The sequence below is a fragment of the Klebsiella sp. JB_Kp042 genome (assembly GCF_040065275.1).
Lineage (GTDB): Bacteria > Pseudomonadota > Gammaproteobacteria > Enterobacterales > Enterobacteriaceae > Klebsiella > Klebsiella quasipneumoniae.
On sequence record NZ_JBEAJL010000086.1, the window covers coordinates 1 to 57,671 of the forward strand.

The window sequence follows — 57,671 nt, forward strand, 5'->3', positions numbered from 1 at the left end:
CGCCGTAAGAGACATAACGCAGAAAATTAACCGGGAGCGCAATCTGCCCGGAATTGACATAACGCAGACGATTAGCCGGGAGCGCAAACTACGCTGAAGCCACAGATAACATAAAAAACCACACGGCAGCGCTTCCCCTCCCCGTGGCCCTGTCCCGGAGGGAAAGGGAACCGTCCGGCGGTCGCTTCCGCTACCCTCCCCTACTTCGCCAGGCTGGCAAAGCGGGCGAAGACCGCATCAAAAATCGCCAGCCCTTGCGCCACCTGCTCAGCAGTAATGGTGCACGGCGGTACCACATGAATGCGGTTCTCCACCACAAAGGCCAGCAGCCCGGCTTCGGTCAGGGCCCCTTTGATCGCGGCCATGTCGGCGGCGGTCAACGGCGTTTTTTGTTCACGGCTGCTCACCAGCTCCAGCGCCTGGAACAGGCCGCGACCGCGCACCTCGCCGATAATGGCGTGCTTCTCCGCCAGCGCCTCGAGACCGGGGCGCAGCACCTCGTTGCCGATATAGGCCGCGTTCTCAACCACCTTCTCCTCTTTCATCGCGTCGATGGTGGCGACAATCGCCGCCATCGCCAGCGGATGGCCGGAGTAGGTCAGCCCCCCGGCAAAGAAGTGATCGTCAAAATAGCGGGCAATCGGCTCGCTAATCAGCACCCCGCCCGCCGGCACGTAGCCGGCGTTAACCCCCTTGGCAAAGGTCACCAGATCCGGCACCACGCCATCCTGTTCGAAGGCGAACCAGCTGCCGGTACGACCAAAGCCGGCCATCACCTCATCGAGGATCAGCACGATGCCAAACTCGTCGGCCAGCGCGCGCACGCCCTGCATATAGCCTGCCGGCGGCACGAGGATCCCGGCGGTGCCGGGGATGGACTCCAGCAGGATCGCCGCGATAGCCGTCGGCCCCTCGCATTCAATGATCCGCCGCAGATGGGCCAGCGCGCGCTGGCACTCCTCCTCCTCGGTCGCAGCGTTGAACTCGCTGCGGTAAAGGTAAGGATTGAAGAAGTGCACATGGCCGCGGGAAAACTCATTCGGCACCCGGCGCCAGTCGCCGGTGGCGGCGATCGCGCTGCCGGTGTTGCCATGGTAGGAGCGATAGGCCGACAGCACCTTGTCACGTCCGGTATACAGCCGCGCCATGCGAATCGCGTTCTCATTGGCATCCGCCCCGGCGTTGGTGAAAAATACCTTGCTGAAGCCCGCCGGCGCCAGGTCGACGATGCGCTTCGCCGCTTCGCCGCGGGCAAGGTTGGCGGTAGCGGGCGCGATGGTGACCAGGGTCTCCAGCTGCGCCTTCATGGCCGCCAGCACCCGGGGATGTTGATAGCCAATGTTGACGTTCACCAGCTGGCTGCTGAAGTCGAGCCAGGTGTTCCCCTCATAATCCCATAGCTCGCAGCCTTGCGCCCCGGCGATGACCAGCGGGTTGAGATTGCCCTGCATCGACCATGAATGAAACACATAGGCGCGATCCAATTGCCGAACTTCGTCATTGCTTACCGCGACCTCGTTGTGAATTGCCAGCTTCATACCCTGCCCTCTCTCATGTCGTAGTGGTTGACTTCATCATTGGCCGCGGCCGCGCAAATCGGATAGAGCCAGTGTGCGCAAAACGATGTGACACGGTGTCACATCCCCGCCCGTCGTCTGGCCCTGTGCCTTGCCGTCCGGCGTTTTTATAGTGAAGGGACAACCGCACAGGAGAATGAGATGGCAACGAGCAACGTAGTGTTTATCACCGGGGCGACCTCGGGTTTTGGCGAAGCGGCAGCGCAGGTGTTTGCCGATGCGGGCTGGTCGCTGGTGTTGAGCGGGCGCCGCTATCCGCGACTGAAGGCCTTGCAGGACAGACTCGCCGCCCAGGTGCCGGTGCATATTATTGAGCTTGACGTTCGCGACAGCGAGGCGGTGGCTGCGGCGGTGGCGTCGCTGCCCGCCGATTTCGCCGATATCACCACCCTGATCAACAACGCCGGGCTGGCGCTGTCGCCGCTGCCGGCGCAAGAGGTGGCCCTGGAGGACTGGAAAACGATGATCGACACCAACGTCACCGGTCTGGTGACGATGACCCACGCTCTGCTGCCGACGCTGATCCGCCATGGCGCCGGGGCGAGCATTATCAATATCGGCTCGATCGCCGGGCAGTGGCCCTATCCCGGCAGCCATGTCTATGGCGCCAGCAAGGCCTTTGTAAAACAGTTCAGCTATAATCTGCGCTGCGATCTGCTTGGCACCGGCGTGCGGGTCACCGATCTGGCGCCGGGGATTGCCGAGACCGAATTTACCCTGGTGCGCACTAAGGGCGACCAGGCGGCATCGGATAAGCTCTATCGCGGCACCACGCCGCTGAGCGCGCGCGATATCGCCGAGCAGATGTTTTATATCGCCACGCTGCCGGCGCATATGAACATTAACCGGGTGGAGGTGATGCCGGTGCGCCAGGCGTGGCAGCCGTTCGCCATCGACCGGGATTAAGCGAAACCCGACGCTCCCCCTGCCGGCGCTGCCGGCAGGGGGCACAGGCCGGTCTAACGGCTGCTTTGCAGAAACTGCCTGACGCGTTCGGAGTCAGGTTGCGTGAAAAACTTCTCCGGCGGCGCCTTCTCAATCAGCAGCCCCTTCTCCAGAAACACCACCTCATTGGACACCTGGCGGGCAAAATCCATCTCGTGGGTCACCACCACCATGGTGTAGCCCTCGGCGGCAAGGGCTTTCATCACCCCTAACACCTCGTTCACCAGCTCCGGATCCAGCGCCGAGGTCGGTTCGTCAAAGAGGATAACTTCCGGCGACATCGCCAGCGAACGGGCGATCGCCACCCGCTGCTTCTGCCCGCCGGAGAGGGTGATCGGGTAGACATCGGCTTTGTGCGCCATGCCGACTTTCTCCAGCTGCTGCATGGCCATGGCCTGCGCCTCGTCTCGTTTCATGCCCTTAACGCGCAGCAGCGCCTCGCTAACGTTCTGCTGCACGGTCAGGTGCGGCCACAGGTTAAAACTCTGAAACACCATCCCCACCCGTTCGCGGATTTTCGCCAGCTGGCGGTGCGACATTGCCCGGCCGCGCTGCTCATCAATCCCCAGCCGCTGACCGCCGATATGAATTTCGCCGCGGTCCGGCTGTTCCAGCCAGTTCATACAGCGCAGCAGGGTGGATTTTCCCGACCCGGACGAGCCGAGAATACTCACCACGGTCCCCTTCTCCACCGTCAGGTTAATATCCCGCAGGACTTCCACATTATCGAACTGCTTGGAGACGTTTTTGACGCTTACGGCAATAGACTCAGGCATGGCTCATTCCTCTTTTGGCTCCCCAGGCGGTCAGGCGCTTAATCAGCAGCTCCAGCAGAATGCTGATCGCCCAGTAAAGCCCAATGGCGACGATAAAGGCGTTAAACGGAATAAAATAGGTCGCCTGGACGCTGTTGGCGGCGGCGGTGATCTCCTGAACGGTAATAATGCTCAGGAAAGCGGTGTCCTTCAGGCAGATAATCAGCTGATTGCCGATCAGCGGTAAGGCGGAAGAGACGATATTGGGTAAAATAATCCGCCGAAAAATGGCATAGCGAGAAAAGCCCTGAGCAATGGCGGCTTCAATATACCCGCCGGAAAATACCCGCCGCTGGCTGCGCAATATTTCAAAGAAATAGGCGCCATGATAAATAATCAGGGCCAGTAAACCGGCGGTCCACGGCCCCATGCTAATACCGATCTGCGGCAGTCCGTAATACAGCAGATAGGCGAGGATCAAAAAAGGGATCGCGCGCATCAGGCTGACGAAACCAATGATAACCCGGTTAAGGGCTTTCTTTTGATATTCGCTAAAATAACACAGCGCAATACCGATAATAAGGGCCGCGAGGGCGGCGGTAATAAACAGTTCGAGGGTCGCGAATAACCCGGCAATAAAGCTATCGCGTACCGACCAGATAACGCCCCACTGATTCATAATACCTCCCGTTGCTAGCGCGCCAGGCGCCTGGCTTTCCGTTCCGCAATCCCCTGCAGCTTCAATAAACAGCCGATGATCGCCACATACAGCAGGCCGGCGGCGAGGATCGGCGACAGCGGCTCGTAGGTGACCGAGGAGATACGGTTGGTCACCCGGGTGAGATCCACCACGCCGATCACGGCGATCGCCGGGCTACCTTTGATCAAAAACGACATCTCATTGACCAGCGCCGGCAGGCTCTCGATCCACATCTGCGGCAGCATGATGTAGCGGAAGTAGGTCCAGCGGCGCATTCCCACCGATTCCGCCGCCTCCCGCTGTTCGCGCGGAAAGGTGCGGAAGGCGTTGCGCCAGATCTCAGCGTTAAACGCCGAGGTGTTAAGCGTCAGCGCCACGATGGCGGCCACGTTCTTGTCGAGGTTAATGCCCATCGTGGGCAGGGAAAGGAACAGAAACAGCACCAGCGTCACCAGCGGCGTCGCGCGGGCCAGGCTGATATAGACCACCAGCAGCTGGTCGATAACCGGCAGGCGCAGCATCCGCACCAGGGCGATCAGCAGCCCCGCCACCACCCCGAAGGCGATAGCGATGGCCGAAATCCAGAGGGTCGTCCATGCGCCTTCGATTAATAACTGCCAGGAAATTGCATCCATGAGGCCCTCCTTCTCAGCAACAGGCGGCGGTCGCCCGCCGCGGAACATTACAGACCGGCAAGCTTATGAAACTGTTCCGGGCTGGTGATCGCCTCGGTGGGCAGGTTGTCATAGGTTTCGCCAAACCACTTTTTCTGCAGCTCGGCGAGCTTGCCGGTCTCCTTCATGTGGTTCATAAACTTGGTCATATAGGCCAGCAGCTGCGGCGAGTTTTTCGGGATCGGCCACGCCATATAGCCCGGTCCGGAGACGGCCAGCCCTTTGGCGAAGACCTTCGGTTTGGCTTTCGCCAGGTCGTTTACCGAGATCACCACGTTAATCACGTAATCCAGCCGCTTATTCGCCAGGTCGGCGTAGGCTTCCGGATAGGAGGGGTACTCCACCACCGGCCCCAGCTTGCCGCCGGTCTTCTCCAGCATCGCCTTCAGCTCCGGCAAACGCGCCAGCAGCGCGCTGCCCGCCTGCACCCCCACTTTTTTGCCGCTGAGATCGGCAATGGTGTTTAGCGAGGTATCGCCAGCGCGTTTGACGAAATAGTGCTGCGCGGAGGCCCACGGCGGGGTGAAATCAAAGACCTTCAGCCGCTCATCGGTAATAACCGCCCCGGTTAAGGCCATATCGTATTGTCCAGTGGAGACGGCCGCTAATAATCCGGTCCACGGTAATATGCTCTGGTCGACATGAAATTTGGCGTATTTACGTAACTCCTCAAGCATATCTTTGTTAAAGCCATCGGCCTGACCATTATTCATAAAGTTAAATGGCGCATAATCATCTTCCGTCGCCACTTTCAGGGTGCCGGATTTTTCTATTTCCGGCAGATCGGCCGCGACGGCGTGATAAGAAAAAGCAACCGTTAATACAGCGCTCAGACACATTGATGCCAATGATTTTTTCATTATTTCACCCCTGATGGATGGGCCAGACGGGTTCATTCCAGAACGCGAAAAGGTTTATGCAAAATAGAGGCCGGGAGGTTCCGGTCCGCGGCGGCTGAATGCGTTTTTAATGTGGGAGCGTTTTGCAATTCCGTATAGAGCCAGATGGGCCGCATCGCTGTGTCAGATGGCGGAAGGGTGGTATGGAATTTGCTGAGCTTATGGGGTGGTCGCGATGCGTTATTGCCAGAGGAGCCCCGTATGATCCGTCACCTGTTACACGTTGATTTTGAGCCTGGCCGCGGTTTGCAGGAGCAGGTGCGAGAGACGCTGGTGAATGCCATTCTCAGCGGGATCTTCGCCGCCGACACCCCGCTGCCCTCCTGCCGCCAGCTGGCCAGCCAGCTGCGCGTCTCGCGCAATACCACCGCCCTGGTGTTCGAAAGCCTGGTCAACGAGGGCTATCTGATAAGCCGCCCGCGAAGCGGTTACTACCTGCATCCCGACTATCACGACGCTTCGCCTCCCGCGGCCGAGAGTGCACCGCAGCGCGAAGCGGCTGCACCACGCTGGGGCGACCGGCTGCAGATGACCCCCAGCCAGCAGGAGTCGATCCTCAAACCGGCGGGCTGGATGCACTACCGCTACCCGTTTATCTACGGCCAGCCCGATACCCGACAGTTCCCGCTGGCTACCTGGCGCTCGGCGGCCAACTGGCTGCACGGCGGGGTGCGCGATCCGGCGTGGGTGGTCGACCATATTGACCAGGATGTGCCGATGCTCATCGAGCAGATCCGCACCCGGGTGCTGCCCAAGCGCGGCATTGTCGCCGCCCCGGACGAAATTCTCATCACCCTGGGCTCGCAAAACGCCCTCTACCTGCTGACACGGCTGCTGCTCTCTTCCACCACGCGCATTGGCGTCGAAAACCCCTGCTTTCGCGAAGCCATCAACACCTTTCTGCTCGCCGACGCCGAGGTAGCGCCGCACCCGGTGGATGAAGAGGGGATCGTGCTTAATGAGCGTCCCTGCGATTACTACTATGTCACCCCCGGCCACCAGGTGCCCACCGGTGTGGCGATGAGCAGCGCGCGCCGCCGCCAGCTGCTGGAGCATGCCGCCCGCCATGACGCGGTGATCATTGAAGATGATTATGACTCGGAGAGTAACTTTACCCAAAACCCGCTGCCGGCGCTGAAGGCCAGCGATCGCAGCGGCCGGGTGGTGTATGTCAGCAGCCTGTCAAAGGCGCTGTCGCCGGGGCTGCGGCTGGGGTTTATGGTCGCCGACCCGGACCTGATCGACGAGGCGCGCGCTCTGCGCCGGCTGGTCTATCGCCATCCGCCGACCAACATTCAGTACCAGATGGCCCACTTCCTCGCCCAGGGCCATTATGAAACCCATCTGCGGCGCTACCATTACGACTCCGCCCAGCGCTGGGAGCGCCTGCACGCCGCCCTGCAGCGCTACCTGCCGTCGTGCCGCGCGCTGGCGGGGAGCGAACACGCTAACGCCTTCTGGCTGCAGACCCCGGCGCAGATCAACACCCAACAGCTTACCTGGCGCGCCGCCCACGCCGGCGTGCTGATTGAGCCCGGGGCGCGCCATTTTCTCAACGCCGCGCCGCCGGATAACTACTTTCGCATGGGATTCCACGCCATTAACCCCGACGCCATCGCCCGGGGGGTGGAAGTCCTGCGCGGCCAGCTGGAGCAGATGGGTTAGCGGGATTGCTCATACTCGACGGCATCGCGCACGTTGAGCAGCGCCGGGCGCAGGCTGTCGAAAGGCACCGAACCGAGCGCGATGCGCAGCGCCTGTGGGATCGTGGCGGAGACGCAGAACGGCTCGGCGGTCGACACCGAAATACGGCGTTCCATCAGCGCATTCGCCAGCCGGTCGGCCCGGCTCTCTTCGCCCAGCGGCAGCCAGACGAAGTACGAATCGGGATGACTCACAACGGGAAGGCCGCAGAGCACCTCGCGGGCCACCTGCTGCCGCTGGCGCGCATCCTGTCGTTTCTGCGTTTCAAATCGGGCCACCGTGCCATCTTCAATCCAGGCGCAGATCAGCGAGCTTATCAGCGTCGGCGTATTCCACGTCGTGGCCCGGATGGCGCGCTCAATCTCCGGCCGATAGCGCGGCGGAGAAATCACCACCCCCACGCGCAGTCCGGTGGCGATATTTTTCGAAAATCCGGTGACATACACCGTTCTTTCCGGCGCATAGCTGACCACCGGCGGCGGCGGACGGCTCACCAGCCGGGCGTAGGCGGCATCTTCGATAATCAGCAGATCGTGCTGGCGCGCGAGGTCGGCCAGCACCTGCCGCTGCCCGGCGTTGAGCACCCAGCCCAGCGGATTGTGCAGCGTCGGCATGGTATACACCGCCCGCACCCGCCGCTGCTGGCACAGCGTGTGAAGCGCCTGCAGGTCCGGCCCTTCGGCCCGACAGGGGATCGCCGCCAGCTCCAGATGATAGAGCGCCGCCAGCACCTTGAAGCCCGAATAGGTCAGCGCATCCACCGCCACCACATCCCCCGGACGTAACAGCCCCATAACGGTCACCGCCAGCCCGTGCTGCGCGCCGTTGACGATCAGGACATTTTCCACGTCCGGCGCAAAGTGCCGGCAGGTCAAATGGCGGGCGATGATTTCCCGCTCGGCGAGCCGCCCGGCGTGAGGCTGATAGCGCAGATGCGAGTCAATATCGCCCGCCATCGCCAGCTGCCTGAGCGCCTCGCGCAGCGCATCGCCCTGCGCCGGCAGCGAAGGGTAGTTGAAGTTAAGATCCACGACGTCGGCGGCCACCACCTGCTGGTCGACCCCATGCCCCGGCGGCAGCGAGAGGTCCCGCACGAAGGTGCCGCGCCCGGTTTCGCCACTGACCAGCCCCATCTCCTCCAGTTCACGGTAGACGCGGGTGGCGGTGGCCAGCGAGAGGCGTTCCTCGGCGGCCAGGGTACGGTGCGTCGGCAGACGGGTGCCGGCGGGCAGCTGCCCGCTGCGGATCGCCTGCGCGTATCGGTCGACAACGGCTTTGTATCGAGCTTTCATCGTGAAATGTATCTATGACAATAATTTGATTGTATCAGATTGGCCACATTACCATCGCCGCTGACGATGCTCAAGCGGGCGCAGCCCAATCAGATAACGCGAGGTTAACGTGGTAGATTCAACACTGGATAAATCGGCGCCCGGCCCCTGGTCCGGATGGCTTCATGGTTTACTGGGGGTGATCATTTTTAGCGGTTCGCTGCCCGCGACGCGGCTGGCGGTGCAGGATATGGATCCGTTGTTATTGACCTTTCTGCGCGCCTCCATCGCCGGGCTGCTTGCCGTCGCGCTGCTGGTCGGCTTTCGTCAGAAACGCCCGCGCCTGGCGCAGCTTGTGCCCCTGATCATCGTCTCATCCGGGGTGGTGATCGGCTTTCCCCTGCTCACGGCGCTGGCCCTGCAGCGCATCACCTCGGCGCATTCGATTGTGTTTATTGGCCTGCTGCCGCTGATGACCGCCCTCTTCGGCGTACTGCGCGGCGGCGAACGTCCGCGGCGGGCTTTCTGGATCTTTTCGCTGCTGGGCAGCCTGCTGGTGATGGGATTCGCCCTGACGCAAAGTGCGGCGGCGTCGCTCAGCGGCGATCTGCTGATGCTGGCGGCGGTGATCGCCTGCGGCCTCGGCTATGCGGAAGGGGCAAAGCTGACCCGGGAGCTCGGCGGCTGGCAGGTGATTTGCTGGGCGCTGGTGATAGCCCTGCCGTTGATGCTCCCCGCCTCGCTGATGGTTCAGCCCGCCTCCTGGCGCGCCATATCGACCTCCTCCTGGGCCGCGCTGGGCTATGTGTCGCTCTTCAGCATGCTGATTGGTTTTATCTTCTGGTACAAAGGGCTGGCCGCGGGCGGGATCGCCGCCGTCGGCCAGCTCCAGCTATTGCAGCCGTTCTTTGGGCTTGGTCTGTCGGCGGCGCTGTTGCACGAAACCGTTAGCCCCTTGATGCTGGCGGTCACCCTCGGGGTGGTGCTGTGCGTGGTGGGCTCGCGCAAATTTGGCCGCCAGCGGGTTGGCGCAGGGAGCGGGAGCCGCGCCTGACCTGACGCGTCGCCCCGCCGGGGAGGAGGAGCGCCTACACCGGCCGGGCGTACTGGAGCATCACCTGCAGGAGCACGTTGGCCCCGGCGGCGACGTGCTCCGGCGAGGCATACTCCATTTCGTTATGGCTGATCCCGTCCTTGCAGGGAATAAAAATCATCCCAGTCGGCGCCAGGTAGCTCATATACACGGCGTCATGCCCGGCGCCGGAGACAATCGGTCGCGCCGGGTAGCCCAGCCGCTGCGCGGCATCGGCAATGGCCTGCTGGCATTCGCCATCGAACGGCGCCGCCGGATAGTGGCTCACCTGCTTCAGGGCCACCTGCAGACCGCTCTCCCGCTCAACCTCCGCGATAAACGCCCGCAGCTGGCGATCCATTTCATCCACCAGCGCATCGCTGAGATTGCGCATATCAATGGAGAAGGTGACCTCCCCGGGCACCACGTTGCGGCTGTTGGGCCACACCTGCACGCTGCCGACAGTGCCGCGTCCCTCTTCGCTGCGCCCGGCAATGGCGACCACCTCCTGCATAATGCGGGTCGCCACCTGCAGGGCATCCTGACGCAGGCGCATCGGCGTGGGTCCGGCGTGCGACGCCTGGCCGGTCACCACGCAGTCGTACCAGCGGATCCCCAGCACGCCCTGCACGATACCGATGGTTTTCGCTTCATCTTCGAGAATCGGTCCCTGCTCAATGTGCGCCTCAAAATAGGCGCCGATGGGATGCTCTCCCGGGGTCTGCTCGCCGATATAGCCGATCTGCGCCAGCGCCTCGCCGACGCTGACGCCCTCTTTATCCGTGACGGCCCAGGTCTCCTCCAGCGGGAAGACCCCGGCAAAGACCCCGGAGCCCATCATCACCGGCACGAAGCGCGACCCCTCTTCGTTGGTCCAGAACACCACCTCAATCGGCGCCTCGGTGGCAATCTGCCGATCGTTGAGCGTGCGCACCACCTCCAGCGCCGCCAGCACGCCGTAGTTGCCGTCAAATTTGCCGCCGGAGGGCTGGGTGTCGATATGGCTGCCGGAGACGATGGGCGGCAGGCTGGGGTTGCGCCCCTCCCGGCGCATAAACACATTGCCGATTTTATCGATGGTGACGCTCAGCCCGGCCTCCCGCGCCCAGCCAATCACCCGGTCCCGCCCCTGGCGGTCGAGGTCGGTGAGGGTCAGACGGCGGCAGCCGCCCTTCGGCGTGGCGCCGATCTGAGCAAGGTCCATTAACGACGCCCACAGGCGGTCGCCATTGATGCGCCAGCGGGTGGTGTCGGTGGCGGGGGTAAAAAGTACATCACTGCTCATGGTGGTCTCCTGACATCAAGGTCGCCGCCAGCGCAACCGGCGGTGGGAAATAAGGCATCAGCGCCTGGCCTTCATCTGTAGAGTGTGTTGCCGTCGGTCAGACGGCCAGGGCCTGCGCGTGGGCGTCAATCGCCAGCTCGCGCCAGCGGTGACAACTCACCGTGTGGCGCTCCGCTGCGGCCTCCGTCGGCGGCAGGCTCTGCTCGCAGACCGGGCGACGGTGCGGACAGCGCTCGGCAAAGGCACAGCCGGGGGGCAAGCGCGCCAGATCCGGCGGCGCGCCGGGAATGCAGTGCAGGGCATCGCCTTTCTTGAGCCCCTCTTTCGGCCGGCTGCCCAGCAGCACCCGGGTATAAGGATGGCGCGGGTGGCGCAGGATCTCGCTCATGGCGGCCTCCTCAACGATCCGCCCGGCGTACATCACCGCCACCCGGTCGGCAATCTCCACCGCGGCGCCGATATCGTGGGTCACAAACACGATCGACAGCCCGCGCTGCTTTTGCTGCTCGCGCAGCAGGATCAGGATCTGGATTTGCACCGTGGCGTCGAGGGCGGTGGTCGGCTCATCCGCCAGCAGCAGCTGCGGGTTACAGGAGAGGGCAAGGGCGATCATCGCCCGCTGGCGCATCCCGCCGGACATCTCGTGCGGGTAAGCCTCCAGCCGCCGTTCGGGGCTGGGAATGCGCACCTGGCGCAGGGCCTCCAGCGCCCTGTCCCGGGCCGCCTGGCGCGACAGCCCTTCGTGGCGGCGCAGCCCTTCTATAATCTGCTGCCCGACGGTGTAGACCGGATCGAAGGCCAGCAGCGGCTCCTGAAAAATCATCGCGCAGCGCCCGCCGCGATAGCGCCGCAGCTGGCTGGCGTTCATCGTCAGCACCGCGTCGTCCCCCACCCGCAGGGTGCCGGAGAGCTCACTGCTCCCCGGCGGGTGCAGGCGCATCAGCGCCCGCAGGGTCACGCTCTTGCCGGAACCCGACTCGCCAATCAACGCCATCACCTCCCCCTTTTGTACGTCAAAGGAGACCCCGTTGACCGCGTTGATGGTCTGTCCGTCGCGGCGAAAGACGACCCGCAGGTCGCGCACATGGACAAAGGCGTTATGCGACATGGCTGACCTCCTTAAGGGGGATGCTCTGATGCCAGGGCGAGGCTGGCTGCGCCATCAGGCAGGCGCTCTGGTGCCCCTCCCCGACCGCCTCCAGCCGCGGTTTCACCTCGGCGCAGACCGCCTTCGCGTGCGGGCAGCGGGTGTGAAAGCGGCAGCCGCTCGGCGGCGCGATGGGGCTGGGGGGATCGCCGCTCAGCGGCGAGGTCAGGGTGCGGTTTTGCGGATCCATGGAGGGCATGGAGCTTAACAGCGCCCGGGTATAGGGATGGGCGGAGGCGGTAAACAGCTGCTCCGCCGGGCCGATCTCCACCACTTCGCCAAGGTACATGACGAGGATCCGATCCGACAGCCAGCGCACCACGTGCAGATCGTGGCTGATGAATACGTAGGTCAGCTCGAGGGTCCGCTTCAGCTCCTGCAGCAGCTGCAGCACCTGAGCTTCCACCGATTTATCCAGCGCCGACACCGCTTCATCAAGAATCACCAGCCGCGGCTTCATCGCCAGCGCGCGGGCGATATTCACCCGCTGCCGCTGGCCGCCGGAGAGCGCATGGGGATAGCGGTCGGCAAAGCGCGCCGGCTCAAGGCCAACGTGCGCCAGCAGATAGCGGGCGTATTCGCTGGCCTCTCTGGCGCTGACGCCGTGGACCCGCTGGCCGAAGGCGATGCTCTCCTCCATGGTCAGGCGCGGATTGAGCGAGGCATAGCTGTCCTGGAAAACCATCTGCACCTGGCGACGGTAGGCTTTCAGCGGCAGGCGCGACGAGCCGACCCCCAGCCCGTCGAAGATCAGTTCGCCGCTGTCCTGGGTGAGCAGCTGCATCAGCAGCCGGGCGGTGGTCGATTTGCCGCAGCCCGACTCGCCGACCACCCCCAGGGTTTCGCCTTTCATCACCGTGAAGCTGATATCGTCTACCGCCTGGACCACCTCCCGGCCTTTGCCGCCGCGGAAGTACTTCAGCAGGTGATTGACCTTCAGCAGCGGCTGCGCCGGCCCGCCGAGGTCGATATTGGTAAAGGGTTGCATCGCTTACTCCTTAATCGCCATTGCCGCACGCAGGCGGTCCGCGAGGATATTGAACGAAATGGAGGTGATAAAAATCATCAGGCCCGGCAGGGCGGCCACCCACGGCTGGGTATAGATTGCCGTGCGCAGCGTATTGAGCATCAGCCCCCACTCGGGCTCCGGCGGCCGCACGCCGAGGCCGAGAAACGACAGGCCGGAGGCGAGGATCATGCACACTGAAATCAGCCCGGTGGAGAAGACGAAGATCGGCCCGAGCACGTTACCCAGCACCTGGACGCGGATAATGGTCAACGCGCTGGCGCCGGTGGCCCGGGCGGCATCGATATAGTCCATATGCCGTACCTGGGCGGTCACGCTCTCGGCAATCCGCGCCACCTGCGGGACAAACACCAGGGTCAGCGACAGCAGCGCATTGCCGATGCCCGCCCCCAGCGCCCCCGACAGCGCAATCGCCAGCAGGACCGAGGGAAAGGCATAGAACACATCCACGGTGCGCATGATCAGGGTATTGATTTTGCCGCCCATGTAGCCAGCGATGATCCCGATGGCGCCGCCGATAAAAAAGGCGAACACCACCGGGACAATCCCCATAAACAGCGACAGCCGGGTGCCGAGGATCAGTCGCGACAGCATGTCGCGCCCCAGCTCATCAGAGCCCAGCGGGAAGCCGTCGCTGCCGATGGGCTTCAGGCGCAGGAACATCGACGTTTGATAGGGGTCTTTGACGATAAGCCACGGCCCGAACAGCGCCAGGGCCAGCAGAACGAGAATGATCGCGCCGACGAATACCCCGCCCGGGTCGCGCAGCAGGCGGCGCAGCACGCCGCGCCAGTAACCTTGCCGGGAAGCGTTGGCCGGCGCGGCCGGGACCGCTTTCGTCGTTGCCGTATCCACCATGGTCAGCTCCTCTTAATGCGCGGGTCGAGGGTGGTCTGCAGAATATCCACCAACAGGTTAAGCAATACGAAAAACAGCGCCAGCACCCAGATGGTGCCCTGCAGCAGGGGCAGGTCGCGCTGAAAAATGGCGGTGTTGAGCAGCAGTCCGGTTCCCGGCCAGGAGAAGACGGTCTCCACAAGGATCGAGCCGCCCATCAGATAGCCCACCTGCAGCCCCATCACCGCCAGCGCGGTTGGCGCGGCATTTTTCATGACGTGGACAAAGATGCGCGACTCGTTGAGCCCGCGAGCGCGCAGGCCAACGATGAACTCCTGGCTGAGGATATCGGCGACCTGCGAGCGCACGGTGCGGGCGATAATCCCGGTCGGGATCACCGACAGCGTGATGGCCGGCAGCAGCATGAACTGCAGGTGCGCCCAGTCCCATTGCCAGCCCACCTCGCCTATCGGCCCGCCGCCGGTGGCCGGCAGCAGCGCGAACTTGACGCTGCAGAGGATCACCAGCAGCATCCCCAGCCAGTAGTGCGGCACGCTGACGCCAAACACCGACAACACCGAGGCCAGACGGTCAATGACGCTGTTGCGAAAATAGCCGGCGACAAAGCCGAACAGACTGCCGAGGACGAAACCGATCGCCGTCGCCAGCAGCGCCAGGCGCAGGGAGTAGCTTACCGCGGTCATCACCTCGTCTATCACCGGGCGGCCGGTGGCGACCGACATACCGAGGTCGCCGTGCAGCGCCCGCCACAGCCAGTGGATAAACTGCAGGGGCAGCGGCTTATCAAAGCCGTAGGCCTGCATCAACGTCTGGCGCAGCGCCTCCGAGGCGTCCGGCGGCATTACCGACACCAGCGGGTCGCCAGGCGCTATCTGCACCAGCATGAAACAGATCACCGCCACCCCAAGCATGGTGGGGATAGCCAGCAGAATGCGGTATAGCAGCGTATTGATCATCGGTCGCCCCTTTCACGATTACTCTTTTTTGCTCACCAGACTGAGGTCGATAAACCAGCTCTGCGGTTGCACCACCCCGGTCACCGCAGGCGAAATCGCGCGCGGCCCGACGTCGTGGGCGACAAACAGGAACGGCACCTGATCCACCAGCGCGGCGTGCAGCTCGCCGGCGGCTTTATTCATCGCTTCCGGGGTAAAGGCGTGCTTGACGGCGGCGGCCAGTTTTTCCGTCTCCGGGGTGGAGAAGTAGCCCCAGTTGGTCGCCACCGGCGGAAACGCTTTGGCGGTGGAGAAGCGGATCAGGCCAAAATAGGGATCGTTGACCGCGGCGCTGACGTTGATCGCGTCGATCCCTTTTGCCGAGGGATCCCGGGCGCCCAGACGCCAGTTGGTGAACAGGGTGTTCCATTCCACCACTTTGATATCCACATTGAAGAAGCAGCTCTTCAGGCTCTGCTGGATATACTCGTTCATCGGCAAGGGCTGCATCTGCCCGGAGCCGGAAGCCGAGGTCGCCACCGTGACGTGCAGCGGCTTGCCGGCGCTGTATCCGGCCTCGGTCATCAGCTGACGGGCGGCGTCCGGGTCATATTTGATCTGGAAGGTGGGTTTGCCATGCCACGGGCTGTCGGCCTCGTAGACCCCGGTGGCCTCGGTCATATAGCCGCCGAGGTAGCTCTTCAGCTCGGCGCGGTTCAGACACAGGTTGGCCGCTTTGCGCACCCGAATGTCCTGCCACGGGGATCCTTTTTCAAAGGAGAACTGCCAGGGCCACAGGTGCGGCTGGGTGTTGGCGTAGAGGTGAAAACCCTGAGACTTGATCTGATCGATGGCGTCCGGCGCCGGGGCTTCAATCCAGTCCACCTGCTTCGACAGCAGCGCCGCGGTGCGGGCGTTAGCCTCCGGCAAGGGGATCAGCACCACCTTATCCACCCGGGGAATGCGATCTTTATTCCAGTAGTCGGGGTTTTTCGCGAGGATCAGCTGCTGACGCGGCACCAGCTTCTCCAGTTTGAACGGGCCGCTGCCCACCGCATGGGCGGCGAAGGCGGTCCACGCCTGTTTGCTGCGCGCGGCGCTATCGCCCGCGCTGGCCGGCACCGCGTCATACTGCTTCTGCCACGCCGTGGGCGAGACAATAAACAGGTTGGTGATGTTGTACGGCAGCAGCGCGTCCGGTTCCGAGGTGGTCAGCGCCACGGTGTGATCGTCAATTTTCTCCGCGCCGGCGAGGGTCGGCATCCGCGACAGGGTGTTGCCGATCTGACCCGGGGCGTACTGTGGCGCTGCTTTATTGAGCACCTTATCCACATTCCAGACGATGGCGTCGGCGTTCACCTCGCTCCCATCATGAAATTTCACCCCCGGACGCAGGGTGAAAATCCAGCGGCGGGTGTTCTGCGGATCGATGTGCCACTCGGTCGCCAGCCCCGGCACCAGACCGCTGGGCTTTTCCCCTTGCGACAGATCCCACTCCACCAGCGCGTCGTACAGCGGGATGCCGGTAAAGCGGTTGCCCTCATAGCCCTGATCCGGCTGGCCGAGGGTCAACGGAATATCCGCGGCGGTCATGGCGATCCGCAGCGTGGAGGCGTTGGCAGGTAAGGCGGCGCCCGCCAGGGCCAGTGCGCCGCTCACCGCCACGGCGAGACGACCGGCACGCGAAAATAACGTCGTTTTGTGCATCACATGATCCCTGTTAAATAAAGTGTCACTGATTAACAGGCAAAATGCGTACCAGCTCTGGTGCGGGCGGAAATAGGCCGAAACCGACCGATAAAATAAGAAGGACTTATATTATCACCATGATAATTATGGGAAAATAATTCAACCTTATTCTGCCGCACCGCCAGCGGGAAATATGTTGCAGAATTGCACCAGTCGCTATATCGCAAAATTTAAATAATCACGTCGCGTCACTTTTTTATGCTTCCCCCTCCCCCGCCGCGGCGTATTCTCCGCCGGGAACAATCCCTTCTATACTTCAGAGAACACATCGACCGGGAGAGACTATGCCTTTAGCCGATTTTCACCGCTCCGATCCTTTTACCCTCGGTATCGAACTGGAGCTGCAGGTGGTGAACCCGCCGGGTTACGACCTCAGCCAGGATGCCTCGAATCTGATTGCCGACGTCCAGCATGAACTGACCGTGGGAGAAGCCAAGCACGATATCACCGAGAGCATGCTGGAGATCGCCACCGGGGTGTGTCGCGACATCAGCCATGCGCAAGCCCAGCTCAGCGCCATCCAGCAGGCGGTCCAGCGCGCGGCGCTGCATCATCATCTGCAGATCTGCGGCGGCGGTTCGCACCCCTTTCATGCCTGGCAGCGCCAGCAGATCAGCGACAATCCGCGCTATGTCAAAACCGTCGAGCATTTTGGCTATCTGGCGCAGCAGGCGACGGTCTTTGGCCAGCATGTGCACGTCGGCTGCCAGAGCGGCGACGACGCCATCTATCTGCTGCACGGCCTGTCGCGCTTTGTGCCGCATTTCATCGCCCTTAACGCCGCCTCGCCGTGGTTCGACAGCACCGACAGCCGCTTCGCCTGTTCGCGCCTCAACCGCTTCTCCTCTTATCCCGACAACGGCCCGATGCCGTGGGTGGCCGACTGGCAGGGGTTTCGTCGCCTGTTCCGCCAGCTGAGCTACACCAGCATGATCGACAGCATGAAGGATCTGCACTGGGATATCCGCCCCAGTCCGCAGTTTGGGACCGTCGAGGTGCGGGTGATGGATACCCCCCTGACCCTCGCCCAGGCGATCCACATCGCCGGCTTTATTCAGACCCTCGCCTGCTGGCTGTTGACGGAGCGTCCTTTTAAGCACCAGCCTGACGATTATCTGCTGTACCCTTTTAACCGCTATCAGGCCTGCCGCTACGGGCTGGACGGGACTCTCACCGATGTGCGCGGCGGGGAGCAGCGCAGCATCCGCCAGGAGATCCTGCAGCTCGCCGACCGGCTGGCTCCTTTCGCCCATCAGCTGAAGGCGACGGCGGCGCTGGAGGCGGTGGTTCGCCAGGCGAAATCGCCGCACAGCGAGGCGCAGCAGATGCGCGAGTTTATCGCCAACGGCGGTTCGCTTTCCGGGCTGGTGCAAAAACACTGTGAGATTTGGGCGGCATAAGACAGCGAGGCGGGTATACTCGGCGCAGACCATAGAAAGGACCGCCCATGTTATTACGCTGCCTGCTCCCCCTGGCGCTGCTGCCCCTGGCCACCCTCGCCAGCGCCGCCTGTAACCTCACCGACCCGACGCTGACCCTGCAGAGCTATCGGGTGGATGCGCAGAAAGAGCGCATTGCGATGTACTGGCAGGATCGGCACGGCAAAGCCTGGGGTTCCCTGCGTTCGCTGCTGGCGGGTATCGATGGCGATGGCCGGGTGCAGATGGCGATGAACGGCGGCATTTACGATAAGGCCTACGCGCCGTTGGGGCTGTATATCGAAGACGGCAAGCGCCTGACGCCGGTAAACCGCTCCGCCGGCGGCGGGAACTTCTTTATCCGCCCCGGCGGCGTATTCCTGGTGGAGAATGGCCGGGCGAAAATCGTGCCGCTGCCGGCGTTTAAACGCTCTCCCGCCATCCGCTATGCGGTGCAGTCCGGCCCGATGCTGATTGAAAATGGCGCTATCAACTGGCGGCTGAAGCCCTCCGCCAGCTCCCGCAAACTGCGCAACGGCGTTGGCATCGATAAGCAGGGCCGGGTGGTGTTTATGCTCAGCGATCGGGAAACCAACTTCTATGATTTTGCCTGCTATGCGCAGTCAAAGCTTGGGGTGCGGCAGATGCTTTATCTCGACGGCACCCTGTCGAAGATGTACCGCAAAGGCGGCAGCGTGCCGTGGCAGTATCATCCGTTCGTGACCATGATAACGGTGGAGAGGAAATAGCGGGCGCGTTTGGGGGCGGCCATTCCAGCCAGGAGAGTGAATAAATTAACGACAGGCCGGGCAAGGGATTGCCGCCGTGCCCGATGTCCTTGCCCGGTGGCGCTGCGCTTACCGGGCCTACAAAGTCTGCTCGCTATGGTATGGCCCCTGAAAACTACGGGCGTGCAGCGGGGCCGATTCCCGCTGACCCCGGCTCTCCCCCAAGGGAGAGGGGACCGCCCGGCAGTCGTTGCAGCCCCGGTATACACAGCGGGGCCACGGAGAAAGGCACATACAATTTTTAACGGATATATTCTGATCGCTATGGTATGGCCTCTGAAAACTACGGGCGTGCAGCGGAGCCGATTCCCGCTGAAATCGGCGAACCGGAGGTCGGCAGACAAGGGCTGGCCGCCACGGAGGGCGGCCAGAGGCGATTCGAGACACGACGTCGAGTTGAGCCGACCGCAGGCGGACGACCGGGAGGTGAGCGTAGTGCGCAGCACCGATTTCTCTGCGGGACCGGGGGGATTGTAAAGGGGGAGACGGTTTTCTCCCCCTTTACCCGTTCACCAGCGAAGGACTACCCTTTTCTGCCAAACGCAACGTGAACGGAAAATTCCCCCTAACCCCGGCTCTTCCCAAAGGGAGAGGGGACCGCCCGGTCGTCGTTGTAGCGCCGCGCTTACCCCCGCCGATGCGCCCACTCGCGCATACGCTGAAACAGCACATACAGCGAAGGAATAAACAGGATGCCAACCATCGTCGCCACCAGCATCCCGCTGAACACCGTGGTGCCGATGATCCGCCGGCTCTGCGCCCCGGCGCCGGTGGCGAGCATCATCGGCATGATGCCGATAATAAACGACACCGCGGTCATCATCACCGCGCGGAAGCGGCGGGTGGCGCCCTCGCGCGCGGCGTCGACTATCGACAGCCCCTCCTCGCGCCGGCTGCGGGCGAACTCAACGATCAGAATCGCGTTCTTCGCCGCCAGGGCGATCAGCAGCACCAGCCCTATCTGGACATACACATCGTTGGCATAGCCCGCCGTCCACAGCCAGACCAGCGCTCCGCCGATGGCGAACAGCACCGAGAGCATGACGCTCGCCGGCAGCGTCCAGCTTTCATACTGCGCCACCAGGAACAGCCACGCCATCGCCACCGCCGCCAGCACGATCCACACCGCCTGATTGCCGGTCTGCTGCTCCTGCCAGGAGATCCCGCTCCAGGCGTAGTCATACCCCGGCGGCAGATGGGCCTGCAAAATCTGCTCCATGGCCGCCATCGCCGTGCGGCTGCTGACCCCCTCGGCCGCTGAACCGCTCACCGACACGGACGGGAACTGGTTGTACTGCTGAATAAACGGCGCCCCCACCGTCGGCGTAATGGTGACCAGATTGCTCAACCGCACCCGCTCGCCGTCGCGGCTGCGGACGTACAGCTCGCTAATCTGCTCAGCCCGCTCGCGCCACTGCATCTCATTTTGCATCACCACATGATAGACACGGTTGTTAAGACTGAAATCGCCGGCGCGCGTGCCGCCGAACGCCGTCTGCAGGCTGCTGAAGATCTGCGCCACCGGCACATCCAGCAGCGCCGCCCGATCGCGGTCGACCGTCAGGGTCAGCTGCGGCACGTTGCTGCTCCAGGTGGTAAATACCCGGCTCAGCTGCGGATGCTGGTTCGCCAGCTGAAGGATCTCCCGCGTCACCTGCTCCAGCTCCGCCGACGACTGACCGGCCTGCGCCAGAATGCGCAGATCAAACCCCGAGGCATTGCCCAGGCCCGGCAGGGTCGGCGGCGCGAAGGTTATGATCGTCGCCTCCGGCAGCGACAGCAGCTGGCGCTGAATATCCGCCATCACCGTATCCAGCGGCGGCCGCTGATGCCAGTCCTTGAGCATCACCGAGATAAACCCGCCGTTAGCGGCGCTGGTGCCGTTGAGAATGTTGAAGCCGGACACCTGAATCACATCCTCCACCGCCGGGTTAGCCGTCAGCAGCTTGCGCGCCTGGGCCATCACCGCTTCGGTACGCTCCAGCGACGCCGCCTCCGGCAGCTGCACACTGGCAAACAGGTAGCCCTGATCTTCCTGCGGTAGGAAGCCTTTCGGCATCGAGGTGAAGCTGAACGCCACCAGCGCGCCCGCCGCCACCGTCGCCGCCAGCGCCAGCCACGGGCGGCGGTTCATCCACCCCACCAGCCGGCCATAGCCGTCGCGGGTGCCGTCGAGAAGACGGTTAAACGCCCGCCACACTGCCGCCGGCCGGGCGGGTCGCGGGCGCAGCAGCAGCGCGCAGAGGGCCGGGGTCAGGGTTAACGCCACCAGGCTCGACAGGGCCACCGCGGTGGAGAGCGTCACGGCAAACTGCCGATACAGCTCGCCGACGATCCCCGGGAGCAGCGCCACCGGCACAAACACCGCCAACAGCACCAGGGTCGTGGCGATCACCGGCCCGGCGATCTGCCGCAGCGCCTGGGCGGTGGCCTGCAGGCGATCCAGTCCTTCCGCCATTTTGGTTTCGACATTCTCCACCACCACAATGGCGTCATCCACCACCATCGTCAGGGCGAGAATAATCGCGAACAGGCTGAGGGTGTTGGCGCTGTAGCCCAGCAGATAGAGCACCGCAAAGGTGCCGATCAGTGACACCGGGATCGCCAGGGCCACGATCAGCGTCGCCCGCCAGCTCTGCAGGAACAGCGACACCACCACCACCACCGCCAGCAGGGTCAGCGCCAGCGAAACGCCGATCTCTTTGATCGTCGCCGCCACAAAGCGGGTGGTATCGAACTTCACCTCCCAGGTGAGATCCGCCGGAAAGCGAGTGTGCAGGCGGTTAAGCTCTGCGCGCACCGCGCTGGCGACCTGCAGGGCGTTGGCGGTTGGCGTCGGATAGATCCCCAGATAGGCCGACGCTTTACCGTTCAGCTGCGCGCCGGAGCTGTAGCTGCGGGCGCCCAGCTCGATGGTCGCCACGTCGGCGAGGCGCACCAGCTGCCCCTGCGCGCCGCGGCGGAGGATAATCTCGCCAAAGCTGGCCGCCTCGTTCAGACGCCCCAGTCCGTTGATGGTCAGCGTCTGCTGCTGGCCGTTGAACACCGGCGGGGTGCCCACCTGCCCCGCCGCCCCCTGCACATTCTGCTCGCGCAGCGCCTGGGCAACGTCATCCGTGGTGATGTTGAGGGCGTTCATGCGGTCCGGGCGCAGCCAGATGCGCATGCTGTAATCCCGGGCGCCAAACATCTGCACCTCGCCGACGCCGGGCAGGCGGGCCAGCGCCTCGCGCACCTGGGTGCTGGCGTAATTGCTGACAAACAGCGGCGACAGCGTGCCCAGCGGCGAGTAAAGGCTTACCCCCATCAGCAGGTTGCTGGCGCGCTTGCGCACCTGGACGCCATTCTGCTGCACTTCCGCCGGAAGCTGCGCCAGCGCCTGCGCCACCCGGTTTTGCACGTCGATCGCCGCCAGATCGGCATCGGTGCCTGCCGCGAAGGTGATACTCAGGCGGTACGTCCCCTCGTCCGAGCTGGTGGACTCCATATACAGCATATGATCGACGCCGTTGAGCTGGGTCTCCAGCGGGGCGGCGATGGCCTCCGCCACGTCTGACGCGCTGGCGCCCGGCCAGCTGGCGGTGACGTTCACCACCGGGGGCGTGATCGCCGGGTATTGCTCCACCGGGATCAGCTTCAGCGATACCGCGCCGACAAAGGTCAGCAGTAGCGCGATCACCATCGCAAATCGCGGACGACGGATAAAAAAGGTCAGCATCCCCTCTCCTTAGCTAGTTCAGCACCTGCACCGCGGCGCCTTCGCGCAGCCGCTGCGCGCCGTCAGTGATCACCTGCTCGCCCGCCTGCAGCCCTTTCTCGACCGCAAACTGCTGCCCCTGTTGCCCCGCAAGGGTCAGACGACGCTGCCCGGCGGTGTGGTCCGGCTTCAGCACCCAGCTGAAAAAGCCCTGCGGATCCTGCTGCACGGCGGCAGCCGGGATCATCACCCGCGACGACAGCGCTTGCGGACGGAACAGGATCGTCACGCTGCCGCCCGGCAGCAGACGGTGCTGCGGATTGGCAAACTCCGCCCGCACCGCCACGCTGCCGGTGCGGGCGTCGATCCGGTTATCGATGGAGGTCAACACGCCGTCGCGCCGTTTGCCATCCACGTCAATTTGCGCCAGCCATGCCTGCTTCAGGGCGTGGATGTCGGCATGCTGGCCGGTTTTGCTGAAAAACGCGGCTTCGTCGAGGGCAAACGACACCCGTACCGGATCGAGCTGCACGATGTCCGCCAGCACCCCGCTGGACGGGTTGACCAGCGTCCCGACGTGAAAGGCGCTGTGGCCCACCCGCCCGGTCACCGGCGCCGCAATCCGGGTATAACCGAGCACAATCTGCTGAGCCTCGACGCGGGCTTTCGCCTGCTGCACGGCGGCGGCGGCGACGTCGCGCTGCATCCGGGCCGTGTCGAGGTCGTTGCGGCTGATGGAGTGGTTGTTGATGAGCCGCTCATAGCGAGTGAGCAGCTGCTGCGACTGGCGTAGCGAGGCTTCGGCGCTTTTCAGCTCGGCCTGCGCCAGGGCCAGCGCCGCGCGGGGCTGCGCGTCGTCGAGGGTAAACAGCAGGTCGCCCTCGGTCACATACTGCCCGTCCTGGAAGTGGCGCTGAACAATCACCCCTTCGGTGCGCGCGCGAATGTCGACGGCGCGGATCGCCTCGACCCGCCCGGGGATGGCGCGTTCTTCAGCGTGAGGTGCCCGTTCTACCGTGGCGACGCGGACCGGCGCCGCCGGCGCGGCGGTCGCCGTCAGGGCGCTGCCGCCCAGGACGCAGGCCAGCAGCGCAAAGCGAAAGGTGTTAATCATAGAGGATCCTTGCGAAAGTAACGCGCGCCTGCAGCCAGGCGCGCGAGATCGATCAGGCCGTTTTGCGGAACCGGCGCGTCAGACGCTTCTCGACTTCCACCACCAGGAACATGGCGATGCCGATGACCAGGGTGACAAACCAGTAGCGCAGCGGCAGCGCTTCCGTGCCAAACATGCTCTGCATCAGCGGGACATAGATAATCACCAGCTGCATCAGCAGCAGGACACCGGTCACCAGCCAGATGCCTTTGTTGCGCAGCAGGCCCATGCTCAGGGAGAAGCTGTCGCTGCTGCGGCAGTTGATCATGTAGACCCACTGCGCTGTCACCAGCATCTGCAGCAGCACGGTGCGGATAAACTCCGGACTGTGGCCGCGCGGCGCCAGCCAGGCCTCAAGGATAAAGGCGGCGATCGCGATCATCGACCCGACGAAAGCCACCCGCCATACGGCGAAACCATCCATCACGTGCTGGCCGGTTTTACGCGGCGGGCGGTTCATTACGTTGCGCTCCGCGGCCTCAAAGGCCAGGCCGAAGGAGAGCGTCGCCGACGTCGCCATGTTCATCCACAGGATCAGCACCGGGGTCAGCGGAATCATGTTCCCCGCCAGCAGGGCGATGATGATCAGCAGCCCCTGCGCCAGGTTGGTCGGCATGATGAAGAGGATGGTCTTCTTCAGGTTGTCATAGACCCGACGGCCCTCTTTTACCGAGCTGGCGATGGTGGCGAAGTTATCATCGGTCAACACCATGTCAGCCGCCTCTTTGGTGACTTCGGTGCCTTTGATGCCCATGGCGATACCCACGTCGGCCTGGCGCAGCGCCGGCGCGTCGTTGACGCCGTCGCCGGTCATGCCGACCACTTCGCCGTTATCCTGCAGGGCTTTCACCAGGCGCAGCTTATGCTCCGGGCTGGTGCGGGCAAAGATGTCGTACTCCACCGCCGCCTTCGCCAGCGCCGCATCGTCCATGTGCTCCAGCTGGTAGCCGGTCATGGCCTGGCTGCTGTTGGTGATCCCCAGCATCTGGCCGATGCTCATCGCCGTCTGCGGGTGGTCGCCGGTGATCATCTTCACGCGGATGCCGGCGGTCTGGCAGGCGTGGATAGCGTCAATCGCTTCCGGACGCGGGGGATCCATCATCCCGGCGATGCCGAGGAAAATCAGTCCCTCCTGCAGATCCTCATGGTTCAGCGTGGTGGCATCAACGCTGGCCGGCTTACAGGCCGCCGCCACCATGCGCAGCCCCTGACGGGCGAAGCGCGCCATCTCCTCTTCCCAGTACTGCGCCTCGAAGGGCACCGCGCCCTGGCGGGTCATCTGCTCGCGGCACATGGCGAAGATAACGTCCGGCGCACCGGTGATCAGCACCCGGGCGTCGCCATCGATGTGCTGCAGCGTGGACATATATTTGTACTGCGAGTCAAAAGGGATCTTGGCCACCAGACGGGCCTCCACCGCCGGGAGCTGCGCTTTCGCCGCCAGCACCTTCAGCGCCCCTTCGGTTGGCCCGCCGGTGATCCCCCACAGGCCGCGCTCATCCTGGGTAAGCTGGCTGTCGTTGCACAGGTCGATGGTGCGCAGCCAGGTCTCCAGCACGGTACCCGGCTGAACCTGCACGGGCTCATCGCTCCCCTCAAGGAAGATCCGCCCCTGCGGCTCATAGCTGTCGCCTTCCACCCGGTAGCAGCAGTCGGCGGTGATGATCGCCTTGACGGTCATTTCGTTCATCGTCAGGGTGCCGGTTTTATCCGAGCAGACCACGGTCATGGCGCCAAGGGTTTCCACGGTCGGCAGCTTACGGATAATCGCCCGCTTGCGCGCCATCGTCTGCACGCCGAGCGACAGAATAATCGAGATGATCGCCGGCAGTCCCTCCGGTACCGCAGCCACCGCCAGGCTAATCAGCGACAGCAGCAGTTCGCCCATCGGGATATCCCGCAACGCGAGGCTGAAAATAAACAGCGCCACCATCATGGCGAGGATAATGACGAAAATCGCTTTGCCGAGCTTATCCATCTGCACCAGCAGCGGGGTGCGGTGCTTCTCAATGCCCGCCATCATCTGGTTGATATGGCCGAGTTCGGTCTGCGCGCCGGTGGCGGTCACCACGCCGACGCCGCCGCCGGCGCTGACGGTGGTCCCGGAGAAGACCATGTTCACCCGGTCGCCCAGCGGCAGGTCGCCCTCCAGCGCGTCGGTGATTTTATCCACCACCGTCGACTCGCCGGTGAGGATCGCCTCTTCCACCCGCAGGTTGTGCGTTTCAATCAGCCGCATGTCCGCCGGCACGCGGTCGCCGGCGCGCAGGATAACGATATCCCCCGGAACCAGGTCGCGCGTCGGGATAGTCTCATGTTTGCCGTTACGCTGGACGCGGGCATCGCTGGAGAGCATGTTGCGGATCCCCTGCAGGGATTTTTCGGCGTTGCTCTCCTGGATATGGCCGATCAGGGCGTTAATCACCGTCACGCCAAGGATCACCAGGGTATCGACCCAGTGACCCATGATGGCGGTGAGCGCCGCAGCGGCCAGCAGCACATAAATCAGTACGTCGTTAAAGTGGGCGAGAAAGCGCAGCCAGGCCGGTTTTCCCTTCTTTTCCGGCAGCGCGTTCGGCCCGCAGGTATTCAGGCGCTCGGCGGCGTCTGCGGAACTTAACCCAGCGGCCTGGCTTTTGGTCTGCGCCAGCACTGCGTCAACGGTCTGCTGCCAGACCTGCCGTGGCGCGGTGTCGCCCGAGGGCGTCGTAAACTTTGGGTTATTCATCTTGGTCAAATTACATTTTCCTTATAAATTCCGTGAGTCGGAAAGCCTGAAATCATTCCTGGCCAATGCAATCAAAGGTGGCGAAAAAGCCGATAAAAATGTGAACCATTACAAGCCTAAATTTTTCGCAAAATAAAAAATATGTGGTAAGTTAATTCCACGAACCAACTATTACAGAATATTAATAAACCAAAACTAAACGAGGTCAAATATGTTTGGAATCTACCGCGGACGCCGTCTGGCGCTGTACATCCTGCTGGCCATCATCGCTGCCACGCTGGTGGGGTATAGCACTTATAGTTTTGTAAAAGCGCTGGCATAATAATGACGTTAATTTACAAGTAACGGGATTTAATTTAATTACAAATTATTTCAGATTAATTAACATGCGAAGACAACGCAGGCAATAATATTAAAAAGAGGCGCATTAAGGCGAGTAAAATACAAAGCATATTGCGTTAGGTGTTATTTTGCCGGACAATATGTTTTTTAACTGATGATTAACATGACATGAAACATCCGCTGGAAACGCTCCTCTCCGCCGCCGGGATCTTACTGCTGGCCCTGCTCTCCTGTCTGCTGTTGCCCGCGCCGTCGCTGGGCCTGACGCTGGCGCAAAAGCTGGTTGAGACATTCCATATGATGGATCTCAACCAGCTTTATACCGTGCTGTTTTGTCTGTGGTTCCTGGCGCTGGGCGCCATTGAGTATCTGGTGCTGCGCTGGGTGTGGCGTCGCTGGTTTTCCCTCGAACGCTAAATCAGGAAGGGCGCGCCTCAGTGGGCGCGGCTGTGGTTCTCTTTACGGTAGGCGCCCGGCGGCAGATTGAAGGTCCGGGTGAAGACGCGGGTAAAGGTCTGCTGCGAATCGAAGCCATACTTCAGGCAGATATCGTAGACCCGCTGATCGGTGTCGCGCAGATCGCGGGCGGCCAGCAGCAGCTTCCTTTCGCGTATATAGCGCCCCAGGCTCTCCCCTTTATACTGTAAAAACAGCCGTTGCAGATGCCATTTCGAATACCCGGCATGGCGAGCGATATCATCAATACGCAGCGGTTGATGCAGGTTGTCATCAATCCACTCGACGATAGTGTCAATCACCTGAGCGGAAATCGTCATATGCTCTCTCCTCTGATACTGCACTGGCGCTTAGCGCCACCAGGCGTTAAATGATTGCGTCTTATCGGCGACCCACACCGGCTCGCCCTGCACAGGCGTCAGCAGACGCCAGGCCCTTCCTTCGCTGGCAGCCGCCAGCCGTTGATACGGTTCATCCCAGCTATGTTTCGCCAAAACGAATCGTCCTGCATGCCCAGGCAGCACCGCGCGAGCGCGCAGGTCGTCAGCAGCCTGAGCCGTTTCATCCGGCATCATGTGGATATATTTCCAGTCCTGGTCATACTGTCCGTTCTCCATGATCGCCAGATCGATCGGACCGAACTCATCGCCTATCGCTTTAAAGTGCGGCCCATACCCGCTGTCGCCGCTGTAATAAATCTTTTGCTGCGGGGTAACGAACAGAAAACTGGCCCACAGCGTCTGGTTGCGCTTCAGCCCACGGCCGGAAAAGTGCCGCGCCGGCAGGACGTGGACGGTGAGCTCGTCGCTAACCGGAATCGCCTGCTGCCAGTCCGCTTCGGTAATCAGCGCCCCGTCCATTCCCCAGTAGCGCAGGTGCGACCCAACCCCCAGCGGCGTAATGACCCGCTTAATTTTCGGCAGCAGAGCGCGGATGGTGGCGTAATCCAGATGGTCGTAGTGATCGTGGGAGACGATCAGCAGATCGATCTCCGGCATCCCTTCCGCCCGCCACGGATAATCGCCGGGGAAGGCTTTATTGATAAAGGAGAACGGCGCCGCGTAATCGCTGAACACCGGGTCGATCAGGATGCGATTTCCCGCCAGCTGCAGATACCAGGAAGAGTGGCCGAGCCAGACCATCACGTCCTGCCCGAGGGGCAGCGTCGCCAGATCGGTTTTCACCAGCGGCAGCGGCTGCGCGGGACGGGCGTTTTCCCGTTTGGTCATCAAAAAATCCCACCACGCCGCCAACATATTTTTCTGCCCGGTGAATCCCGGCGTGGGCAGTTGGTTATGGAACTGGCCGTCCCGGTAGTGGGGAGACGCTTCCACCTGGCTAAGCTGTGCCCCCTGCGGCGCCTTACCAAAACCGGCATTGAGGACAAACGGCAATGTCGTTGCTGCTGCGAGTAACATGATGGCGACCACGCTGAAAGTGACACGGTTCATATCCTGACCAGACAAAAGCCCCCATCCCGGAGGCTTTATGATATAACTTGATTATGAGTGAGTACGCACTCATTATTAGGAATGTGATGAAAGTCGTCAAGACGATTTTCAATTTTTGCGTTCCGCCGTTGCAGCGACCTGGTCAGACGTGCAAAGATCGGCGGTTTGTTTAAACCTGCGTGAGGAAAAATGTAGTGGCTCGTCCAAAGAGTGAAGATAAAAAGCAAGCGTTACTGGAAGCTGCCGCCGCGGCTTTCGCCCAGTCCGGCATCGCCGCCTCAACGTCGGCCATCGCCCGCAGCGCCGGGGTTGCCGAGGGGACGCTGTTTCGCTATTTCGCCACCAAGGATGAGTTGCTCAACGAACTGTACCTCGCCATTAAGCTGCGCCTGGTGCGGATGATGATCGCCGGGCTGGATCCGGACGAAAAGCGCCCGAAAGAGAACGCGCGCAATATCTGGAACAGCTATATCGACTGGGGCGTGCGCAACCCGATGGAGCACAAGGCGATCCGCCGGATGGCGCTCAGCGAGCGCATCACGGACGAAACCCGCCGCCAGGTGAAAGAGAGCTTTCCGGAGCTCAACGAAATGTGCCAGCTGTCGGTGAAAGAGATATTCCTCAGCGAAGCGTATCGCGCCTTTGGCGATGCCCTGTTTCTGTCGCTGGCGGAAACCACTATCGAATTCGCCAGCCACGATCCGCAGCGCGCCCGGGAGATTATCGCCCTTGGCTTTGAAGCCATGTGGAACGCCCTGCATGAGGCGGATGCCAAATGACGCCGGAAACGCTGCACCCCTGCGCCCACCGTATCGCCCTGACCTACCCGTTTACCGAGCACTGCTGGCCCTTTGGGCCGGAGTACGACGTGTTTAAGGTCGACGGCCGCATCTTTATGATCACCATGACCATTCGCGGCCGGGCGCTGGTCAACCTCAAGGCCGAGCCGCAGAAGTCGCTGCTCAATCAGGAAATTTATCGCAGTATCGAACCGGGCTACCATATGAACAAGAAACACTGGATCACGGTGGTGCCGGGGGACGACATCAGCGAGGATCTGCTGGCCGAGCTGATTGACGACTCATGGCATCAGGTGGTGAACAAGCTGAGCAAAAAGGCCCAGCAGCGCCTGCGTCCGCGCTGATTTTCAGCCAAACGCGATAAGTGTTATCGCATTTTTCACCCTTATCATTTGGCGATCTTCGCTGTACTCTTCCTCTCCTGAACGCACCGGTAAGGTGCTGTAAACTGTGAGGAAGAGTTATGGATATCGTATCGGTCGCTTTGAAGCGCTATTCCACCAAGGCCTTTGACGCCACGAAAAAGCTGACTGCCGGGGAAGCGGAACAGCTGAAAACGCTGCTGCAGTACAGCCCGTCTAGCACCAACTCCCAGCCGTGGCACTTTATCGTCGCCAGCACCGATGAAGGGAAAGCCCGCGTGGCGAAAGCCGCCAGCGGTACCTACGTGTTCAACGAACGTAAAATTCTCGACGCCTCGCACGTGGTGGTGTTCTGCGCGAAAACCGCGATGGACGACGCCTGGCTGCAGCGCGTCGTGGATCAGGAAGAGGCCGATGGCCGTTTCGCCACCCCGGACGCAAAAGCCGCTAACCACAAGGGTCGCACTTTCTTTGCCGATATGCACCGCAAAGAGCTGAAGGATGACGATCAGTGGATGGCGAAGCAGGTGTATCTCAACGTCGGCAATTTCCTGTTGGGCGTAGCGGCGATGGGTCTCGACGCCGTGCCGATTGAAGGGGTTGATTTTGCGATCCTTGATGAGGAATTTGACCTGAAAGCCCAGGGCTACACCAGCCTGGTGGTGGTCCCGGTCGGCCATCATAGCGTTGAAGACTTTAACGCCTCCCTGCCGAAGTCGCGTCTGCCGCAGTCGACGACGATTACCGAGATTTAATTCCCTTCTGCCGGGAACGCCCGGGCCATGGCGCAGCAGCGTCTCGCCCGGGACTTTCTTCCCCCACTCTTTCCCCCTCTTTTTCTGCCGTTTGTGCCAGGTTTCTGGCGCTAATAAGCCCGCTTGTGCCAGGAATAACGTCTTTAGTGTGAACTAGCCGCTTTAATTAATTGATAATTAATATTTTTTATTTCTGGCACGCCCTTTGCTCTTAACAGATACCGCTATCTGGATGAAGGAGAAACCGGGTGAAACATATCTATGTGGCCAGCCACGGCCATTTTGCTCGCGGACTGGTGAACAGTTTGTCGCTGCTGATTGGCGACGAACACGGCGTTATCCCGGTCTGCGCCTATGACGAAGATATCGTGACCACCGAACAGCTGGAGCAAACCCTGGATCATCTCATCGTCCAGGCGAATGGTGATGAAGTGGTGATCTTTACCGACCTGCTTGGCGGCAGTATCAACAATAGCGCCGTGAGCGTCTTGATGCGTCATCGTAACGTTTTCGTGGTCGCCGGCATCAATCTGACTCTGCTCCTGGAGTTTCTGCTGTGCGAAGAAGCCACTACCGAGGCCGCGATTGTCTACGCCACCAGCGCGGCGCGTGAATCCATTGTTTTCATCAACCCTCTACTAACACAACCATCCTCTGACCCACAGGGAGAATCTCATGATTAAACTCGTGCGCATTGATTATCGGCTGCTGCACGGCCAGGTGGTTTTTGCCTGGACCCGAGCGCTGGATATCGACCATATCATCGTCGCCAACGCCAAAGCCGCGGCGGATGCCTTCATTACGATGTCGCTTAACCTGGCCAAGCCGGCGGGCGTCACGCTGGACATCGCCACCGTTGAACAGGCGGCGGAAAAGCTTAACGGCGGCAAGTTGGATCATAAAAAAGTCATGGTGGTCCTTGGCAATACTGCTGAAACCCTCGCGCTGGTAGAAAAAGTCCCGGGAATTAGCGCAATTAATTACGGCGGTCTGCCACAGAAGGAAGGGGCAAGACAATTCGGCAAGGCCATCTATCTGACCGAAGAGGAAATCGCCCATAGCAGAGCGCTAAAAGAAAAAGGCATTCGGCTGGAGATGCGTCAGGTACCCGCCCACTCGGCTGAACTCCTTAACGACCAACTTTAACTTCGGAGGTCACTATGTTGCTCACCGCAACGTTACTCGGACTGATTGCCGCCCTGGGGATCCTCGATGGCCGCCTGCTTGGGGTATCGATGATCGACCGGCCGCTGGTGATGTGCGCCCTCACCGGTCTGGTCTGCGGCAATCTGCATGAGGGGATTCTGATTGGCGCTACGCTGGAGCTTATTTTCCTCGGCAACGTCGCCATCGGCGCCGCGCACCCACCCGATATCGTGACCGGCTCCGTACTGGCGACCGCGTTTTCGATCATGTCCGGCCGCGGTCCGGAGGCTGCGCTTACCATCGCCATTCCTGTTTCAATGCTGGCGCAGACGCTGGGCATCCTGGTGCGCGTGGTGAACGCCCGCTTCGGTCATCTGGCGGATCGCTATGCGGCACAGGGTAATACCCGAATGGTCGGCCTGATGCACCTCGCCGGTCCGACGCTACTCTATTTTTTAAACGGATTTCTACCGGTTTTTTTCGCCATCCTGCTTGGCTCTTCGGCGGTAAGCTGGTTCCTTGAGGCGATTCCGCCGGTGATAACCAACGGATTGATCGTCGCCAGTAAGATCCTGCCGGCGCTCGGCTTCGCCCTGCTGATCAGCATGATGCTCAGCAGCAAACTTATGCCGTACCTCGGTCTGGGCTTTCTGATAGCGGCATATACCAAACTGGATATCATCGCCATCGCGCTATTCGCCGTGGTGTTGGCTTTTATCATCAGCCAGTTTCTTAATCTTAAGCAGCAGGAGAGCTAATCATGAGTGAAATGACGCAGACCCTGTCAGGCGCCGCCCAGCCGCAAAGCGATGACGCAAGCCGGGTCACCGCTCGGGATTTACGCAGCGTGTTCTGGCGCTCCTTTACGCTGCAGGGCTCGTGGAACTACGAGCGCCAGCAGCATATGGGCTACGCCTTCGCAATGTCGCCGGCCCTGAAGCGCATCTATCAGGACCCGACGGAACTGGGGCGCGCCCTGCAGCGCCATCTGGTACTGTTTAACACTACGCCGCACCTCTCCACCTTTATCTTCGGCTTGTCGATCGCTATGGAAGAGGAGAATCAACGCAATCCCGAATTTAATGAAGAATCAATAAACGCGATTAAAACCAGCCTGATGGGGCCTCTGGCGGGTATCGGTGACTCCATATTCTGGGGGTCATTGAAGGTGATTGCCGCCGGGATGGGGATTTATTTCGCCCAGCAGGGCAGCCTCCTGGGACCGATAATGGCGTTGTTAGTTTATAACCTACCGCATCTGTTGTGCCGCTGGTATGGGCTGAAGCTCGGCTATCGGGCTGGCACCACCTGGCTGATGCGGATTTACCAAAGCGGACTCATGGATCGGGTCACCTATATCGCGTCAATCGTTGGCCTGATGGTCGTCGGCGCGATGACCGCCAGTATGATAGATATCACCACCCCGCTCAGCTTCACTGCCGGGCAGACGACCATGAAGGCGCAGGAGTTTATCGACAAAATACTTCCTTCTCTGCTGCCTCTGCTTTTCACCCTTGGGATGTACAAGCTGATCCGTAAGGGAGTCAACATCAACTGGATCCTGTTAGGCACCATCGCGTTTGGCATGGCGGCCAGCGCGTTAGGCCTGCTTTAAAAAGAGGAATATTACCCATGCACGTAGAAGACTATATGAATGAAACCCCCGCTCGCCTGCTCGCTATGCTAACGCAGACGCGGGAAGATCTCTGGCAAGCGGCGAAAGCGCTGGCGGATCGCGGGATCTCTCGAATCATCCTGACCGGTTCCGGTACGTCTTACCACGGCGCGCTGACCGCGCGGTCGTTTATGCAGCAGTGGTGCGGCATCCCGGTCGATGTGTACTGGCCCTTCCTGCTGGACGAGACGGCTCTATCCCTCAGCGACAAAGCGCTGGTCATCGGCATTTCTCAGGGAGGCGGTAGCCTCTCTACTCTCGCCGCAATGGAGCGCGCCCGGGCAGCCGGGCACCTTACCGCTTCCATGGCCGGGGAAGCGCCAGCTGCCATCGACCAGGCGGCAGATTTGATCCTGACGGTCCCCTGTGGAGAAGAGCGCGCCGGCGCCAAAACCAAAGGGTATCACTGCACCATACTCAACCTGATACTGCTTGCGCTTGCCGTCGCCAGTCGCCAGCAGCGCCTGAGCGATGAGGAGCGCAAGGCGCTACTCGTCCGCATGGAGAGGACGTTCAATCATTTGCCGACGCTCATTGAGGCCTCGCAGGCGTGGGTTCTCAATCACGCCCGGCCGCTTATCGACAGCGCGGACATTCGCCTGACCGGTCCGGCAGGGCTGTTTGGCACCGTTCAGGAAGGTGCGCTAAAGATGCTTGAAACGCTACGCTGTCCGGTTGCCGGTTACGAATTTGAGGAGTTCATCCACGGGATCTATAACGCCTTCGACGAACGCTCTACCCTGATCATGCTCGATCCGTTTCCCGATGAGCGTCAGGATCGCCTGGCGGAAATACTTGGCGGCTGGACTCAGCATATTTATCGCATTGGTCCACAAGTCGAAAATAACGGCAAAAATATGCCCTTCGCATTTATTAACGATCCCGACTTTGCGATCTTTGAATATATTATTCCGTTACAAATGGTTTGTGCCCAACTGCCGCCAGTGAAGGGCATCGATCCCGCAATACCGAAGGATCCGCAGTTCCACCAGAAAATGAAAAGTAAACAACCCAATTAATTGACGCATAGTAAAAGTTATCCGCTATTCAGCGGAGGACCCGTTACATCCCAAGGAGACCAATATGTCTATAGCTCATAAAAACGCACATACTATTATTCGCGATATTTTATCTAAGCAGCACATTGAGCGGGTATGGTTTGTCGGCTGCGGTGGTTCATTAACCGGTTTCTGGCCGGGGAAATATTTTCTCGATTGTGAAGCGAAAAAGCTGGCCGTCGGCTATGTGACCAGTAATGAATTTGTCCACGCGACGCCGAACGCGTTAGGTAAAAACAGCGTAGTGATCCTCGCCTCGCAGCAGGGCAACACCGCTGAAACGGTGGAAGCCGCCCGCATCGCGCGTCAGAAAGGCGCCGCCACTATTGGACTGGTATATACCCCCGGCACGCCGCTGTGCGAACACAGCGATTACACTATTGAATACTGCTGGGCGCGCTATCCCGAAACCGTCGATCCGACGCAGCAAAAAGCGGCATACAGCCTGTGGCTGGCGCTGGAAGTGCTTGCGCAAACTGAGGGATACGCCCATTACGATGAGATGGTCAGCGCCTTTGCCAGTTTTGAATCCGTGGTACGCGGCGCTCAGCAGCAGGTTCAGGCGGATGCGCGCCATTTTGCCGAAGCCTGGAAGAGCGAAAAGGTCATCTACATGATGGGCAGCGGCCCCTCATTCGGCGCCGCGCATCAGGAATCCATCTGTATTCTGCTCGAGATGCAGTGGATTAACTCCGCCAGCATCCACAGCGGCGAGTATTTCCACGGCCCCTTTGAGATTACCGAAGCGGGAACGCCGTTTATTTTATTAAAAAGCAGCGGCCGCACCCGCCCGCTGGATGACCGCGCGATCCGCTTTATCGAACGTTACCAGGGAAAACTGCAGATTATTGACGTGGAAAAGGTGGGAATCGACACACTGCACGCCAGCGTGCGCGAATATTTCTGCGGCCTGCTGCACAACTGCGTACTGGATGTTTACAACCTGGCGCTGGCCACCGCCCGCAACCATCCGCTGACCACCCGCCGCTATATGTGGAAAGTCGAATATTGATTCGCTAACCGCCTTCCAGCCCCGGCGTAATTCTCCGGGGCTGCGTTGAGGATTACCAGCTAAAATCTTCAATACGTAATTCAAAAATATCGTGAATATAGCCAATTTCCGCTACCGGCAGCGCCACGTTATAGAGTATTTTTAGGCGCTGGAACGAGTGATTGACCATGGCAATAAATTCGCCATGCTGGCGGGTAAATTGCTCAAGATCTTTATAATGGCTAATTTCATTACGCATTACCAGACGCTCAATCATACAGCTGAGATGCACATATAAACTGATAATTAAGTTATTATTAAAATGAAAACCAAGCGTATTTTGCCACTCAGCGATAATGGTTTCGATATGACCCATGGTTTTTCCGGCATTCAGTATCGTCAGAGAGTTGACAACGTTATGCAGCGAAAACTCACGTACCATATTTTTATTAATCAGCGCAATTTGCTTTTCATTAAGATAGCCGCTTAAGAGCTGACTCAGATGTCGATGCCCCTGCTCGCCAAGTAGTTCCTCAATGCCAACCCAGGGCACTCCGGCCAGCTGCGGGTCGTGGGTACCCACGACCGCAATAACTTCATACTGGTGGAGCAACGATACCGCCGTACGACTGTTTTTTAAGCGCGTATACTCGCAGGCGATGATGTTAATATCAAAATCGTTGAGCAGGCTCTTCTCCATCAGATTTTTAAATTTAAATGCGGTACCGATACCTGTAATACAGGTCACCAGCAGCGCACGCTCTTTTTTTTCTGCGGGCCAGAACACATCCCAACGCGACTGATTAAGCGGCACGATCTCTTCGGCGATTTGTTCGATGTTTTTTTCCAGCGCGATCTCGCTGGCAACATTCAGCGCCATGCGGGTCGTGACGTTATCCACCACCACCAGCGGGCCGTTAATCACCGACAAAAGCGCATCGGCAATCTCCTTTGTGTAGCCCATATCAATAAGCACCATCACACCCGCACGCGTGTCCGTATGCTGGAGATAATCAACCACGGCGCGACTGACGTCGCTGAACGCCACCTCCATCGGCATATCCATGGCCTGGTAGATGTTCTCGCCAATCAGGCGGTTGGCAACGCCGGCAATGCTGCTGGCGGTCGAATAACCGTGGGCGATTATCAGCGCTTTCACTTTTCCGCCGCTGGTCGCATCGATAGCATTACTGACAATGGCGGTAATCGCCAGACGGTCAAGCGTATCGATGAGCAGATCGTATTTGTTATTGACGACATCCAGTAGTTTCCCCGCGATACGCTGCGCCAGCCCCGCTGAGGACTCCAGCCAGCGCTGCATCACCAGACGCGCGGGCTCGGCAACGCTGCGCGGCGCCAGAGGAAGGCTGGTCAGGTAGCGGCCAGTAAGATAGGCGAATTCGGCATTCAGCTGGAGATCGTAATTGGCGGCGATCGCCTTGCCCACATCCTCAATAAAGCGCAGCCGCTTGTCCTGAAGAGAGACCGCGCTCTCCTGATTCATCAACGCATCGAGATAGAGCGTCACGTTTTGATAAATGAGCTTTTCAAAGGTCCGCACGCTAATATTATCCTGAGCCAACTCCTCGCACAGGCTACAAATATTTTCCGTTAGCCGTTGGTATTCATGGTGACGACCAGAAAAAAGAGGCTGCGCATCGCCATCGCGGTAAATCATCACCCGCTCGCTATTTTGCTGAAGGGAAAAAGGCGCATCCGCCAGTAATCGGTCGGGCAGCAAACCCGCTTTTATGTGTAAAAGACCGCTATCACGTTCGCCAAATGTCCAGGCGCTGGCGCAAATATTGCGAATCAAATTTTCCAGCCCACCGACATTTCCTTCAAGCGTTTCACGCATTAGCTGGCTGACGATTTCGCCATCCAGCGCAAGATCGTGGTTCAAACGCTGGGCTTCACGACGGAAAAAGTGGTGGATAAACGCCAGCCGCTCGAATTGGCCGCGTTCAGCGATCGGCAGAATTTTTACAATCACCGGAATACGGCGAATAAAGGTCGCCAGGAAGTGTTTTTCCAGATCCTCGGTTGAAGCAAAAATTAGCCGCACCGTCGCGCTGCGCTCGTCGGTGCTCTCCCCCAGCCGGCGCCAGCTACCGTTATCCATAAAATGAAACAGCTTTTCCTGACCTTCGGGCGGCAGCCGATGAACCTCATCGATAAACAACACCCCGCCGTTGCTGGTCTCGATAAGACCAGGAACGGCTTTATCGGCGCCGGTAAAGGCCCCCTTCGCATGACCAAATAACTTCGAGGTCAGTAGTTCTGGATTATTCGCGTACTCGGCGCAGTTAAATACGGTAAAAGGCGCATCGGCAGGTAAAATACCTTCATCTATTGCGTAGTGCCAGAGCTGGCGAGCTAGAAAACTTTTCCCGGTGCCGGTGGGACCGCGCAGCAGAAGCGGCAGACCTGCGCCAGGGTAGCTGATGGCAGCCTTGCACTGGCGCAATGCTTCCTGCAGGCTGCCCTGCGCGCCAATCAGCTGCGCCAGACTATCCTGACGCTCCGCGCACAGCGCCTGAATGGAGGCGTATTCGCCGTGCCGAACCGCCAGCCGGTGATGATCGCGCAGAACGGTAACGGGTAAAAACAGCACCGGGCGACCGTTCACTTTGACCACCCGCTGCTCGCGATGAAGATTATTCAGATGATGGCTGATGATGCTGCGTTTTTGCTTCAAGCTATCGGCGATGGCCATAGCGTTAAACTCGCCCAGCGCTTCCGCCGTCAGCGCTCGCCCGGCGATCCGTTGTTCTAGCTGGCGAAAAATCGACTCCTTGTTCATCTCGCTCCCCTGTCAAAAGCGTAAAATTCGCTTATACGACAATTCGCGCAGGACGTCGCTGCCGCCAGCCACACTTCTTTAAAAGCGCTTAATTTTTCATGGTTTAACGTTCCCCGCGTGCCAGATGCGCTCGGCATAACGGCCAATTACCGCCAGCGAGACGGCAAGGATCAGGAAAAACAGAACCTTGTGCATCCCGTTCCAGAAAAACTCAAAGAAGCGGGTATAGAGATTGATCGCCAGGAAGGTTAACCCAAAGCCGCGCAGCATTGCGTCATCGGTTTTCAGACTGATAAAAATGCAGACGCCGGCCGCCGCGGCAAACAGCAGCCCCCACGGCAGGAGTCGCGCCTGGCTTACGTTGTACCAGCTGTCAGCGTCGTAATTGCCGAAAATCGACAGGATCCACAGCGCAATAAACAGATACGTGAGACCCATCGCCTTGCTGACGGTAAACAGCTGCCGCTGGCGAAGCAGGGACTGCGCGCCGTAGCAGAGCGCCAGCAGCGCGCCGCCGAACAGGACGAAGCGAATCGGGTAATTCATGCCCAGCCAGTAGGCGCCCCACCCCGAGACATAGCCGGTTTCCGCGCCAAACCAGTTGCCCAGCGCCAGCAGAAAAAAGAGCCACACCAGCCCGGAGCGGGCAGCATAGCCGATAGCGCCGTAAATCACGCATCCGGCCAGAAACAGCGGCGCGATATGGCCGCTGCCGTTATCCAGCCGTTCGCCAAGCTGCCATAGCGCCACCGCGGTAAAGACAACGCCCAGAAACAAAATCGCCTCGGTGCTGTAGTGCCACTGCGTTTCCCGCCGCTGGCGGCGAAAACCCCAGGCGTAGCAGGCGACAGCCAGCAGCGCAGGCAGCAGGATCCGCGTCAGCGCCGAGCGGCTGAACAGGCTCAGCAGCCACGCCACCAGTTCATTGTCGGCGAACAGACTGCCCAGAGCAATCAGCACGCAGGCCAGCGCGGTCCAGAAGGCATAGCGGCTCAGACGCCGCCAGTCGAAGGGGGAGACGCGCAGCGTTTGCGCCAGCCGCTGGCTGTCCGCCGGGGTTAACTCCCCGCTGGCCTGCCAGGCGTTCAGCGCGCGCTGAATAATGCGCTGCTCTTTTCGGGTTACGTTCATAGGCATTCCTTGAGACTGATGACAAACCTGTTTTCGCTAATGTGCTCGCCTTTTTGCGGGTGGCAGTTGCGCCTGACCCGGCTTAACTAACCATTTATATATCAGATTGTTACCCATCAACCTGGGCCCGCGTAAGCGCTGCGCCGCCGGGCATGATATCAGGCTCGATACCCGTCATATTGCCGGGTGGCGGCTGCGCCTGACCCGGCCTACGGTCCCAGCCTGGGGCTGCTGAAACTGCCGGTGTTGCGGCCTCAACATCGCTGAGACGTTCCCGGCAGGCCGGGGCAGCCCGCATGGATGCGGGCTGAGGGCCGTGTTTTGCACGGACGCTGCCTCGGCCCGACCCGAAGCCTGCAGGGATAAGTCGAAGGGACCGCGCAGCGGCGATTTTGCTGGCCGGAGCCCGGGGGTACAGGGGGCGGCGGCGACTGGCCGCCCCCTGTGCGCTCCCTGCGCCATGAGAGATATAACGCAGAAGACTAACCGGGAGCGCAATGTGCGCTGAAGTCGCAGATAACATACAGGACTTCCCGACAGTGCTTTCCCTCCCCTATTCCCGGAGGGAGAGGGAACCGTCCAGCAGCGCCGGCCGGGCAATACCCGAAGATGGCACATTGCCAGCCATCTGATTCCTTGTGATTAATGTTGGTCCAGCCACGCCAGCGCCTGCTCGCCCGCCTCGTCCATCGGCAGGTAGACCAGCAGGCGCGAACCGTTGCGCGGCGCCGAATACCAGTACATCTGCTGCAGGCTGAATCGCCCGAGCTGCGGGTGGTTAAAATGTTTAATCTGGTTTTCCACGCCACGCACCTCGTAGCGCTGATGCCACAGCGCTTCAAACTCCGACGAGGCGGCGAAAAAGCGCGCCAGTTTGTTTTCCCATGCCGGATCGCCGCGGTGCTCGGCCATCGCGGCGCGGAAATAGGAGACGAAGGTCGGCAGCACATCGCGATTTTCGATCCGGCTGCGCCAGGCCTCATGGGTCAGATACAGATAAATGCAGTTGCGATCTTCTTCCGGGAGGGTGGCGAAATCGATGCCCATCAGGCGGCAGAAGCTGTCGTTCCAGGCCACAATATCAAAGTTCGGTTTTTGAATACTGGCCGGCTGCGGCATCAGGCTGTCGAGCATTCGCCGGGTGCCGGGGCTGATGCCTTCGCATACCGTCACCTGGGTCGCTTCCGGCGGGGTCAGCCCGGCGAGTACGAACAGATGCCGGGTCTCCAGCGGGCTGCACTGCAGGGCATTCGCTACCCCCACCAGCACCGCTTCCGACGGATTCACCTCCCGCCCCTGCTCCAGCCAGGTGTACCAGGTGACGCCGACATCGGCGAGCATCGCCACCTCCTCCCGGCGCAGACCCGGCGTGCGCCGGCGGCCCACCCGGGGCAACCCCAGGCGCTGCGGATCGAGGCTCTCACGCCGGGCGCGCAGAAACGCCCCCAGCTGTTTGCGCCGATCGTCCGGCACGGCGAACGTCGACTCTCGTTGCGGCATCGTGGTCATCACCCCTCCAGCATGGTAGTTCCAGTACCAGTATAGACAGGAACTGGTACCCGTTTAATTTATCGGTAATGCTACGTCGGTCTGCTGAATGATGCAATGGAGAACCCCATGAAAACGTCTGCTGTTTCACCCGGCCGCGCCGGTCTGTGGCTGCTGCTGGGCGGCCAGATGCTGCCGCTTATTGATACCTCGATCACCAATGTGGCGCTGGACGCCATCACCCACACCCTGGCGGCCAGCGCCACGCAGCTGGAGCTTATCGTCGCGCTCTACGGCGTCGCCTTTGCCGTCTGCCTGGCGATGGGCAGTAAGCTTGGCGATAACTATGGCCGCCGTCGCCTGTTTATGTGGGGCGTCGCTCTCTTTGGCATCGCTTCCCTGTTGTGCGGCATGGCGAACAGCATCAGCGCCCTGCTGGCCGCCCGTACCCTGCAGGGCGCCGGGGCGGCGCTGATTGTGCCGCAGATCCTCGCCACCCTGCACGTCACCCTCAAAGGCCCGGCCCACGCCCGGGCCATCAGCCTGTATGGCGGGATCGGCGGGATCGCGTTTATCGTCGGTCAGATGGGCGGCGGCTGGCTGGTATCGGCGGATATCGCCGGGCTGGGCTGGCGCAACGCCTTTTTTATCAATGTGCCGATCTGCCTGCTGGTGCTGGCCCTGAGCCGCCGCTATGTGCCGGAAACCCGTCGTGAGACGCCGTCGCGGATTGACTGGCAGGGTACCCTGTACCTCGCCCTCATTCTCTGCTGCCTGCTGTTCCCGATGGCCCTCGGTCCCGAGCTGCACTGGCCGCTGTGGCTGCAGCTGATGCTGGTGGCGGTCCTGCCGCTGCTGTTCGCCATGCGTCAGAGCGCCCTGCGCCAGCAGCAGCGCGGCGACCATCCCCTGCTGCCGCCGCGTCTGCTGCAGTTAACCAGCATCCGCTTCGGGATGGCCATCGCTCTGCTGTTCTTCAGCGCCTGGTCCGGCTTTATGTTCTGCATGGCGCTGACCATGCAGGAGGGGCTGGGGATGGCGCCGTGGCAGTCCGGCAATAGCTTTATCGCCCTCGGCGTGGCCTATTTTATTTCGGCGCTGTATGCCCCGCGGCTTATCGCCCGCTACAGCATGGGGCGGATCCTGTTGACCGGTCTGACGGTGCAGATCGCCGGGCTACTGCTGTTGTGCGCCACCTTCTCCCGCTTCGGCATCGCCACCACCGCCCTGACGCTGGTCCCCGCCACGGCGCTGATCGGCTACGGTCAGGCGCTGATCGTCAACAGCTTTTACCGCATTGGCATGCGCGATATCAGCGCCAGCGACGCCGGGGCCGGGAGCGCTATCCTCAGCACCCTGCAGCAGGCGACCCTCGGTCTCGGGCCGGCTATCCTCGGATCGCTGTTCCTGGCGCTGGCCCGCCGCGGCGGCGGAAACTATCCGCAGGCGCTGATTGATTTTCTGCTGGTCGAGGTGGCCATGATGCTGTTGCTGGGGGCCATCGCGCTGTGGCTGCGCCATCATCTCAACCGACAGCCGGCGACGGCGGCGTCGTAATACCGGCGGCGGTAATTTGCATAATCGTTATCCAGCGGTCATCATACCCGCTGGATATTCAGGAGACGTTATGCAGGAATTAATATCGCAAATTGCCGCCTTAGGAATCGAAATAACCCCCACCCGCTCGCTGATGATTATCTTCGGCATTATCTTGTTCACCGCCGTCGTCGTGCATCTGATATTGCACAAAGTGGTCCTGCGCGCTTTTGAAAAACGGGCGTTGGCCAGCAGCCATCTGTGGTTGCAAATCATCACGCAGAATAAGCTCTTTCACCGACTGGCCTTTACCCTGCAGGGGATCATCGTTAACGTGCAGGCGGTGCTGTGGCTGCAAAAAGGCAGCGAGGCCGCGGAAATATTAACCACAGTGGCTCAGCTATGGGTGATGATATATGCCATGCTGTCCTTCTTCTCGCTGCTGGATGTGATCTTAAAGCTGGCGCAGAAATTTCCCGCCGCCTCTCAGTTACCGCTGAAGGGGATATTCCAGGGAATTAAGCTGGTGACGGCGATTATTATCGGCATCCTGATTATTTCCCTGCTGATAGGCCAGTCGCCAGCGATCCTGATTAGCGGGCTCGGCGCCATGGCCGCGGTACTGATGCTGGTATTTAAAGATCCGATCCTTGGTCTGGTGGCCGGTATCCAGCTCTCGGCCAACGATATGCTCAAGCTTGGCGACTGGCTGGAGATGCCGAAGTACGGCGCCGACGGCGCGGTGATCGATATCGGCCTCACCACGGTCAAGGTACGCAACTGGGACAACACCATCACCACCATTCCAACCTGGTCGCTGGTCTCCGACTCATTTAAAAACTGGAGCGGGATGTCGGCCTCCGGCGGCCGCCGCATTAAGCGCAGCCTCAACATCGACACCACCAGCATTCATTTCCTCGATGAACAGGAGCAGCAGCGCTTGATCCGGGCGAAGTTGCTTAAACCCTATATGGATTCGCGCCACGAGGAAATTAGCGCCTGGAACCAGCAGTATGCCGGGGAGCAATCGGTCCTCAACGAGCGCCGAATGACCAATGTCGGCACCTTCCGCGCCTATCTGCAGGAGTACTTACGTCATCATCCGCGCATCCGCCAGGATATGACCCTGATGGTGCGCCAGCTGGCGCCGGATGCCAACGGCTTGCCGATCGAGATCTACTGCTTCACCAACACCGTGGTGTGGGCGGAATATGAGGGGATCCAGGCGGATATTTTCGACCATGTCTTCGCCGTGGTGGAGGAGTTTGGCTTACGCATTCATCAAACGCCCACCGGCAACGACATTCGCGCGCTGACGGGGGCCTTCCCCCGCTAACCTCAGGCGCTGGCGCGGGCGATCACGCGCCAGTCCATCATCACCCGCTCGACGGCGGCGTCGGGATCGTCGATGCGTTTCATTAACAGATCCACCGCCGTGCGGCCGATCGCCCGGGAGGGCTGTTCAACGGTGGTCAGCTGCGGGGAGACCACTTCCGCCAACTCGGTGCCGTCGAAGCCGATCACCGCGATATCCTCCGGCACCCGCAGCCCGGCCTGGTCAATCGCCCGCAGCGCCCCGGCGGCAAGGGAGTCCGATACGGCAAATACCGCGTCGGGCTTCTCGTCTTGCGACAGCAACTGCTCCATCGCCCGTTTACCGGCCGCCGCGCTAAGATCCTGCGCGTAGGTCACCTGCTGATACGCCAGACCGTGCACGTGCAGCACGCTTTTATAGCCGCGCTCGCGCAGACGGGCGTAGCGATAGCTAAGGTCGTGATTAATGAGCGCGATGCGCCGGCGCCCGCCGTCGGCCAGCCGGGACACCGCCCCCTGGGCCGCCTCGACGTCGTTAATCCCGACGCAGGAGATGCTGCCGGTGTCGGCATACTCCGCACACTGCACCCAGGGCGCATCGCCAATCATGGTGGTCAGTTCCGGCAGGCTGGAGAGCGCGTTCATGGTGATAATGCCATCGACCATTTTGCCGGAGAGCAGCTGCAGGCCGGAGGTCGAGCGGGCCAGATCCGACCCGGAGTTACACAGCAGAATGCGGTAGCCGTTCTTTTCCGCCTCTTCTTCTATCCCTTTCACCACCTCGGCGCAAAAGGGGTTAGCGATATTGGAGACCATCACCAGGATCATATTGCTGCGGGCGGTTCGCAGCTGTCGCGCCAGCAGGTTCGGCTGATAGTTGCTCTCTTTGATCGCCTGCAGCACGCGCTCACGGTTTTTGGCTTTTACCGTATCGCTGTTGTTCAGCACCCGCGACACCGTGGCCACCGAAACGCCGGCCAGACGAGCAATTTTCTGAATAGACATAAACCCTGCACTTCCTGCGATAGAGGTGGATCCTGCAGGCTATCATAAATGACCTCTGGTTGGCCTGCCAGCCTGGCGCGCAAGCGCGGCTCAGTAAGACGGTGTCTCGGGAAACTATTAATATTCAGGGCTTCTCTCCCGCCCCGTTAACGCGCATCCTTTTGCCGTTTCATATGCTTATTAGCGCAGGAGGCGCAACAGACCGCCTGCGCCCCATTTGTGCTTTTATGATTAAGGATGATATCCCCATGAGGCTCTCCACTGCGATTCTCGCCCTCAGCTGTGCCCTGGTAACGATCACCGGCTGCACCTCGTCAAAATCGTCACCGGAACGCCACGCCTATGCGTTCGTCGCCCACCGCTCCGATTTTGTCGGCGGCAACTTCACCGTCAACCGTCAGGAAAATTACCGTTTAAACCTGCCAACCTTCACGGCGATGTACGCCCGCGGCCAGCAGGATAAAGCCGCTGGCATGAGCGAAAGCGACGCCCGCCGCACCGCCGAGGCCATCAAACAGCAGGCGGCGCAGGGCACCCGCACCGAGCACGCCTTTACCGGCAACGCCAGCGACAAATGGGATAATGCGATGGAAAATAAAGATGCCGTCCTGTTCGGCAATGAGCTCTCCGGGGCCTATCTCGACGGCTATCTTGGGGTGAAATAACCCGGCGGCGCGCGTCCTGCGCCCCGCCAGAATTCAGCGTTCGACGCTCACCCAGCGCTGCTGCTGATGGCTTTTGACGATCGCCTCGATGATGTACATCACATCGGCGCCGTCGTCGAAAGCGGCGAAGCGCCGGGCCCCGGCCTCCGGCATCTTCCCGGCGCGCACCGCCTGATAAAAATGGCCCATCATATTCTTAAAGGCGTCCGGCCAGCCCTCAATATGGCCGCCGGGGTAATGGGCGCTGTCAGCGATCTCCGGCCGCAGCAGGCTGGGGTCGTCGCTGAGCTGCCGATCCGGCTGCTCGCGGTGGCCAATCCACAGCCGCTGGGGCACTTCCTGATCCCAGGCCAGAGAACAGCGGCTGCCGTTAATCTCCACCGCCAGACGGTTTTTCCGCCCGGCGCTCACCTGAGAGACCATAAAGCTGCCTTTGCTGCCATCGTCAAAACGCAACAGCACTGAGCCAAAGTCCTCGGTATCAACAGGCCGGGTTTCATATCCCTGCGCCTCGTGAACGGCGCTGAAGGTCGCTTTGCCATTCACTGGCGCTTTACGCGTCGGCCAGACGATAGACAGATCCGCCATCACCTCGACAATCCGCCGACCGGTCATAAACTGCACGGTATCGCACCAGTGGGAGCCGATGTCGGCCACCGTTCGCGACGCGCCGCCCTGCGCCGCATCAACCCGCCAGTTGTAGTCGGTCTCCAGCAGCATCCAGTCCTGTAAATAGCCGCCGTGCGCCGCGAAGATTCTGCCGACATCGCCATGGCGGATCATCGCCGCCGCCTGCTGGACCATGGCGAACTGGCGATAGACGAAGCTGACGCCGTGCACCACGCCGGCCCGGGCGGCAAGCGTCACCAGCTCCCGCGCCTCCTCCGCCGTCATACACAGCGGTTTTTCGGAGAAGACGTGCAGCCCGGCGGCGAGGATCTGCCGGTTAATCTGGGCATGCAGATGGTTCGGCGTACAGTTATGCACCACCTGCAGCCCCGGATGGGCCAGCAGCGCCTCCACGCTGTCGTAGGCATGGGCAATATTCAGCGCTCGCGCCTTGCGCTGCGCCGCCTCAAGGCTGCTGTCGCACAGCGCCACCACCTCGATATCCCCCAGCCGCCGCAGCGCCTCCAGATGCGCCGGACCAATAAACCCTGCCCCAATAATCGCGACCTGAATCATATTATTCCCTCCCGCCGGCGGCAAAGTCATCGAAGGCCCGCCCGGCAACGGGAATGATATGGCGACGAATAAACTCGCTGCCCTCGCGCGCGCCGGTCTCAGCGTCCTTCAGGCAGCACTCCCACTCCAGCACCGCCCAGCCGTCAAAATCATATTCGGTCAGCTTACTGAACACCCCTTTAAAATCGATCTGCCCGTCGCCGGGAGAGCGGAAACGGCCAGCCCGCTGCTGCCAGGGCTGATAGCCGCCGTAGACGCCATTGCGCCCGTTGCGGCGAAATTCGGCGTCCTTGACGTGAAACGCTTTAATACGCGAATGATAGATATCGATATAGGTCAGGTAGTCCATCTGCTGCAGATGCAGGTGGCTCGGGTCATAGAGCATATTGCAGCGCGGATGGTTATCGACCCGCGCGAGAAAACGCTCAAAGGTCACGCCATCATGCAGGTCTTCGCCGGGGTGGATCTCATAGCAGACATCGACGCCCTGTTCGTCGAAGTGGTCCAGCAGCGGCCGCCAGCGCCGGGCCAGCTCGGCAAAGGCCTCATCCAGAAGCGGCTGATTGTGCGGCGGCCATGGATAAAAAAAGGGCCATGCCAGCGCCCCGGAAAAGGTCGCATGGGCCTTCAGCCCCAGGCGACCGGAGGCCACCGCCGCCTGCTTGACCTTCTCCACCGCCCAGCGCTGGCGCGCCTGCGGATCGCCATGCAGCGCCGCCGGAGCAAAGGCGTCAAACGCCGCGTCATACGCCGGATGCACCGCCACCAGCTGTCCTTCCAGGTGGGTGGACAGCTCGCTGATCGCCAGCCCATGCTCCGCCAGAACACCGCTGACCTCGTCGCAGTAGGTCTGGCTCGCCGCCGCCCGCTCGACATCGAAAATCGCCGGGTGGTTGCAGGGGATCTGCAATGCCTTGTACCCCAGGCCGGCGGCCCACTGCGCCACCCCCTCCAGCGTGTTGAACGGCGCCTGCGGGCCGATAAACTGCGCCAGAAAAATGCCCGGTCCCTTAATCGTTTTCATACCCCCTCCTGAAAAATTAGTGCGGCTCTTTCTCGTTGTACTGGAAAGAGAAAAGGAAAATCAGCGCGATAACCGCGGCGGCCACCGCCGGGATCCACCAGAAGGTCACCCAGGCCTGCGGCACGCTCTGCCCGGCCACCAGATGGTTATACAGCGCGCCGGAGATCTGCGAGCCCAGCAGCATGCCGATCCCGTAGGTGAACATCACAATCATGCTCTGCGCCTGGCCTTTGACCTTCTCGCCCGCCACGCGGTCGGTGTAGATAAAGCCGACGACAAAGAAAAAGTCATAGCACACGCCGTGCAGCAAAATGCCAAGATAGAGCAGGAAGCGCCCCTCTTCGCTGACGCCGAGGGCGAAAAAGGCATAGCGCACAAACCACGCCGCCATGCCGATAAGCAGCATGTATTTCACCCCGAGGCGACGGAACAGCAGCGGGATCACCAGCATAAAGACGATCTCTGACATCTGGCCGAAGGACATCGCGGTGCTGACATCCTTAACGCCGGCATCCGCCAGATACGACGCGGTATAGGCGTAATAGGTACCTAACGGCACGGAAATTAAGGTGGCGCAGAGGGAAAAAATCAGGAAATGGCGCGTTTTCAGCAGCGCGAAGGCGTCCGCGCACAGCAGATCGCGAAACTGAACCGGCATGCCTTTGGCCGGCGCCGGGGTGTGGGGCAGCGTCAGGCTATAGATCGCCAGCGCCACCGAACAGAGCGCCGCCAGGGTGAAGATGCCGGTGGTGTCAGAGATGCCGGTCACCCCGATGCAGATCCCGGCGATAATCCAGCCGATGGTGCCGAACACGCGGACCACCGGAAAGGTTTTATCGACGTTAGCCAGGCTGTGGAAGGCGATATTGTTGGTCAGCGCCAGGGTCGGCATGTAGCACAGCGTATAGCCGAACAGCAGGCCAATCAGCAGCGCGCCGTTCTGCGCCACCAGCGCCTGGGGGACAAACCACAGGATCGCCGCCCCGGCCAGGTGCATCACCGCCATCACCTTCTGCGAGGCGAAAAAGCGATCCACCAGCATCCCCAGCACAAAGGGAGACAGGATGGAGGCGATCGGCCCGGCGGAGAACGCATCGCCGATCAGCAATGACATCTCATAGCGGGTCATCACCAGCCCCAGGGTCACCGACCAGCTGCCCCAGATAAAGAACTGCATAAACATCATTAACGACAGCCGCGGCACCAGAAAACGGTGGCTCACGCGGACACTTTCCCGACCTTCTGTTGTTGTGACCATGTTGCTCGCCCTCAGAAAAGTAATCGATTACAAAATCGCTCAAAACAAAAGTAATCGATTACAAAAAGAAGATCGCCAGGCAAATGCGCCACCTGCGAAGAGGATCACAATAAAAAGGCAGGCAGCCCCGCCGGACGGCGGGGCATCTCGCTTACGCCGGGCGGCGCAGCAGTTTGAAGGCGATAAACAGGAACAGGATCCACACCGGCAGCAGGATCGCCGACAGACGCATCCCGTCGATCGTGCACATCAGCGCCAGAATCAGCCCAAGGAAAGCAATGCAGAAGTAGTTGCTGGCGGGCGCCAGCAGCGCTTTAAACTTCGACTCACGCCCTTTGCGACGCTGGGCGGCGCGGAACTTCAGGTGCGCCATGCAGATCATGATCCAGTTCAGCAGCAGCGTCGCCACCACCAGGGCCATCAGCAGTCCCAGCGCTTCATGCGGCAGCAGGTAGTTCAGCACCACCACCAGCGAGGTGATAATCCCCGAGAGCAGCAGAGAGTTCACCGGCACGCCGCGCTTGCTGACGCGGGCGAGGAAGGTCGGCGCATTGCCCTGCACCGACAGGCCGAACAGCATCCGGCTGTTGGAGTACACGCCGCTGTTATAGACCGACAGCGAAGCCACCAGAATGACGAAGTTCAGCGCGGACGCCACCAGGTTACTGTCGAGATGATGGAAAATCATCACAAACGGGCTGCTGTCGGATTTGATCTCCACCCACGGGTAGAGCGCCAGCAGCACCACCAGCGAACCGATATAGAACAGCAGGATACGATAAACCACCTGGTTGACCGCTTTCGGAATGCTCTTTTCCGGATTTTGCGCTTCCGCGGCGGTGATGCCGATAAGCTCCAGCCCGCCGAAGGAGAACATGATCACCGCCAGCGACAGGATAAGACCGTGCCAGCCGGTGGCGAAGAAACCGCCGTGCTTCCACAGATTATCGAAACCCGCCTTGCTGCCGCCGTGGCCGCCAAACAGCATCCACAGGCCAAAGGCAATCATGCCGATAATCGCCAGCACTTTTATCAGCGCGAACCAGAACTCCGCTTCGCCATACAGGCGCACGTTGACCAGGTTGACGGCGTTAATAATGAGGAAGAAGGCCGCCGCCCAGATCCAGGTCGGAACGTCGGGCAGCCAGTACTGCATGTAGATCCCGGCGGCGGTCAGCTCCGCCATTCCCACCAGCACGAACATCACCCAGTAGTTCCAGCCGGACAGGAAGCCGGCGAACGGGCCCCAGTATTTGTAGGCAAAGTGGGCAAAGGAGCCGGATACCGGCTCTTCCACCACCATCTCGCCCAGCTGGCGCATGATCAGAAAAGCGACAATCCCGGCCACCGCGTAGCCCAGCAAAACCGCCGGGCCAGCCATTTGAATCGCCGGACCAATGCCGAGAAACAGGCCGGTGCCAATCGCGCCGCCAAGGGCGATAAGTTGAATGTGTCGGTTCTGTAAACCGCGATGAAGCGTCGGGCCGCTCTCTTCTACGGCATCCGACGACGTTGACGCGTCTTTCACGTCGTTCCCCTGTGTGTTTTTGTGAAGGGGCACCTTTTATCACTTAGGGGGGATTGTCGCAAGTTGCGTGGGGCTATGGCGGCGGCTAGATTCCCCCCACGCTTGCACGATCCCAGGCCGGGCAAGGCGTCGTCGTCCGGCACATACGCGGTTGACTACCCGCTCTCTTTGCCCGGTGGCGCTGCGCTTACCGGCCCTACGCAGACGCCTGTAGCCCGGTCAGGAAAACTTAATATCGCACCATCACCGACTTCAGCTCCGTGTAGTCATCGATAAACGCGCTGCCGAATTCGCGCCCGATGCCCGAGCCCTTCATGCCGCCGAACGGTACCGCCGGGTCGAGGAAGGTATGCATATTGACCCATACGATGCCGGCCTCAATCACCTCCGAGTAGCGTAGCGCCTGACGAATATTATCCGACCAGACGCTGGCCGCCAGGCCATACGGCGAGGCATTCATCCGCGCCAGCGCCTCGTCTTCACTGTGATAGCCGATAAAGCTGCACACCGGGCCGAAGGTCTCCTCGCGCATCAGGGTGCTCTCTTCACTGCGCACTTTAACCGCGGTCGGCTGCAGGAAATAGCCCTCCCCCGGCAGGGCTTCGCCGCCGCAGACGATGGTATCGCCCTCGTCGCGGGCGGTCTGAATGAGCCGCAAAACTTTGTCATACTGCTGGCGGTTGGCCAGCGGCCCCATCAGCGTCCGTTCATCCAGCGGCGATCCCGGCGCGAAGGCGCTGAGTCTTTCTTTCAGCAGCGCCAGCACCGCATCCAGTTTGCCCTGCGGCAGATAAAAGCGCTCCGCGGCTGCGCAAATCTGCCCCTGGTTCAGGTAGCCGGCTTCAAGAATGCCGTTGACCATCGCCTCCGGCGTCAGGTCGTCAAGAAACAGCGCGGCGTTTTTGCCCCCCAGCTCAAGGGTGACCCGTTTACCGAAAGCGCCAGCCGACTGCTGGACTTTCTCGCCGGTAGCCACCGAGCCGGTGAAGCTCACCTTTGCGCAGGCCGGATGGGTAATCAGCCGCTGAGCAATCTCGCCGCCGGCGCCGTTGACCACGTTAATCACCCCGTCAGGAATACCCACCGCTTTCGCCAGCTCCGCCACGCGCAGCAGCGTCAGCGGCGTATACTCGCTCGGCTTGAGGACGATGGTGCAGCCGCAGACCAGGGCCGCCGCCAGCTTCCAGACGGCAATCATGATGGAGAAGTTCCACGGCACGATGCCCACCACCACCCCCAGCGGCTGGCGGCGGGTGAAGGCGGTATATTTCTCCCCGGCCATCGATGGCAGCGAGACATCCAGCGTTTCACCGGTGACTTTCCCCGCCCAGCCGGCGAAGTAGCGCAGGAACGCGACCGATTGATCCAGCTCTAACATGCGTGCCAGCGTGATGGTCTTACCGGAGCAGAGACTTTCCAGCTGCGCCAGCGCTTCGCGATGCTCAGCCAGGGCATCCGCCAGCTTCAGCAGCAAGGTTCCGCGCGCCAGCGTCGGCATTTCGCGCCACTGACTAAACGCCTGGCGGGCGCTCTCTACCGCGCGGTCCGCCTGGTCGCTATCCGCCGCGGTGACCTCGGCGATCGCCCGCCCGGTGGCCGGGTTGATCACCGCAAACGGCGCGCCGCGGCCCGCCTCTCGCTCACCGGCGATAAACTGCCCGTGCGGCTGGCGTAAAAAGGCGGTCACTTCCGCCAGTAAGGTTATCTCGCTCATCGTCAGTACCCGTTTTTTCAGCAACGTTGGCCCATCACAGCACGGCTTCCCGCCGCCGCCTATCGTTCTAAAGAACGTCATTCTTCCGGACGATATTCAACGCCCGCGCGGCGTGCTGTGATGAGGAACTTGAGCGAGGCAAGACCACAGGGTAACGCGATGAACATCAAAATCGATGCGCTGAACTACTACGGCGCGACGAAGAAATACCACCTCCATTTTCCGGCGCTGCGGGAAGATATTGAAGCCGACGTGGTGATTATCGGCGGCGGCTTCTCCGGCATTAACACCGCCCTTGAACTGGCGGAACAGGGCATCACCAACGTGGTGGTGCTGGAAGCGCGCCATCTCGGCTACGGCGGCACCGGGCGCAACGGCGGCCAGGTGATGGCCGGTATCGGTCACGATATCGAAGCGGTAAAAAAGCACGTCGGCAAAGAGGGGCTGGAGACGCTGTTTAAAATCGCCAACCTCGGCGCAGGCATCATTCGCGAGCGCATCCGCAAATACAACATCGACGCCGATTTCGTCCCCGGCTACGGCTACCTCGCCTATAACCAGCGGCAGCTCAAAACGCTGCGCCAGTGGGAGAAAGAGTTTAAGGCCGCCACCCCGGATGAAGATATCGAACTGTATACCGGGAAAGAGGTGCAGCAGGTGGTCGGCTCCGAGGTCTACTGCGGCGCGCTGAAACATATGGGCGGCGGGCAGATCCATTCGCTCAATATGCTCCTCGGCTCGGCGCAGGCCGCCCATTCGCTGGGGGTGAAGATCTTCGAATCCTCGCCGGTGGTGGAGGTGAATTACGGCAAACAGGTGCGGGTACGGACCGCGATGGGCAGCGTCAAAGCCGCCAAACTGCTGTGGGCCTGCGACAGCTTCCTCAACAATATGGAGCCGGAGATCTACAACAAAACGCTGGTCACCTACTCCTACCAGGTATCGACCGAGCCGCTCTCCGATGAACTGATCGAGCGCATCAGCCCGCTGCGCGGCGCCTTCAGCGATATTCGCCCGGTGATTAACTACTACCGCGTCACCCGGGAAAACCGCCTGCTGTTCGGCAGCGCCACCCGCTTTGTGGAGTATACGCCGAACGATTTCGCCGCCTGGAACCGCACCCTGCTGGCGGAGGTCTTCCCCTATTTGAAGGATGTGAAGATCGATTTCGCCTGGGGCGGGCCGATGGCCTGTAGCGCCAATCTGTTCCCGCAGATCGGCACCCTACGCGATCACAACAACGTCTTTTACGTCCAGGGGTACTCCGGCTTCGGCGTCACCCCGTCGCACATCGTGTGCAAAATCCTCGCCGAAGGGATCAACGGCGGTTCCGACCGCTATCGTCTGCTGAGCAGCATCCCCCACGCGACCATCCACGGCCGTGACAGCCTGCGCTTGCTATTAGTCACCGCCGGAAAACTGATGCATCAAACCGCCGGTTTCTGGAAAGGCCGGAGTTAACCAGGAGAACGCTATGCACGCTTTTAAACTTAAACACCCGGTGCCCGACCTGCAGCCGATCGGCAGCGTCAGCCTGCTCGGCGCGACGCCGACCGCCGGCGACCCGCAGGTGGCCGGGGCGATGATCTACGGCGAGCCGCAGGATGCCTTTACCTGCGGACTGTTTTCGTCCACTGAGGGGAGCTTTACCATGACCTATCCGTTTACCGAACACGCCACCGTGCTGGAAGGCGAAGTGGAGCTGACCGTCGCCGGCGGCGAGCCGCAGCGCTTTGCGCCGGGCGACAGCTGGTTTGTTAAACAGGGTACCGAAGTGGAGTGGAAAATCCTGACGCCGCGCTTTGTGAAGCACTACCTGGCGAACGTCGAGACGCGCTAATGCGCTGATCATGCCCGGCGGCGCTGCGCTTGCCCGGGCCGGGAGGACGAATGCCGTCGCCAGGCCGGGTCAGGCGCCAGCCGCCACCCGGCAGAAACAGGCGCAATGTGGCAAGACGGATGGCCCCGGTTTTCGGGGTCATGTTGTTTATCCACCCGCACATTCATCGACGGCGTCACAGAATCATGCGCCGCCCTCCACCTTCCGGACGATATTCGTTGAGCAGGATGCCCGCCTAAATTATGACTATCCGGGAGTGGCGCTGGCTATTCCCTGCCCTCCCCCACTATTGTGCAGAGGTTGACTATGTTTAGTAACAGACTTGCCAGCCATCTTGAGCGCGGGGTCGTCGGCTTCCCGACCACTCTCGCCAGCTCCGTCGGGCTGATTATGGCCAGCCCGGTGATCCTGACGGTGACCAGCGGCTTCGGCATGGGCGGTGATACCTTCGCGCTGGCGGTGCTGCTGGCCTTTATTATGATGCAGGCGCAGGTCACCACCTTTGCCGAGGCGGCGACGCTCATTCCCACCACCGGTTCGGTGTACGACTATATCTCCTGCGGCATGGGACGCTTCTTCGCCATCACCGGCGCGCTGTGCGCCTATCTGATCGTGCATATTTTCGCCGGGACGGCGGAGACGATCCTGGCCGGCATTATGGCGCTGGTGAACTTCGAATCGATCAACGCCCAGATGGCCGCTCACCAGAACACCTGGATGGTGGGCGTCGGCATGGTGGTGGTTTTCGGCCTGTTGAACGCCATCGGCGTGGAAATCTTCGGCAAGGTCGAAGTGGTGCTGACCTTCGGCATGTGGACCACGCTGACCATTTTCGGCCTGTGCGGTATTTTTATGGCGCCGGTCACCCACCTTTCCGGCTGGTTCGGCACGCCGCTGAACGTCAGCGATATCCATGGCCTGTTCGGCTATATCGGCATGGCGATGTTTATGTTCGTCGGTTGCGAACTGGTGACGCCGATGGCGCCGGAGATCAAACAGGCTCACCGTACTATTCCGCGAGCGATGGCGCTGGGCCTGCTGGGGGTCGCCAGCTGCATGTTTATCTACGGGGCGGCGATCAACCGCCAGGTGGAGAACACCGTGCTCGACGCGGCCAACAACGTCCATCTGCTGGATACGCCGATGGCGATCCCGGCCTTCGCCGAGCGGGTGATGGGCCACGCCGGCCAGTACTGGCTGGGGGTTGGGCTGCTGCTGGCGGGCTGCGCCACCATCAATACGCTGATGGCCGCGGTACCGCGCATTATTTACGGTATGGCGCTGGACGGCGCGCTGCCCCGCTTCCTGACCTGGCTGCATCCGCGCTTTAAAACGCCGGTGATCGCCATCGCCATCGGGGTGGCGATCCCCTGCCTGCACGCCTGGTATCTGAACGGCGATCTGGACCGCATCGTGCCGCTGATCCTCGCCGCGGTCTGCGCCTGGGGCGTCGCCTATCTGCTGGTTACTCTGTCGGTGGTGATGCTGCGCATTCGCCGCCCGGACCTGCCGCGCGCCTACCGCTCGCCGTGGTTCCCGCTGCCGCAGATTATCTCCAGCGTCGGGATTATCATCGCTATCGTCAATATCACCCCGCCGGGGATGGACAGCCGCCAGGTGCTGGTGCCGTTCGGCATTATGCTCGGCCTGACCGCCGCCTACGCCCTGTTCTGGACGGTGTGCGTACAGCGCGTCAATCCGTTCAAGCCGCTGGTGGTGGAAGAGGTGGTCGACCGCGCCATCAACAACTACGAAAAACAGACCCGCGGGGAGATGACGCCAGATGTCCTCCGTCCCCTGGTTTGAGACGCCGTTAATGAACGCGGTGCAGCGCGATCTGGCCGGCTGGCCCTGCGAAAAGCTGAACGAGCGCAGCGCGCTGCTGCGATTGAACGACGCCACCGCCGTCACCTTCAGCGTGCGTCAGAAGCGGCTGTTTATGGCCAGCATTCACAGCTGCGAATTTGTCGTCGCAGGGCCGGTCACCCGGCCCGTGCGCGGTCACATTCGCGCCCATCAATCCGGCTGGTGGAAACGCCAGCCGATCCGCTTTATCGGCGGCAAAGGCAGCGAGGAACTCGCCGGCTATCTCAACGGGTTTCCTAATCTCCAGCAGACCCTAAGCGAACTGGACTACCGCCGCTTTTCGTTGACCTTTGACGGTAACGGCTGGCGCTGCAGTATTGAACCCTGGGCCGCCAGCGAAGTGGTCTGTAAAATGCCGCCGCTGCGCCGCTATCTGCGGCTGGAAGCGCAGCAGCGGATGCTGCTGCTCAGCGTGCTGGCGATGATCAATCAGGCAGTCAGTCAGTGGATGCGCGGTGAAATCGTAGATGAGAAAGCATTTTCTTCCCCGCCATCACAGCGGGGAAGCTGAGCCGGTTTACTGCAGGCCAAACCGTTGCGCCAGCCGATCGATGGCCTGCCTCTGGAACTGCGCAAACTCCGCCCGCGGCTGCTGCTGCTGAATAAATTCCAGCAGCGGATCCTGGACCGCGGTGCGAATGCCGCTCAGGGCCTCCATCACCGCCAGGCCGCAGAACGGCACGTAGGATTCGGCGTAGCCGCCCTCGTGCACCATCACCAGTTTCCCGCCGCACAGACGATCCGCCGCCTGCTGCACCAGCCCGGTCATCGCCCGGAAGCTGTCGCTGTGCAACTGCATCCGCGCCAGCGGGTCCATGGCGTTGGCATCATAGCCGCAGGCGATGATAATCAGCTCCGGCTCAAAGCGCGCCAGCGCCGGAATAACGATGGTTTCCAGCGCATAGCGCCAGCTGTCGTCCCCCGCCCCGGCCAGTAGCGGAATATTGATGTTGTAACCTTCGCCCGCGCCAGCGCCGCGATCGTCCTCACCGGCATAACCGGGTGGGAAGCAACCGTCCTGATGCAAGGAGATGGTCAGCACGTCGTCGCGCTGCAGGTAGATATGCTGGGTGCCGTTGCCGTGATGAACGTCCCAGTCAATGATCGCCACCTTGCCGAGCCCCAGCAGCGCTTTCGCCCGCTCGACGGCAATCGGAATATTGGCGAGGAAACAGAAGCCCATCGACTGGTCCGGCAGGCAGTGGTGTCCAGGCGGCCGCGACAGCGAATAGGCATTATCCAGCTCGCCCTTCAGCACCGCTTCCACCGCCGCGCAGGCCAGTCCGGCGGAGAGACAGGCGATTTCATAACTGCCCGGCCCCAACGGCGCCTCTTTGCCCAGCATGCCGCCGCCGTTATCGCTTATCGCCTTGAAGCGCTCAAGATAGCTGTCGGGATGGATCCGCCGCAGGTCCGCAAGGCTTGCCGGCGCCGCGCTGCGCAGCGCCAGCTGCGGCGTCAGCCCGGAGACGTCCATCAGGTTTTTCATCCGCCGTTTGGTCTCCGGCGATTCGGCATGACCGCCGCCGGCGGGCGGTTGCACCCACCCGCCCACCGGCAGCGTCACCGCGTGCAGACCGGTACTGTGCCAGAAACAACGTTCATCAAAGAAGAAACCGGTTTTTCTTTTCACTCTATCCTCCCGTTGGCTAAGCCTTTGCCGGCGGCCGACGCCGCCGCAATCAAAATCAGTGACAGCAGTGCGCAGCCCCCTGCCGCCAGCAGCAGCGGATCGGCGCTGGCAAAATGCTGCAGTAAAGCCCCGGCTAATGCCGGACCGGTCGCCATGCCACCGCCGATCACCAGATTAATGCTGTTCATCAGCCGGCCGTTGTTATCGAGCCCGGCGACGCGGGCGAGAATAAAGGGCAGCACGAAGGTCCAGGTGAACTTAAA

The 57,671-nt window shown here is 61.1% G+C and carries 50 protein-coding genes (1 of these 50 running past the window's edge); 22 read left to right on the top strand and 28 right to left on the bottom strand.

Features of this window, described 5'->3' with window-relative positions:
• Positions 1-200 precede the first annotated feature (200 nt).
• The gene (locus ABLV54_RS15510; RefSeq protein ID WP_032414656.1) at positions 201-1,538 is read right to left on the bottom strand and encodes an aspartate aminotransferase family protein; all 1,338 of its coding nucleotides are present in this window, start codon (positions 1,536-1,538) and stop codon (positions 201-203) included.
• Positions 1,539-1,718: 180 nt separating this feature from the next.
• Between ABLV54_RS15510 and ABLV54_RS15515 the strand changes: the two genes are divergently transcribed.
• On the top strand, positions 1,719-2,483 hold the full coding sequence (locus ABLV54_RS15515) for an SDR family NAD(P)-dependent oxidoreductase (RefSeq protein ID WP_023288749.1): 765 nt from the start codon (positions 1,719-1,721) through the stop codon (positions 2,481-2,483).
• Between the two features lie 53 nt (positions 2,484-2,536).
• Here the strand turns inward: ABLV54_RS15515 and ABLV54_RS15520 are convergent, their stop codons facing one another.
• Genes ABLV54_RS15520 through ABLV54_RS15535 form a run of 4 tightly spaced genes read right to left on the bottom strand, consistent with a single transcriptional unit; the run spans position 2,537 to position 5,511 of the window.
• Positions 2,537-3,298, bottom strand: a complete 762-nt coding sequence (locus ABLV54_RS15520; RefSeq protein ID WP_032455037.1) for an amino acid ABC transporter ATP-binding protein — start codon at positions 3,296-3,298, stop codon at positions 2,537-2,539.
• The gene (locus ABLV54_RS15525; protein ID WP_050533014.1) at positions 3,291-3,956 is read right to left on the bottom strand and encodes an ABC transporter permease subunit; all 666 of its coding nucleotides are present in this window, start codon (positions 3,954-3,956) and stop codon (positions 3,291-3,293) included. The genes ABLV54_RS15520 and ABLV54_RS15525 overlap by 8 nt, the downstream gene beginning before the upstream one ends.
• A gap of 14 nt (positions 3,957-3,970) precedes the next feature.
• Positions 3,971-4,612: an amino acid ABC transporter permease gene (locus tag ABLV54_RS15530; RefSeq protein WP_002893187.1), complete on the bottom strand. Its 642-nt coding sequence runs from the start codon at positions 4,610-4,612 to the stop codon at positions 3,971-3,973.
• Between the two features lie 47 nt (positions 4,613-4,659).
• On the bottom strand, positions 4,660-5,511 hold the full coding sequence (locus tag ABLV54_RS15535) for a transporter substrate-binding domain-containing protein (protein WP_022631237.1): 852 nt from the start codon (positions 5,509-5,511) through the stop codon (positions 4,660-4,662).
• Positions 5,512-5,751: 240 nt separating this feature from the next.
• Here ABLV54_RS15535 and ABLV54_RS15540 point away from each other — a divergent pair, with 240 nt between their 5' ends.
• Entirely contained in the window at positions 5,752-7,215 is a 1,464-nt protein-coding gene (locus ABLV54_RS15540; protein WP_050533015.1) for a PLP-dependent aminotransferase family protein, read from the top strand.
• Here the strand turns inward: ABLV54_RS15540 and ABLV54_RS15545 are convergent.
• A complete protein-coding gene (locus ABLV54_RS15545; protein ID WP_248861053.1) occupies positions 7,212-8,546 on the bottom strand; it encodes a PLP-dependent aminotransferase family protein in 1,335 nt (444 codons plus the stop codon). The two genes, ABLV54_RS15540 and ABLV54_RS15545, sit on opposite strands and share 4 nt — an antisense overlap.
• 124 nt (positions 8,547-8,670) lie before the next feature.
• On the opposite strand from ABLV54_RS15545, the gene ABLV54_RS15550 reads away from it, so the two are divergent.
• On the top strand, positions 8,671-9,579 hold the full coding sequence (locus ABLV54_RS15550; protein WP_032429109.1) for a DMT family transporter: 909 nt from the start codon (positions 8,671-8,673) through the stop codon (positions 9,577-9,579).
• A gap of 34 nt (positions 9,580-9,613) precedes the next feature.
• On the opposite strand, the gene ABLV54_RS15555 is transcribed toward ABLV54_RS15550, so the two are convergent.
• From ABLV54_RS15555 to ABLV54_RS15580, 6 genes are all read right to left on the bottom strand, one after another.
• A complete protein-coding gene (locus tag ABLV54_RS15555) occupies positions 9,614-10,882 on the bottom strand; it encodes a Zn-dependent hydrolase (protein ID WP_050533017.1) in 1,269 nt (422 codons plus the stop codon).
• Positions 10,883-10,979: 97 nt separating this feature from the next.
• Positions 10,980-11,990: an ABC transporter ATP-binding protein gene (locus ABLV54_RS15560; RefSeq protein ID WP_044521499.1), complete on the bottom strand. Its 1,011-nt coding sequence runs from the start codon at positions 11,988-11,990 to the stop codon at positions 10,980-10,982.
• Positions 11,980-13,017 carry an ABC transporter ATP-binding protein gene (locus tag ABLV54_RS15565; protein WP_048334323.1) on the bottom strand — a complete coding sequence of 346 codons (1,038 nt, stop codon included), beginning with the start codon at positions 13,015-13,017 and terminating at the stop codon, positions 11,980-11,982. The genes ABLV54_RS15560 and ABLV54_RS15565 overlap by 11 nt, the downstream gene beginning before the upstream one ends.
• Positions 13,018-13,020: 3 nt before the next feature.
• On the bottom strand, positions 13,021-13,914 hold the full coding sequence (locus ABLV54_RS15570; protein WP_023288741.1) for an ABC transporter permease: 894 nt from the start codon (positions 13,912-13,914) through the stop codon (positions 13,021-13,023).
• 2 nt (positions 13,915-13,916) lie between these two features.
• Positions 13,917-14,870: an ABC transporter permease gene (locus ABLV54_RS15575; RefSeq protein ID WP_023288740.1), complete on the bottom strand. Its 954-nt coding sequence runs from the start codon at positions 14,868-14,870 to the stop codon at positions 13,917-13,919.
• 18 nt (positions 14,871-14,888) lie between these two features.
• Positions 14,889-16,556, bottom strand: a complete 1,668-nt coding sequence (locus tag ABLV54_RS15580) for an ABC transporter substrate-binding protein (protein WP_023288739.1) — start codon at positions 16,554-16,556, stop codon at positions 14,889-14,891.
• A 326-nt stretch (positions 16,557-16,882) separates the two neighbouring features.
• Here ABLV54_RS15580 and ABLV54_RS15585 point away from each other — a divergent pair, with 326 nt between their 5' ends.
• On the top strand, positions 16,883-17,998 hold the full coding sequence (locus ABLV54_RS15585; RefSeq protein WP_050533018.1) for a YbdK family carboxylate-amine ligase: 1,116 nt from the start codon (positions 16,883-16,885) through the stop codon (positions 17,996-17,998).
• A gap of 47 nt (positions 17,999-18,045) precedes the next feature.
• Positions 18,046-18,765 (top strand): phosphodiester glycosidase family protein, encoded by a 720-nt coding sequence (locus ABLV54_RS15590; protein ID WP_050533019.1) that lies wholly within the window; start codon positions 18,046-18,048, stop codon positions 18,763-18,765.
• Positions 18,766-19,429: 664 nt separating this feature from the next.
• On the opposite strand, the gene ABLV54_RS15595 is transcribed toward ABLV54_RS15590, so the two are convergent.
• The 3 genes from ABLV54_RS15595 to ABLV54_RS15605 are packed head-to-tail and all read right to left on the bottom strand — an operon-like array spanning position 19,430 to position 26,391.
• Positions 19,430-22,522 carry an efflux RND transporter permease subunit gene (locus ABLV54_RS15595; protein ID WP_050533020.1) on the bottom strand — a complete coding sequence of 1,031 codons (3,093 nt, stop codon included), beginning with the start codon at positions 22,520-22,522 and terminating at the stop codon, positions 19,430-19,432.
• Between the two features lie 13 nt (positions 22,523-22,535).
• On the bottom strand, positions 22,536-23,615 hold the full coding sequence (locus tag ABLV54_RS15600) for an efflux RND transporter periplasmic adaptor subunit (RefSeq protein WP_050533021.1): 1,080 nt from the start codon (positions 23,613-23,615) through the stop codon (positions 22,536-22,538).
• Positions 23,616-23,667: 52 nt separating this feature from the next.
• Complete coding sequence (locus ABLV54_RS15605) at positions 23,668-26,391, bottom strand: cation-transporting P-type ATPase (protein WP_023288734.1); 2,724 nt, start codon at positions 26,389-26,391, stop codon at positions 23,668-23,670.
• A gap of 501 nt (positions 26,392-26,892) precedes the next feature.
• On the opposite strand from ABLV54_RS15605, the gene ABLV54_RS15610 reads away from it, so the two are divergent.
• Entirely contained in the window at positions 26,893-27,141 is a 249-nt protein-coding gene (locus ABLV54_RS15610; RefSeq protein WP_002893037.1) for a DUF1158 domain-containing protein, read from the top strand.
• A gap of 17 nt (positions 27,142-27,158) precedes the next feature.
• Here the strand turns inward: ABLV54_RS15610 and ABLV54_RS15615 are convergent, their stop codons facing one another.
• Together ABLV54_RS15615 and ABLV54_RS15620 are read right to left on the bottom strand one after the other, a co-directional pair.
• Positions 27,159-27,500, bottom strand: coding sequence for a RamA family antibiotic efflux transcriptional regulator (locus tag ABLV54_RS15615; protein ID WP_004202492.1), 342 nt, complete (start codon positions 27,498-27,500; stop codon positions 27,159-27,161).
• Positions 27,501-27,530: 30 nt separating this feature from the next.
• The gene (locus tag ABLV54_RS15620; protein ID WP_072096477.1) at positions 27,531-28,646 is read right to left on the bottom strand and encodes an MBL fold metallo-hydrolase; all 1,116 of its coding nucleotides are present in this window, start codon (positions 28,644-28,646) and stop codon (positions 27,531-27,533) included.
• A 179-nt stretch (positions 28,647-28,825) separates the two neighbouring features.
• On the opposite strand from ABLV54_RS15620, the gene ABLV54_RS15625 reads away from it, so the two are divergent.
• From ABLV54_RS15625 to ABLV54_RS15665, 9 genes are all read left to right on the top strand, one after another.
• Positions 28,826-29,410, top strand: coding sequence for a TetR/AcrR family transcriptional regulator (locus ABLV54_RS15625; RefSeq protein ID WP_023288732.1), 585 nt, complete (start codon positions 28,826-28,828; stop codon positions 29,408-29,410).
• Positions 29,407-29,775: an MmcQ/YjbR family DNA-binding protein gene (locus tag ABLV54_RS15630; RefSeq protein WP_004202487.1), complete on the top strand. Its 369-nt coding sequence runs from the start codon at positions 29,407-29,409 to the stop codon at positions 29,773-29,775. Before ABLV54_RS15625 ends, ABLV54_RS15630 begins: the two co-directional genes overlap by 4 nt.
• A gap of 119 nt (positions 29,776-29,894) precedes the next feature.
• Positions 29,895-30,548 (top strand): oxygen-insensitive NAD(P)H nitroreductase, encoded by a 654-nt coding sequence (gene nfsB / locus ABLV54_RS15635; RefSeq protein WP_023288731.1) that lies wholly within the window; start codon positions 29,895-29,897, stop codon positions 30,546-30,548.
• Between the two features lie 248 nt (positions 30,549-30,796).
• Positions 30,797-31,231 (top strand): PTS sugar transporter subunit IIA, encoded by a 435-nt coding sequence (locus ABLV54_RS15640; RefSeq protein WP_050533023.1) that lies wholly within the window; start codon positions 30,797-30,799, stop codon positions 31,229-31,231.
• A complete protein-coding gene (locus tag ABLV54_RS15645) occupies positions 31,224-31,694 on the top strand; it encodes a PTS sugar transporter subunit IIB (RefSeq protein ID WP_023288730.1) in 471 nt (156 codons plus the stop codon). The genes ABLV54_RS15640 and ABLV54_RS15645 overlap by 8 nt, the downstream gene beginning before the upstream one ends.
• Positions 31,695-31,708: 14 nt before the next feature.
• Entirely contained in the window at positions 31,709-32,452 is a 744-nt protein-coding gene (locus tag ABLV54_RS15650) for a PTS mannose/fructose/sorbose/N-acetylgalactosamine transporter subunit IIC (protein WP_004183295.1), read from the top strand.
• A 2-nt stretch (positions 32,453-32,454) separates the two neighbouring features.
• Complete coding sequence (locus ABLV54_RS15655) at positions 32,455-33,309, top strand: PTS system mannose/fructose/sorbose family transporter subunit IID (RefSeq protein ID WP_004099982.1); 855 nt, start codon at positions 32,455-32,457, stop codon at positions 33,307-33,309.
• Between the two features lie 17 nt (positions 33,310-33,326).
• Entirely contained in the window at positions 33,327-34,388 is a 1,062-nt protein-coding gene (locus tag ABLV54_RS15660) for an SIS domain-containing protein (protein ID WP_050533024.1), read from the top strand.
• A gap of 64 nt (positions 34,389-34,452) precedes the next feature.
• Positions 34,453-35,439, top strand: coding sequence for an SIS domain-containing protein (locus ABLV54_RS15665; RefSeq protein WP_004202478.1), 987 nt, complete (start codon positions 34,453-34,455; stop codon positions 35,437-35,439).
• A gap of 52 nt (positions 35,440-35,491) precedes the next feature.
• On the opposite strand, the gene ABLV54_RS15670 is transcribed toward ABLV54_RS15665, so the two are convergent.
• The 3 genes from ABLV54_RS15670 to ABLV54_RS15680 all read right to left on the bottom strand — a co-directional run bounded on the left by ABLV54_RS15670 (position 35,492) and on the right by ABLV54_RS15680 (position 40,861).
• The gene (locus ABLV54_RS15670) at positions 35,492-38,221 is read right to left on the bottom strand and encodes a sigma-54-dependent transcriptional regulator (RefSeq protein ID WP_050533025.1); all 2,730 of its coding nucleotides are present in this window, start codon (positions 38,219-38,221) and stop codon (positions 35,492-35,494) included.
• Positions 38,222-38,317: 96 nt separating this feature from the next.
• Positions 38,318-39,352: a DUF2157 domain-containing protein gene (locus tag ABLV54_RS15675; protein ID WP_044521467.1), complete on the bottom strand. Its 1,035-nt coding sequence runs from the start codon at positions 39,350-39,352 to the stop codon at positions 38,318-38,320.
• Positions 39,353-39,994: 642 nt separating this feature from the next.
• Positions 39,995-40,861, bottom strand: coding sequence for a helix-turn-helix transcriptional regulator (locus ABLV54_RS15680; RefSeq protein WP_050533026.1), 867 nt, complete (start codon positions 40,859-40,861; stop codon positions 39,995-39,997).
• 108 nt (positions 40,862-40,969) lie between these two features.
• Here ABLV54_RS15680 and ABLV54_RS15685 point away from each other — a divergent pair, with 108 nt between their 5' ends.
• Together ABLV54_RS15685 and ABLV54_RS15690 are read left to right on the top strand one after the other, a co-directional pair.
• Complete coding sequence (locus ABLV54_RS15685; RefSeq protein WP_048296961.1) at positions 40,970-42,397, top strand: MFS transporter; 1,428 nt, start codon at positions 40,970-40,972, stop codon at positions 42,395-42,397.
• Between the two features lie 70 nt (positions 42,398-42,467).
• Positions 42,468-43,712, top strand: coding sequence for a mechanosensitive ion channel family protein (locus tag ABLV54_RS15690; RefSeq protein WP_032454965.1), 1,245 nt, complete (start codon positions 42,468-42,470; stop codon positions 43,710-43,712).
• Positions 43,713-43,714: 2 nt separating this feature from the next.
• Here the strand turns inward: ABLV54_RS15690 and ABLV54_RS15695 are convergent, their stop codons facing one another.
• Positions 43,715-44,695, bottom strand: coding sequence for a LacI family DNA-binding transcriptional regulator (locus tag ABLV54_RS15695; RefSeq protein WP_017900840.1), 981 nt, complete (start codon positions 44,693-44,695; stop codon positions 43,715-43,717).
• Between the two features lie 248 nt (positions 44,696-44,943).
• Here ABLV54_RS15695 and ABLV54_RS15700 point away from each other — a divergent pair, with 248 nt between their 5' ends.
• Positions 44,944-45,360 carry an Exc2 family lipoprotein gene (locus ABLV54_RS15700; RefSeq protein ID WP_023288721.1) on the top strand — a complete coding sequence of 139 codons (417 nt, stop codon included), beginning with the start codon at positions 44,944-44,946 and terminating at the stop codon, positions 45,358-45,360.
• A 33-nt stretch (positions 45,361-45,393) separates the two neighbouring features.
• On the opposite strand, the gene ABLV54_RS15705 is transcribed toward ABLV54_RS15700, so the two are convergent.
• The 5 genes from ABLV54_RS15705 to ABLV54_RS15725 all read right to left on the bottom strand — a co-directional run bounded on the left by ABLV54_RS15705 (position 45,394) and on the right by ABLV54_RS15725 (position 52,069).
• Entirely contained in the window at positions 45,394-46,545 is a 1,152-nt protein-coding gene (locus ABLV54_RS15705; RefSeq protein WP_023288720.1) for a Gfo/Idh/MocA family oxidoreductase, read from the bottom strand.
• Position 46,546: 1 nt separating this feature from the next.
• Positions 46,547-47,569: a sugar phosphate isomerase/epimerase gene (locus ABLV54_RS15710; RefSeq protein ID WP_050533027.1), complete on the bottom strand. Its 1,023-nt coding sequence runs from the start codon at positions 47,567-47,569 to the stop codon at positions 46,547-46,549.
• A 16-nt stretch (positions 47,570-47,585) separates the two neighbouring features.
• A complete protein-coding gene (locus ABLV54_RS15715; RefSeq protein WP_072096478.1) occupies positions 47,586-48,791 on the bottom strand; it encodes an MFS transporter in 1,206 nt (401 codons plus the stop codon).
• Positions 48,792-48,978: 187 nt separating this feature from the next.
• A complete protein-coding gene (gene pheP, locus ABLV54_RS15720) occupies positions 48,979-50,355 on the bottom strand; it encodes a phenylalanine transporter (protein ID WP_023288717.1) in 1,377 nt (458 codons plus the stop codon).
• A gap of 229 nt (positions 50,356-50,584) precedes the next feature.
• Complete coding sequence (locus tag ABLV54_RS15725) at positions 50,585-52,069, bottom strand: aldehyde dehydrogenase family protein (protein ID WP_050533028.1); 1,485 nt, start codon at positions 52,067-52,069, stop codon at positions 50,585-50,587.
• A 159-nt stretch (positions 52,070-52,228) separates the two neighbouring features.
• Here ABLV54_RS15725 and ABLV54_RS15730 point away from each other — a divergent pair, with 159 nt between their 5' ends.
• From ABLV54_RS15730 to ABLV54_RS15745, 4 genes are all read left to right on the top strand, one after another.
• Positions 52,229-53,530 (top strand): FAD-binding oxidoreductase, encoded by a 1,302-nt coding sequence (locus ABLV54_RS15730; RefSeq protein WP_023288715.1) that lies wholly within the window; start codon positions 52,229-52,231, stop codon positions 53,528-53,530.
• 13 nt (positions 53,531-53,543) lie between these two features.
• The gene (locus ABLV54_RS15735; RefSeq protein WP_002892824.1) at positions 53,544-53,909 is read left to right on the top strand and encodes a cupin domain-containing protein; all 366 of its coding nucleotides are present in this window, start codon (positions 53,544-53,546) and stop codon (positions 53,907-53,909) included.
• Between the two features lie 306 nt (positions 53,910-54,215).
• A complete protein-coding gene (locus ABLV54_RS15740; protein WP_050533029.1) occupies positions 54,216-55,715 on the top strand; it encodes an APC family permease in 1,500 nt (499 codons plus the stop codon).
• A complete protein-coding gene (locus tag ABLV54_RS15745; protein ID WP_050533030.1) occupies positions 55,693-56,286 on the top strand; it encodes a DUF3156 family protein in 594 nt (197 codons plus the stop codon). The genes ABLV54_RS15740 and ABLV54_RS15745 overlap by 23 nt, the downstream gene beginning before the upstream one ends.
• A gap of 6 nt (positions 56,287-56,292) precedes the next feature.
• Here the strand turns inward: ABLV54_RS15745 and ABLV54_RS15750 are convergent, their stop codons facing one another.
• Both ABLV54_RS15750 and ABLV54_RS15755 read right to left on the bottom strand, forming a co-directional pair.
• Entirely contained in the window at positions 56,293-57,408 is a 1,116-nt protein-coding gene (locus ABLV54_RS15750) for a class II histone deacetylase (RefSeq protein WP_023288712.1), read from the bottom strand.
• Positions 57,405-57,671, bottom strand: partial view of an MFS transporter gene (locus ABLV54_RS15755; protein WP_248861054.1) — the 3' end only. It continues 927 nt past the right edge of the window; the window shows 267 of its 1,194 coding nt (coding positions 928-1,194); its start codon lies beyond the right edge, outside the window; its stop codon occupies positions 57,405-57,407. The genes ABLV54_RS15750 and ABLV54_RS15755 overlap by 4 nt, the downstream gene beginning before the upstream one ends.

Coding starts and splice junctions, on each gene's coding strand:
- ABLV54_RS15510 (WP_032414656.1), bottom strand. CDS start 1,538: ATGAAGCTGGCAATTCACAACGAGGTCGCGGTAAGCAATGACGAAGTT.
- ABLV54_RS15515 (WP_023288749.1), top strand. CDS start 1,719: ATGGCAACGAGCAACGTAGTGTTTATCACCGGGGCGACCTCGGGTTTT.
- ABLV54_RS15520 (WP_032455037.1), bottom strand. CDS start 3,298: ATGCCTGAGTCTATTGCCGTAAGCGTCAAAAACGTCTCCAAGCAGTTC.
- ABLV54_RS15525 (WP_050533014.1), bottom strand. CDS start 3,956: ATGAATCAGTGGGGCGTTATCTGGTCGGTACGCGATAGCTTTATTGCC.
- ABLV54_RS15530 (WP_002893187.1), bottom strand. CDS start 4,612: ATGGATGCAATTTCCTGGCAGTTATTAATCGAAGGCGCATGGACGACC.
- ABLV54_RS15535 (WP_022631237.1), bottom strand. CDS start 5,511: ATGAAAAAATCATTGGCATCAATGTGTCTGAGCGCTGTATTAACGGTT.
- ABLV54_RS15540 (WP_050533015.1), top strand. CDS start 5,752: ATGATCCGTCACCTGTTACACGTTGATTTTGAGCCTGGCCGCGGTTTG.
- ABLV54_RS15545 (WP_248861053.1), bottom strand. CDS start 8,546: ATGAAAGCTCGATACAAAGCCGTTGTCGACCGATACGCGCAGGCGATC.
- ABLV54_RS15555 (WP_050533017.1), bottom strand. CDS start 10,882: ATGAGCAGTGATGTACTTTTTACCCCCGCCACCGACACCACCCGCTGG.
- ABLV54_RS15560 (WP_044521499.1), bottom strand. CDS start 11,990: ATGTCGCATAACGCCTTTGTCCATGTGCGCGACCTGCGGGTCGTCTTT.
- ABLV54_RS15565 (WP_048334323.1), bottom strand. CDS start 13,017: ATGCAACCCTTTACCAATATCGACCTCGGCGGGCCGGCGCAGCCGCTG.
- ABLV54_RS15570 (WP_023288741.1), bottom strand. CDS start 13,914: ATGGTGGATACGGCAACGACGAAAGCGGTCCCGGCCGCGCCGGCCAAC.
- ABLV54_RS15575 (WP_023288740.1), bottom strand. CDS start 14,870: ATGATCAATACGCTGCTATACCGCATTCTGCTGGCTATCCCCACCATG.
- ABLV54_RS15580 (WP_023288739.1), bottom strand. CDS start 16,556: ATGCACAAAACGACGTTATTTTCGCGTGCCGGTCGTCTCGCCGTGGCG.
- ABLV54_RS15585 (WP_050533018.1), top strand. CDS start 16,883: ATGCCTTTAGCCGATTTTCACCGCTCCGATCCTTTTACCCTCGGTATC.
- ABLV54_RS15590 (WP_050533019.1), top strand. CDS start 18,046: ATGTTATTACGCTGCCTGCTCCCCCTGGCGCTGCTGCCCCTGGCCACC.
- ABLV54_RS15595 (WP_050533020.1), bottom strand. CDS start 22,522: ATGCTGACCTTTTTTATCCGTCGTCCGCGATTTGCGATGGTGATCGCG.
- ABLV54_RS15600 (WP_050533021.1), bottom strand. CDS start 23,615: ATGATTAACACCTTTCGCTTTGCGCTGCTGGCCTGCGTCCTGGGCGGC.
- ABLV54_RS15610 (WP_002893037.1), top strand. CDS start 26,893: ATGAAACATCCGCTGGAAACGCTCCTCTCCGCCGCCGGGATCTTACTG.
- ABLV54_RS15615 (WP_004202492.1), bottom strand. CDS start 27,500: ATGACGATTTCCGCTCAGGTGATTGACACTATCGTCGAGTGGATTGAT.
- ABLV54_RS15630 (WP_004202487.1), top strand. CDS start 29,407: ATGACGCCGGAAACGCTGCACCCCTGCGCCCACCGTATCGCCCTGACC.
- nfsB (WP_023288731.1), top strand. CDS start 29,895: ATGGATATCGTATCGGTCGCTTTGAAGCGCTATTCCACCAAGGCCTTT.
- ABLV54_RS15645 (WP_023288730.1), top strand. CDS start 31,224: ATGATTAAACTCGTGCGCATTGATTATCGGCTGCTGCACGGCCAGGTG.
- ABLV54_RS15650 (WP_004183295.1), top strand. CDS start 31,709: ATGTTGCTCACCGCAACGTTACTCGGACTGATTGCCGCCCTGGGGATC.
- ABLV54_RS15655 (WP_004099982.1), top strand. CDS start 32,455: ATGAGTGAAATGACGCAGACCCTGTCAGGCGCCGCCCAGCCGCAAAGC.
- ABLV54_RS15660 (WP_050533024.1), top strand. CDS start 33,327: ATGCACGTAGAAGACTATATGAATGAAACCCCCGCTCGCCTGCTCGCT.
- ABLV54_RS15665 (WP_004202478.1), top strand. CDS start 34,453: ATGTCTATAGCTCATAAAAACGCACATACTATTATTCGCGATATTTTA.
- ABLV54_RS15670 (WP_050533025.1), bottom strand. CDS start 38,221: ATGAACAAGGAGTCGATTTTTCGCCAGCTAGAACAACGGATCGCCGGG.
- ABLV54_RS15675 (WP_044521467.1), bottom strand. CDS start 39,352: ATGAACGTAACCCGAAAAGAGCAGCGCATTATTCAGCGCGCGCTGAAC.
- ABLV54_RS15680 (WP_050533026.1), bottom strand. CDS start 40,861: ATGACCACGATGCCGCAACGAGAGTCGACGTTCGCCGTGCCGGACGAT.
- ABLV54_RS15685 (WP_048296961.1), top strand. CDS start 40,970: ATGAAAACGTCTGCTGTTTCACCCGGCCGCGCCGGTCTGTGGCTGCTG.
- ABLV54_RS15690 (WP_032454965.1), top strand. CDS start 42,468: ATGCAGGAATTAATATCGCAAATTGCCGCCTTAGGAATCGAAATAACC.
- ABLV54_RS15695 (WP_017900840.1), bottom strand. CDS start 44,695: ATGTCTATTCAGAAAATTGCTCGTCTGGCCGGCGTTTCGGTGGCCACG.
- ABLV54_RS15700 (WP_023288721.1), top strand. CDS start 44,944: ATGAGGCTCTCCACTGCGATTCTCGCCCTCAGCTGTGCCCTGGTAACG.
- ABLV54_RS15705 (WP_023288720.1), bottom strand. CDS start 46,545: ATGATTCAGGTCGCGATTATTGGGGCAGGGTTTATTGGTCCGGCGCAT.
- ABLV54_RS15710 (WP_050533027.1), bottom strand. CDS start 47,569: ATGAAAACGATTAAGGGACCGGGCATTTTTCTGGCGCAGTTTATCGGC.
- ABLV54_RS15725 (WP_050533028.1), bottom strand. CDS start 52,069: ATGAGCGAGATAACCTTACTGGCGGAAGTGACCGCCTTTTTACGCCAG.
- ABLV54_RS15730 (WP_023288715.1), top strand. CDS start 52,229: ATGAACATCAAAATCGATGCGCTGAACTACTACGGCGCGACGAAGAAA.
- ABLV54_RS15735 (WP_002892824.1), top strand. CDS start 53,544: ATGCACGCTTTTAAACTTAAACACCCGGTGCCCGACCTGCAGCCGATC.
- ABLV54_RS15740 (WP_050533029.1), top strand. CDS start 54,216: ATGTTTAGTAACAGACTTGCCAGCCATCTTGAGCGCGGGGTCGTCGGC.
- ABLV54_RS15745 (WP_050533030.1), top strand. CDS start 55,693: ATGTCCTCCGTCCCCTGGTTTGAGACGCCGTTAATGAACGCGGTGCAG.